Source organism: Blastococcus sp. SYSU DS1021 (assembly GCF_054050995.1).
The window spans coordinates 1-56,747 of sequence record NZ_JBJHAL010000011.1 but is presented as its reverse complement, the minus strand read 5'-3'; the positions used below and the strand labels follow the sequence as shown (position 1 = coordinate 56,747).

Annotated in this window: 55 protein-coding genes and 1 tRNA gene (1 of these 56 running past the window's edge); 35 read left to right on the top strand and 21 right to left on the bottom strand. The window is 73.5% G+C overall.

Features of this window, described 5'->3' with window-relative positions:
• The 6 genes from ACI8AP_RS10325 to ACI8AP_RS10300 all read right to left on the bottom strand — a co-directional run.
• Positions 1-617, bottom strand: the 5' portion of a protein-coding gene (locus tag ACI8AP_RS10325; RefSeq protein ID WP_456589250.1) for an AAA family ATPase. It extends 127 nt beyond the left edge of the window; 617 of the gene's 744 nt are visible here — the first part of the coding sequence; it begins with the start codon at positions 615-617; the stop codon falls past the left edge of the window.
• Positions 614-802: a DUF6104 family protein gene (locus ACI8AP_RS10320; protein ID WP_456589249.1), complete on the bottom strand. Its 189-nt coding sequence runs from the start codon at positions 800-802 to the stop codon at positions 614-616. Before ACI8AP_RS10320 ends, ACI8AP_RS10325 begins: the two co-directional genes overlap by 4 nt.
• Positions 803-884: 82 nt before the next feature.
• Complete coding sequence (locus tag ACI8AP_RS10315) at positions 885-4,676, bottom strand: multifunctional oxoglutarate decarboxylase/oxoglutarate dehydrogenase thiamine pyrophosphate-binding subunit/dihydrolipoyllysine-residue succinyltransferase subunit (RefSeq protein WP_456589248.1); 3,792 nt, start codon at positions 4,674-4,676, stop codon at positions 885-887.
• Between the two features lie 139 nt (positions 4,677-4,815).
• A complete protein-coding gene (locus ACI8AP_RS10310) occupies positions 4,816-5,625 on the bottom strand; it encodes an ankyrin repeat domain-containing protein (protein WP_456589247.1) in 810 nt (269 codons plus the stop codon).
• Positions 5,626-5,694: 69 nt separating this feature from the next.
• The gene (locus ACI8AP_RS10305) at positions 5,695-6,459 is read right to left on the bottom strand and encodes an ABC transporter permease (RefSeq protein WP_456589246.1); all 765 of its coding nucleotides are present in this window, start codon (positions 6,457-6,459) and stop codon (positions 5,695-5,697) included.
• Positions 6,456-7,385 (bottom strand): ABC transporter ATP-binding protein, encoded by a 930-nt coding sequence (locus ACI8AP_RS10300; protein WP_456589245.1) that lies wholly within the window; start codon positions 7,383-7,385, stop codon positions 6,456-6,458. Before ACI8AP_RS10300 ends, ACI8AP_RS10305 begins: the two co-directional genes overlap by 4 nt.
• A 142-nt stretch (positions 7,386-7,527) precedes the next feature.
• Between ACI8AP_RS10300 and ACI8AP_RS10295 the strand changes: the two genes are divergently transcribed.
• From ACI8AP_RS10295 to ACI8AP_RS10280, 4 genes are read left to right on the top strand one after another with little or no spacing between them, the layout of a single operon-like run.
• Positions 7,528-8,700 carry an MFS transporter gene (locus ACI8AP_RS10295; RefSeq protein WP_456589244.1) on the top strand — a complete coding sequence of 391 codons (1,173 nt, stop codon included), beginning with the start codon at positions 7,528-7,530 and terminating at the stop codon, positions 8,698-8,700.
• A gap of 10 nt (positions 8,701-8,710) precedes the next feature.
• A complete protein-coding gene (locus tag ACI8AP_RS10290; protein WP_456589243.1) occupies positions 8,711-8,905 on the top strand; it encodes a universal stress protein in 195 nt (64 codons plus the stop codon).
• A gap of 14 nt (positions 8,906-8,919) precedes the next feature.
• A complete protein-coding gene (locus ACI8AP_RS10285) occupies positions 8,920-9,993 on the top strand; it encodes an adenylate/guanylate cyclase domain-containing protein (RefSeq protein ID WP_456589242.1) in 1,074 nt (357 codons plus the stop codon).
• Between the two features lie 31 nt (positions 9,994-10,024).
• Complete coding sequence (locus tag ACI8AP_RS10280; protein ID WP_456589241.1) at positions 10,025-11,662, top strand: ABC-F family ATP-binding cassette domain-containing protein; 1,638 nt, start codon at positions 10,025-10,027, stop codon at positions 11,660-11,662.
• Between the two features lie 5 nt (positions 11,663-11,667).
• On the opposite strand, the gene ACI8AP_RS10275 is transcribed toward ACI8AP_RS10280, so the two are convergent.
• The 3 genes from ACI8AP_RS10275 to ACI8AP_RS10265 are packed head-to-tail and all read right to left on the bottom strand — an operon-like array spanning position 11,668 to position 13,679.
• Positions 11,668-12,210: an N-acetyltransferase family protein gene (locus ACI8AP_RS10275; RefSeq protein WP_456589240.1), complete on the bottom strand. Its 543-nt coding sequence runs from the start codon at positions 12,208-12,210 to the stop codon at positions 11,668-11,670.
• 1 nt (position 12,211) lies between these two features.
• Entirely contained in the window at positions 12,212-13,336 is a 1,125-nt protein-coding gene (locus tag ACI8AP_RS10270) for an alpha/beta fold hydrolase (protein WP_456589239.1), read from the bottom strand.
• Positions 13,257-13,679 (bottom strand): hypothetical protein, encoded by a 423-nt coding sequence (locus ACI8AP_RS10265; protein WP_456589238.1) that lies wholly within the window; start codon positions 13,677-13,679, stop codon positions 13,257-13,259. The genes ACI8AP_RS10270 and ACI8AP_RS10265 overlap by 80 nt, the downstream gene beginning before the upstream one ends.
• A gap of 180 nt (positions 13,680-13,859) precedes the next feature.
• Between ACI8AP_RS10265 and ACI8AP_RS10260 the strand changes: the two genes are divergently transcribed.
• A complete protein-coding gene (locus tag ACI8AP_RS10260; RefSeq protein ID WP_456589237.1) occupies positions 13,860-14,630 on the top strand; it encodes an SDR family NAD(P)-dependent oxidoreductase in 771 nt (256 codons plus the stop codon).
• Here the strand turns inward: ACI8AP_RS10260 and ACI8AP_RS10255 are convergent.
• The 4 genes from ACI8AP_RS10255 to ACI8AP_RS10240 all read right to left on the bottom strand — a co-directional run bounded on the left by ACI8AP_RS10255 (position 14,620) and on the right by ACI8AP_RS10240 (position 17,839).
• Positions 14,620-15,039, bottom strand: a complete 420-nt coding sequence (locus ACI8AP_RS10255) for a hypothetical protein (RefSeq protein ID WP_456589236.1) — start codon at positions 15,037-15,039, stop codon at positions 14,620-14,622. The two genes, ACI8AP_RS10260 and ACI8AP_RS10255, sit on opposite strands and share 11 nt — an antisense overlap.
• Positions 15,040-15,095: 56 nt before the next feature.
• Positions 15,096-15,992, bottom strand: coding sequence for an alpha/beta fold hydrolase (locus tag ACI8AP_RS10250; RefSeq protein WP_456589235.1), 897 nt, complete (start codon positions 15,990-15,992; stop codon positions 15,096-15,098).
• 84 nt (positions 15,993-16,076) lie between these two features.
• The gene (locus tag ACI8AP_RS10245; RefSeq protein WP_456589234.1) at positions 16,077-16,211 is read right to left on the bottom strand and encodes a methionine/alanine import family NSS transporter small subunit; all 135 of its coding nucleotides are present in this window, start codon (positions 16,209-16,211) and stop codon (positions 16,077-16,079) included.
• Positions 16,208-17,839: a sodium-dependent transporter gene (locus ACI8AP_RS10240; RefSeq protein ID WP_456589233.1), complete on the bottom strand. Its 1,632-nt coding sequence runs from the start codon at positions 17,837-17,839 to the stop codon at positions 16,208-16,210. The genes ACI8AP_RS10245 and ACI8AP_RS10240 overlap by 4 nt, the downstream gene beginning before the upstream one ends.
• A 262-nt stretch (positions 17,840-18,101) precedes the next feature.
• Here ACI8AP_RS10240 and ACI8AP_RS10235 point away from each other — a divergent pair, with 262 nt between their 5' ends.
• Entirely contained in the window at positions 18,102-18,488 is a 387-nt protein-coding gene (locus tag ACI8AP_RS10235; protein ID WP_456589232.1) for a cupin domain-containing protein, read from the top strand.
• Positions 18,489-18,639: 151 nt separating this feature from the next.
• On the opposite strand, the gene ACI8AP_RS10230 is transcribed toward ACI8AP_RS10235, so the two are convergent.
• The 3 genes from ACI8AP_RS10230 to ACI8AP_RS10220 all read right to left on the bottom strand — a co-directional run bounded on the left by ACI8AP_RS10230 (position 18,640) and on the right by ACI8AP_RS10220 (position 20,201).
• A tRNA-Arg gene (locus ACI8AP_RS10230) sits at positions 18,640-18,714 on the bottom strand.
• 70 nt (positions 18,715-18,784) lie between these two features.
• Entirely contained in the window at positions 18,785-19,447 is a 663-nt protein-coding gene (locus tag ACI8AP_RS10225) for a DUF305 domain-containing protein (RefSeq protein ID WP_456589231.1), read from the bottom strand.
• 28 nt (positions 19,448-19,475) lie between these two features.
• Positions 19,476-20,201, bottom strand: coding sequence for a DUF3105 domain-containing protein (locus ACI8AP_RS10220; protein WP_456589230.1), 726 nt, complete (start codon positions 20,199-20,201; stop codon positions 19,476-19,478).
• 155 nt (positions 20,202-20,356) lie between these two features.
• On the opposite strand from ACI8AP_RS10220, the gene argS reads away from it, so the two are divergent.
• The 23 genes from argS (at position 20,357) to ACI8AP_RS10105 (ending at position 44,117) form a co-directional block, all read left to right on the top strand.
• Positions 20,357-22,018, top strand: a complete 1,662-nt coding sequence (argS, locus tag ACI8AP_RS10215) for an arginine--tRNA ligase (protein ID WP_456589229.1) — start codon at positions 20,357-20,359, stop codon at positions 22,016-22,018.
• Complete coding sequence (gene lysA, locus ACI8AP_RS10210; RefSeq protein ID WP_456589228.1) at positions 22,018-23,511, top strand: diaminopimelate decarboxylase; 1,494 nt, start codon at positions 22,018-22,020, stop codon at positions 23,509-23,511. Before argS ends, lysA begins: the two co-directional genes overlap by 1 nt.
• The gene (locus ACI8AP_RS10205; protein ID WP_456589227.1) at positions 23,508-24,806 is read left to right on the top strand and encodes a homoserine dehydrogenase; all 1,299 of its coding nucleotides are present in this window, start codon (positions 23,508-23,510) and stop codon (positions 24,804-24,806) included. The genes lysA and ACI8AP_RS10205 overlap by 4 nt, the downstream gene beginning before the upstream one ends.
• Positions 24,803-25,879, top strand: a complete 1,077-nt coding sequence (gene thrC, locus ACI8AP_RS10200; RefSeq protein WP_456589226.1) for a threonine synthase — start codon at positions 24,803-24,805, stop codon at positions 25,877-25,879. The genes ACI8AP_RS10205 and thrC overlap by 4 nt, the downstream gene beginning before the upstream one ends.
• Positions 25,876-26,829, top strand: coding sequence for a homoserine kinase (gene thrB / locus ACI8AP_RS10195; protein WP_456589225.1), 954 nt, complete (start codon positions 25,876-25,878; stop codon positions 26,827-26,829). The genes thrC and thrB overlap by 4 nt, the downstream gene beginning before the upstream one ends.
• A gap of 247 nt (positions 26,830-27,076) precedes the next feature.
• Entirely contained in the window at positions 27,077-29,257 is a 2,181-nt protein-coding gene (rho, locus tag ACI8AP_RS10190; protein ID WP_456589224.1) for a transcription termination factor Rho, read from the top strand.
• A 136-nt stretch (positions 29,258-29,393) separates the two neighbouring features.
• Entirely contained in the window at positions 29,394-29,627 is a 234-nt protein-coding gene (gene rpmE, locus ACI8AP_RS10185; protein ID WP_456589223.1) for a 50S ribosomal protein L31, read from the top strand.
• Between the two features lie 114 nt (positions 29,628-29,741).
• Entirely contained in the window at positions 29,742-30,821 is a 1,080-nt protein-coding gene (gene prfA, locus ACI8AP_RS10180; RefSeq protein WP_456589222.1) for a peptide chain release factor 1, read from the top strand.
• Positions 30,818-31,675, top strand: a complete 858-nt coding sequence (gene prmC, locus ACI8AP_RS10175; protein WP_456589330.1) for a peptide chain release factor N(5)-glutamine methyltransferase — start codon at positions 30,818-30,820, stop codon at positions 31,673-31,675. The genes prfA and prmC overlap by 4 nt, the downstream gene beginning before the upstream one ends.
• Positions 31,676-31,692: 17 nt before the next feature.
• The gene (locus ACI8AP_RS10170; RefSeq protein WP_456589221.1) at positions 31,693-32,340 is read left to right on the top strand and encodes an L-threonylcarbamoyladenylate synthase; all 648 of its coding nucleotides are present in this window, start codon (positions 31,693-31,695) and stop codon (positions 32,338-32,340) included.
• 174 nt (positions 32,341-32,514) lie between these two features.
• A complete protein-coding gene (locus tag ACI8AP_RS10165) occupies positions 32,515-33,819 on the top strand; it encodes a serine hydroxymethyltransferase (RefSeq protein ID WP_456589220.1) in 1,305 nt (434 codons plus the stop codon).
• Positions 33,820-33,822: 3 nt separating this feature from the next.
• Positions 33,823-35,091 carry a glycosyltransferase family 4 protein gene (locus tag ACI8AP_RS10160; RefSeq protein WP_456589219.1) on the top strand — a complete coding sequence of 423 codons (1,269 nt, stop codon included), beginning with the start codon at positions 33,823-33,825 and terminating at the stop codon, positions 35,089-35,091.
• Positions 35,088-35,570 (top strand): hypothetical protein, encoded by a 483-nt coding sequence (locus tag ACI8AP_RS10155; RefSeq protein WP_456589218.1) that lies wholly within the window; start codon positions 35,088-35,090, stop codon positions 35,568-35,570. Before ACI8AP_RS10160 ends, ACI8AP_RS10155 begins: the two co-directional genes overlap by 4 nt.
• Positions 35,571-35,698: 128 nt before the next feature.
• The gene (locus ACI8AP_RS10150) at positions 35,699-35,914 is read left to right on the top strand and encodes an AtpZ/AtpI family protein (RefSeq protein ID WP_456589217.1); all 216 of its coding nucleotides are present in this window, start codon (positions 35,699-35,701) and stop codon (positions 35,912-35,914) included.
• Positions 35,911-36,738 (top strand): F0F1 ATP synthase subunit A, encoded by an 828-nt coding sequence (atpB, locus tag ACI8AP_RS10145; RefSeq protein ID WP_456589216.1) that lies wholly within the window; start codon positions 35,911-35,913, stop codon positions 36,736-36,738. Before ACI8AP_RS10150 ends, atpB begins: the two co-directional genes overlap by 4 nt.
• Before the next feature lie 108 nt (positions 36,739-36,846).
• Entirely contained in the window at positions 36,847-37,080 is a 234-nt protein-coding gene (gene atpE / locus ACI8AP_RS10140) for an ATP synthase F0 subunit C (protein ID WP_346619795.1), read from the top strand.
• A gap of 55 nt (positions 37,081-37,135) precedes the next feature.
• The gene (locus ACI8AP_RS10135) at positions 37,136-37,699 is read left to right on the top strand and encodes a F0F1 ATP synthase subunit B (RefSeq protein WP_456589215.1); all 564 of its coding nucleotides are present in this window, start codon (positions 37,136-37,138) and stop codon (positions 37,697-37,699) included.
• Entirely contained in the window at positions 37,699-38,571 is an 873-nt protein-coding gene (locus tag ACI8AP_RS10130; protein ID WP_456589214.1) for a F0F1 ATP synthase subunit delta, read from the top strand. The genes ACI8AP_RS10135 and ACI8AP_RS10130 overlap by 1 nt, the downstream gene beginning before the upstream one ends.
• A 49-nt stretch (positions 38,572-38,620) precedes the next feature.
• Positions 38,621-40,258, top strand: a complete 1,638-nt coding sequence (gene atpA, locus ACI8AP_RS10125; protein ID WP_456589213.1) for a F0F1 ATP synthase subunit alpha — start codon at positions 38,621-38,623, stop codon at positions 40,256-40,258.
• 3 nt (positions 40,259-40,261) lie between these two features.
• On the top strand, positions 40,262-41,233 hold the full coding sequence (locus tag ACI8AP_RS10120; protein WP_456589212.1) for a F0F1 ATP synthase subunit gamma: 972 nt from the start codon (positions 40,262-40,264) through the stop codon (positions 41,231-41,233).
• Between the two features lie 49 nt (positions 41,234-41,282).
• Positions 41,283-42,725 (top strand): F0F1 ATP synthase subunit beta, encoded by a 1,443-nt coding sequence (atpD, locus tag ACI8AP_RS10115; RefSeq protein WP_456589211.1) that lies wholly within the window; start codon positions 41,283-41,285, stop codon positions 42,723-42,725.
• A 591-nt stretch (positions 42,726-43,316) separates the two neighbouring features.
• Complete coding sequence (locus tag ACI8AP_RS10110; RefSeq protein WP_456589210.1) at positions 43,317-43,694, top strand: F0F1 ATP synthase subunit epsilon; 378 nt, start codon at positions 43,317-43,319, stop codon at positions 43,692-43,694.
• A 21-nt stretch (positions 43,695-43,715) separates the two neighbouring features.
• Positions 43,716-44,117 carry a DUF2550 domain-containing protein gene (locus ACI8AP_RS10105; RefSeq protein WP_456589209.1) on the top strand — a complete coding sequence of 134 codons (402 nt, stop codon included), beginning with the start codon at positions 43,716-43,718 and terminating at the stop codon, positions 44,115-44,117.
• A 9-nt stretch (positions 44,118-44,126) separates the two neighbouring features.
• Here the strand turns inward: ACI8AP_RS10105 and ACI8AP_RS10100 are convergent, their stop codons facing one another.
• The gene (locus ACI8AP_RS10100; RefSeq protein WP_456589208.1) at positions 44,127-44,738 is read right to left on the bottom strand and encodes a cob(I)yrinic acid a,c-diamide adenosyltransferase; all 612 of its coding nucleotides are present in this window, start codon (positions 44,736-44,738) and stop codon (positions 44,127-44,129) included.
• Positions 44,739-44,923: 185 nt separating this feature from the next.
• Between ACI8AP_RS10100 and murA the strand changes: the two genes are divergently transcribed.
• A complete protein-coding gene (gene murA / locus ACI8AP_RS10095) occupies positions 44,924-46,204 on the top strand; it encodes a UDP-N-acetylglucosamine 1-carboxyvinyltransferase (RefSeq protein WP_456589207.1) in 1,281 nt (426 codons plus the stop codon).
• Between the two features lie 8 nt (positions 46,205-46,212).
• Here the strand turns inward: murA and ACI8AP_RS10090 are convergent, their stop codons facing one another.
• The gene (locus ACI8AP_RS10090; protein ID WP_456589206.1) at positions 46,213-46,533 is read right to left on the bottom strand and encodes a hypothetical protein; all 321 of its coding nucleotides are present in this window, start codon (positions 46,531-46,533) and stop codon (positions 46,213-46,215) included.
• A gap of 149 nt (positions 46,534-46,682) precedes the next feature.
• On the opposite strand from ACI8AP_RS10090, the gene ACI8AP_RS10085 reads away from it, so the two are divergent.
• On the top strand, positions 46,683-48,701 hold the full coding sequence (locus tag ACI8AP_RS10085; protein ID WP_456589205.1) for a protein meaA: 2,019 nt from the start codon (positions 46,683-46,685) through the stop codon (positions 48,699-48,701).
• On the opposite strand, the gene ACI8AP_RS10080 is transcribed toward ACI8AP_RS10085, so the two are convergent.
• The gene (locus ACI8AP_RS10080; protein WP_456589204.1) at positions 48,631-49,425 is read right to left on the bottom strand and encodes a YqjF family protein; all 795 of its coding nucleotides are present in this window, start codon (positions 49,423-49,425) and stop codon (positions 48,631-48,633) included. The two genes, ACI8AP_RS10085 and ACI8AP_RS10080, sit on opposite strands and share 71 nt — an antisense overlap.
• A 68-nt stretch (positions 49,426-49,493) precedes the next feature.
• Here ACI8AP_RS10080 and ACI8AP_RS10075 point away from each other — a divergent pair, with 68 nt between their 5' ends.
• On the top strand, positions 49,494-50,264 hold the full coding sequence (locus tag ACI8AP_RS10075; protein ID WP_456589203.1) for an enoyl-CoA hydratase-related protein: 771 nt from the start codon (positions 49,494-49,496) through the stop codon (positions 50,262-50,264).
• Positions 50,265-50,459: 195 nt separating this feature from the next.
• Positions 50,460-51,806: a dicarboxylate/amino acid:cation symporter gene (locus ACI8AP_RS10070; protein ID WP_456589202.1), complete on the top strand. Its 1,347-nt coding sequence runs from the start codon at positions 50,460-50,462 to the stop codon at positions 51,804-51,806.
• A gap of 90 nt (positions 51,807-51,896) precedes the next feature.
• Here the strand turns inward: ACI8AP_RS10070 and ACI8AP_RS10065 are convergent, their stop codons facing one another.
• Positions 51,897-52,772: a hypothetical protein gene (locus ACI8AP_RS10065; RefSeq protein WP_456589201.1), complete on the bottom strand. Its 876-nt coding sequence runs from the start codon at positions 52,770-52,772 to the stop codon at positions 51,897-51,899.
• 52 nt (positions 52,773-52,824) lie between these two features.
• Complete coding sequence (locus ACI8AP_RS10060; RefSeq protein WP_456589200.1) at positions 52,825-54,042, bottom strand: sensor domain-containing phosphodiesterase; 1,218 nt, start codon at positions 54,040-54,042, stop codon at positions 52,825-52,827.
• 109 nt (positions 54,043-54,151) lie between these two features.
• On the opposite strand from ACI8AP_RS10060, the gene nucS reads away from it, so the two are divergent.
• Complete coding sequence (nucS, locus tag ACI8AP_RS10055) at positions 54,152-54,823, top strand: endonuclease NucS (protein ID WP_456589199.1); 672 nt, start codon at positions 54,152-54,154, stop codon at positions 54,821-54,823.
• Between the two features lie 86 nt (positions 54,824-54,909).
• Positions 54,910-56,691, top strand: a complete 1,782-nt coding sequence (locus ACI8AP_RS10050; RefSeq protein WP_456589198.1) for a 3-hydroxyacyl-CoA dehydrogenase family protein — start codon at positions 54,910-54,912, stop codon at positions 56,689-56,691.
• The last annotated feature ends 56 nt before the right edge of the window (positions 56,692-56,747 follow it).

Below are 56,747 nucleotides of genomic sequence, written 5' to 3'. Positions count from 1 at the left end.
GCGCCCGGGAGCGCGGCCAGCACGGGGGAGTGGGTGGCCAGCAGCACCTGGGATCCGGTGCCGGCGACGCCGTGCAGCAGCGCCATCAGCCGGAGCGACGACCGGAACGACAGCGCCGACTCCGGCTCGTCGAGCACCCACAGCCCGCGCTCGAGGGTCCGGGACTCGAGGAAGGCCAGGAAGCCCTCGCCGTGGGAGCGCGCGTTGAGCGGCACGCCGTCGAAGGCGCGGGTGGCCGGGGAGGCGTCCATCCCGGCGAAGTGGTCGTGCATGGCCTCCGCCCGGAGCCAGACGCCTCCCTGCGGCCGTGGGCGCTGGCCGTCGAGCAGCAGGTCACGGTGCAGCTCCGAGTCGTCCACGGCCGGGGCCAACGGCCCCCAGTGCTTCACCTGCGCGGTGAGCGACGCGCCCCACGCACGGGCGACCGCCTCCAGCAGCGTGGACTTGCCGCTGCCGTTCTCCCCGACGACCACCGTCAGCGGAGCGAGCTCCATCCCGCCGGAGCGCAGCTGGGCGACGCCCGGCAGGTCCCAGAACCAGGCGTCGGGATCGGCGACGTCGGCCCGGACACGCACCCGCGACAGCGGGAGATCCGCGCCCGCGGCGGGGCCGGTCACTCGTCGAGGTCGTCGTCGTCCGTGCCGCCGCGGGCCAGCCAGGTGGCCAGCCGCTCCACGGGCACCTCGAAGTCGGGGTGCTGGTCGACGAACGCCTGCATCTGGTCGGCCAGCCAGGCCAGGGTCACCTGCTCCTCGCCGCGCCGTCCGGCCAGCTCCTCGAGGCCCCGATCGGTGAAGTACATGCCCCAGAACCTACGACGCCCGGTCCCCGAGCGGATCGGGGACCGGGCGTCGCACGGTCCGGTGCCGGCTCAGCCGGCCAGGTCAGCCGGCGAAGGCCTCGGCGACCAGCTTGCGCTGCTCGACCTCGTGCACCTTCGCCGAGCCGACCGCCGGGCTGGCCGACGCCCGGCGGCTGACCCGACGCAGCTTCCGCCCCTCCGGCAGCTCCTCGGGCAGGTTGACGGCCATGAACTGCCAGGCGCCCATGTTCGCCGGCTCCTCCTGCACCCACACCACGTCGGTGGCGTTCGGGTAGCGCTCCAGCTCGGTGCGGATCTGCTCGGCCGGCAGCGGGTACAGCTGCTCGACCCGCACGATCGCGGTGTCGGCGCGGCCGTCGGACTCCCGCTGTGCCATGAGGTCGTAGGCGACCTTGCCGCTGCAGAGGAGCACGCGCTTCACCGCGCCGGCGTCCAGGGCCTCCCCACCGACCCCCGTGTCGGGCAGCACCGGGCGGAAGTTCTGCTCGGTGAAGTCCGCGACCGGGCTGACCGCCGCCTTCGCCCGCAGCAGCGACTTCGGCGTGAAGACGACCAGCGGCCGGTGCACGTCCGACAGCGCCTGACGGCGGAGCAGGTGGAAGTAGTTGCCGGGGGTCGTGCAGTTGGCGACGGTCATGTTGTTCTCCGCCGACAGCTGCAGGAACCGCTCGATGCGGCCGCTGGAGTGGTCGGGACCCTGACCCTCCATGCCGTGCGGCAGCAGCAGGACGACGCCGGAGCGCTGGCCCCACTTGGCCTCGCCGGAGCTGATGAACTCGTCGATGACCATCTGGGCGCCGTCGACGAAGTCGCCGAACTGGGCCTCCCAGAGCACCAGTGCCTTGGTGTTGGCCACCGAGTAGCCGTACTCGAAGCCGAGCGCCGCGTACTCGCTCAGCAGCGAGTCGTAGACGAAGAACTTCGCCTGGTCCTCGGTCAGGTTGGCCAGGGGGGTGTACTCCGCGCCGTTCTCCCGGTCGATGAGCACCGAGTGGCGCTGCACGAAGGTGCCGCGGCGGGAGTCCTGCCCGGCCAGCCGGACGGGCACGCCCTCCATCAGCAGCGAGCCGAACGCCAGCAACTCGCCCATGGCCCAGTCGATGCCGCCCTCGCTGGCCATCGCGGCCCGCTTCTCCAGCATCTTCTGCAGCTTCGGGTGCGGCGTGAAGTCCGGCGGGAAGGAGACGTGCGCGTCACCGATGGTCTTGAGGACCTCCTGCGTGACGGCCGTCTGCACCGTGGACTCCTGCGGCGTGCGCGGGTCCATCACCGGCTCGGGCTTGGAGGAGTCCTGCGCGTCGTGGGTCTCGGCGAAGGCGCGCTCCAGCTGGCCGCGGTAGTCCTTGAGGGCCTCCTCGGCCTCCTCGAGCGTGATGTCGCCGCGACCGACCAGCGCCTCGGTGTAGAGCTTCCGGACCGAGCGCTTGCGGTCGATGATGTCGTACATCTGCGGCTGGGTCATCGAGGGGTCGTCACCCTCGTTGTGCCCGCGCCGGCGGTAGCAGACGAGGTCGATGACGACGTCCTTCTTGAACTGCTGCCGGTACTCGACCGCCAGCCGGGCCACCCGCACGCAGGCCTCGGGGTCGTCCCCGTTCACGTGGAAGATCGGGGCGTTGACCATCCGCGCGACGTCGGTCGAGTAGAGCGTCGAGCGCGCCGAGCCGGGGCTGGTGGTGAAGCCGACCTGGTTGTTGATGACGACGTGCACGGTGCCGCCGGTGCGGTAGCCGCGGAGCTGGGAGAGGTTCAGCGTCTCCTGGACCACGCCCTGGCCGGCGAACGCGGAGTCGCCGTGCAGCAGCAGCGGCAGGACCGTGAAGCCCTGCTCGCCCTTGTCGATCATGTCCTGCTTCGCGCGGACGATGCCCTCGAGGACGGGGTTGACCGTCTCCAGGTGGGACGGGTTGCTGGCCAGCGAGACGGCGATCTCGGCGTCGGTGCGGAACGGGTTGCGGAACGTCCCGGTGGCGCCGAGGTGGTACTTCACGTCGCCGGAGCCCTGGACCGTGCCCGGGTCGATGTTGCCCTCGAACTCACCGAAGATCTTGGCGTAGCTCTTGCCGAGCACGTTGGCCAGGACGTTGAGGCGGCCGCGGTGGGCCATGCCGATCGCGACCTCGTCGAGCCCGTGGTCGGTGCCGGCGATGAGCACCTCGTCGAGGATCGGGATGACCGACTCCCCGCCCTCCAGGCTGAACCGCTTCTGCCCGACGTACTTCGTCTGCAGGAAGGTTTCGAACGCCTCGGCGGCGTTCAGCCGGCCGAGCACGTGCTTCTGCTTCTCGCGGTCGGGCTGCTCGTGCTTGATCTCGATCCGCTGCTGGAGCCACTCGCGCTCCTCGGGATCGGTGATGTGCATGTACTCCACGCCGACCGTGCGGCAGTAGGAGTTGCGCAGCACGCCGAGGATGTCCCGCAGCGGCATGAGCCGCTCACCGGCGAAACCGCCGACCGGGAACGTCCGGTCCAGGTCCCACAGGGTGAGACCGTGCTGGAGGATGTCGAGGTCGGGGTGGGTGCGGACCTTGAACTCGAGCGGGTCGGTGTCGGCCATGAGGTGGCCGTTGCGCCGGTAGGACTCGATGACCTCGATGACCCGGGCTTCCTTGTCGATCTGCCCCTCGCGCGTGACCCGCACGTCCGGCATCCAGCGCACCGGCTCGTAGGGGATCCGCAGCGAGCGGAAGACCTCGTCGTAGAAGCCGTCCTCACCCAGCAGCAGCGAGTGCAGCTTGCGCAGGAAGTCGCCGGACTCCGCGCCCTGGATGATCCGGTGGTCGTAGGTCGAGGTGAGCGTGATGATCTTCGAGACGCCCATGTCCGTGAGCACCTCGGGGCTCATCCCCTGGAACTCGGCGGGGTACTCCATGGCCCCCACGCCGATGATCGCGCCCTGCCCGGCGGTCAGCCGCGGCACCGAGTGGTTGGTGCCGATCGTGCCCGGGTTGGTCAGGCTGATCGTGGTGCCGGAGAAGTCCTCCATCGTCAGCTTGTTGTTCCGGGCGCGCCGGATGATGTCCTCGTAGGCGGCCCAGAAGGCGGCGAAGTCCATCTCCTCGGCGGCCTTGATCGACGCCACCACCAGGGACCGCGAGCCGTCGGGCTTGGGCAGGTCGATGGCGAGCCCGAAGTTGACGTGCTCGGGCGCCACCAGCACCGGCTTGCCGTCGACCTCGGCGAAGGCGCTGTTCATGTTCGGGAACGCGTCGAGCGCCCGGATCAGCGCGTAGCCGATCAGGTGCGTGAAGGAGACCTTGCCCCCGCGTGCGCGGGCCAGGTGGTTGTTGATGACGATGCGGTTGTCGACCAGCAGCTTCGCCGGGACCGCGCGCACGCTCGTCGCCGTCGGCACGGTCAGCGAGGCGTTCATGTTCTTGACCACCGCGGCGGCAGCGCCGCGCAGCGGGGACTGCTTGCCGTCGCCGGCCGACGGCTTGGGCGCCGGCTTGGCGGCGGGAGCGGCCTTCTCCGCGGGGGCGGCCTTCTGCGCGGGGGCGGCGGGCTTCGGGTTGCTCTTCTGCACGGGTGCGCTCCCGGTCGGCTCGGACCCGGCGGCCGGGCGCTGGACGTCCGGCGCTGCCGCGCCGGCGGGCTCCGGCGCCGCGCTGGGCGCCGGAGCGGACTGCGGCGGGGACGCCGGTGCGGGGGCGCCCTTGGCGGGCGGCGCCTGCTCGCGGTCACCGCCACCGACGGGGCTGCCCGGCCGGTAGTCGGCGAAGAACTCGTGCCACGCCTGATCGACGCTGGACGGGTCGGCGAGGAACTGCTGGTACATCTCCTCGACCAGCCACTCGTTGGTGCCGAAACCGGCGACCGGGGACGAGGTGGACGACGGGCGGGATGAGTTCACGCTTGACACGGGGTCGAGTGCCTTCTTCGTCTTGGGGCTGCGTCTGAGGGGCGTCGCTGGACCGGGTGTCGAGTCTACGCCCGTGCCGGGTCGCCGACCCGGCACGGAGCGGGAACCGCGCGCCCGTCCCGCATGGTGGTCAGTGCGTCGCGCCGTGGGCCACGAGCAGTTCGACCAGGGCGTCGTTGCCGCTGGCCTCGTGCTCGTCGGCCCGCCGGTGCCGGGCCGCCGCCACGCGGCTGATGTCCAGCGCGCTGGCACCGTCGTGGGTGGTGGCGTTGACGTCGGCTCCCGCGTCCAGCAGCAGCCGGACGATCTCGGGCACGTCCCCCGTGGCGCCCGCCGCGACCGCCGCGTGCAGCGGCGTGCGGCCGGTGTCGGGATCCCGGCGGTCGACGTCCGCGCCGGCGTCCAGGAGGAGGCGCACCAGCTCCGCGCTGCGGCCGGTGGCGGCCGCGTGCAGCGCGCCGCCATCGGGGTCGGCGCCGCGTGCCAGCAGCAGCCGGGCGGTGCCGGCGGCGCCGCCGAACGCGGCCCACGCGAGCAGGTCGACCCCCGTGGCCGGGTCGGTCAGCGCCGCGCCGCCGTCGAGCTCGGCGGTGAGCCGGTCGACGTCGTCGAGGTAGGCCGCGCTGGGGGCGTCGACCACCGCGCCCAGCTCCACCAGCACCGGGACCAGCCCGGGCGCGTGCTCGAGCGCCAGGTGCAGCGGCGTGCGGTGCTGGTCGGTGCGGGCCGAGAGGTCGGCGCCCGCCCCGGCCAGCACGCGGACGACGTCGACCCGGTCGCAGGCGACCGCCAGGTGCAGCGGGGTCCAGCCGTCCTGGCCGTCGCGCTCGACGGTGCCCTGGACCAGCTGAGGCGACTCGGCGACCGCCGTCCGGACGGCATCTGTCTCCCCGTCGGCGATCAGCCGGCCGAGTCGTTGGACCGTCATGCGAGTGGTCACGCGTTCTCCGTTCTGCGTTCGGGGCTGCTGTTCGACCGGAGCAGGGGTCGTAGGCCTGCCGCTGGCGCCTCAGGCGATGTCGCGGCGGACCGCCAGGAAGGTGCCCAGGAACGCCGCCAGGAGACCGTAACCGAGCAGCAGGAGGCCGCCCTGCCACGGCGTCAGCAACTCGGGTGCCTCGAAGTCGGACGTGAGGGCCTGCACCGCCCCGCCGGGCAGCCACTTGTAGGCCGCCTGGATGGCCCCGACGGAGGCCACGATCGGCTCCACGACGTAGAGGTAGACCAGCGCACCGACGATCGCGCCGACCTGGTTGCGCAGCAGCGCGCCGACCCCGACGCCGATCACGGTGAACAGGACCAGCACCAGACCCGACAGGGCGATGGTGCGCAGGTTGTCCCCGGCCAGGGACGGCGTGGCCCCGCGGGCACCCGCGTAGACGACCGCGACCAGGACGTTGACCGCCAGGACCACCAGCGCGAACGGGAGGGCGACGAGCGCGTACGCGAGCAGCTTCGCGCCGACCACCCGGCCGCGGTGCGGGGTCGTCAGGAAGGTGGGGGTCGCGGTGCGGTGCCGGTACTCCTGGGTCATCCCGATGATGCCGAGGATGAGCAGCAGCACGCTGGCGTTGGAGCCGACGGAGAAGATCAGCTCCTCGTAGGCGGGGGTGCCGACCGCCGGCAGTCCCGGCTGGCCCTGCTGCTCCACGCCGGCCAGGGCGGTGAACAGTGCCGTGAAACCGCCGGCCAGGACGCAGGCGCCGATCAGCAGCCCGATCCACACCCGGGTGGTGAAGAGCTTGGTCCACTCGGCGCGGACGAGGTCGGTCATCGGGAGACCTCCGGGGACGTGGCGCCGGCGGCGTACTGCTCCTGGCCGGCCGTGAGCTGGAAGTAGATCTCCTCGAGGCCGCTGGTGCGGGAGCGCAGCTCGTGCAGCTCCACCCCGGCGGCGAAGGCGCGGGCGCCGACCTCGGCGGTGGTCCGGCCGGAGACGGTCAGGGAGTCGCCGTCGAGGGTGACCGGCATGCCCGCGGCGCGCAGCGACTCGGCCAGCCGCGCGATCTCCGGGCTGCGCACCAGCACCGTGCCGCCGCTCTCGGCGCCGGAGCGGAGCTGCTCCATCGAGGCCTCGCGGACCAGCCGGCCGGCGCCGACGATGACGACGCGATCGGCGGTCTGCTCGACCTCGGCGAGGAGGTGGCTGGAGACCAGCACGGTGCGGCCCTGCTCGTGCGCGAGGTGGCGGAGGAAGCCGCGCAGCCACTGGATCCCCTCGGGGTCCAGCCCGTTGGCGGGCTCGTCGAGCACGAGGACGGCGGGGTCGCCCAGCAGCGCCGTCGCCAGACCGAGCCGCTGGCGCATGCCGAGGGAGTAGCCGCCCGCCCGGCGGCCGCCGGCGTCGGCCAGGCCGACCTGGGCCAGCACCGCGTCCGCGCGCTGCAGCGGCAGCCCGGCGGCGCGGCAGTAGACGCGCAGGTGGTTGCGGCCGGAGCGGGCGGGGTGGAACGCCGTCTCCAGGACCGCCCCGACGGTGCGGATCGGCTCCCGCAGGCCCGCGTACGGGGTGCCGTTGAACGTGGCGGTGCCCGCGTCGGGCTGCACGAGCCCGAGCAGCATGCGCAGCGTCGTGGTCTTCCCCGCGCCGTTGGGGCCGAGGAACCCGGTGACGGTGCCCGGCTCGACGGTGAACCCGAGATCGCTCACCGCCCGGACGGCGCCGAAGGACTTGGTGAGCCCCTGGACCTCGACCCGCACGGGGCCGGTCGTGGGGGCGGGGGCGGTGGAAATGTCGCTCTCCTCGTCTGCTGGCCCGTGTTCCCCACCCATCCAAGCGCACGCGGGTGACCTTCCGGGAGCCCGTGGGTGCACGTTCCCCGCCACGTGGTCGACTGGGTGCGTGGGACCGGTGCGGCTGGGGCGTGCGCGGCTGGCGGTGACCGTCGTCTTCGCGGCGAACGGTGCCCTCTTCGGGAACTGGGCGGTGCGGATCCCCGCGGTCAAGACCGCCCTCGGGCTCTCCGACGCAGCACTCGGCGGCGCCCTGCTCGTGCCGGCGGTCGGGGCGCTGATCGCCATGCCGCTGGTCGGTGCGCTCAGCGCGAGGCTCGGCAGCCGGACGACGACGGTGGCCACCGCGCTGGCCTTCTTCGCGGTCCCGGTCCTGCTGGGGCTGGCGCCGTCGCTGCCCTGGCTGGTCCCGGCGCTGCTGGTGTTCGGGCTGGCGTTCGGCGGCCTGGACGTGGCCATGAACGCCCAGGCCGTCACGGTGGAGCGGGCGCTCGCCCGGCCGGTGATGTCGTCGTTCCACGCGGCGTTCTCGGCCGGGGCCCTGGTGGGGTCGCTGACCGGTTCGCTGGCCGCGGCGGGGGACGTCGGGCTGCCCTGGCACCTGGGCGGCACCGGCCTGGCGCTGCTGCTCCTGACCGCGCCGCTGTTCCCGGCGCTGCTGCGGGAGCAACGAACCGAGGGGGAGGCGGGGCCGCTGTTCGCGTGGCCCCGCGGCCGGCTCCTGCCGCTGGCCCTCATCGCGCTGGTCGTCCTCCTCGCGGAGGGCGCGGTCGGCGACTGGAGCGCGGTCCACCTGCGCGACGAACTGGGTGCCTCCGCCGGGGTGGCGGGGCTGGCGTTCACCGCCTTCAGCCTGACGATGGTGGCCGGCCGGCTGGCGGGCGACCGCGTCGTCGCTGCGTGGGGGAGGGTCCGCACCGTCCGCACCTCGGCACTGGTGGCCACGGCCGGCGGGGTGCTGGTGGTCGCCGGTCCGACCGTCGCCGTGGTGCTGGTCGGCTTCGCCGCCCTGGGGGCCGGGCTGGCCTGCACGGTCCCCCTGGTCTTCTCCGCCGCGGCGGAGGGCGAGCCGGAGGCCGGGCCGGCGCTCGCCGCGGTGAGCACCCCCGGGTACCTCGGCTTCCTGCTCGGCCCGCCGGCGATCGGGGGCCTGGCCGAGCTGGTGGGGCTCTCCGCGGCGCTGGCGCTGCTGCCGCTGCTGCTCGCCGCGGTGGCGCTCCTGGCCGGCCGCACCGGCCCCGCCCGCGTGACCCCGGGCACACGGGCGGTCGTCGTCCCCTAGAGTGCCCGCCGTGAGCGAGCCCGTGACCGCCTACTCCACGGTCGTCGTCGGAACCGACGGCTCGCAGTCCTCGCTGCGCGCCGTCGCCCGGGCAGGAGCGCTGGCCGGCGCCTGCGGGGCGACGCTGGTCGGCCGGCTGCTGGGCTCCGTGCCGGCCGATGCCACCCGCGGTCGCGGTGCGCTGATCGTGCACACCACCGACTGAGGTCTGCGACGGGCATGGTTGATCCCGGGGAGGGTCCGGACCCCGGCGCCCGGGAGGCGCTGGAGCGGCTCCTGCTCGGCGGGCCGCGCCGGTACACCCGGCTGGAGGTCGGCCGGATGGCGGGTATGCCGCCGGAGCGGACCCAGCGGCTCTGGCGGGCGCTGGGTTTCCCCGACGCCGCCGACGACGACCCCGCCTTCACCGACGCCGACATCGCCGCTCTCGGGGTGCTGTCGACACTGATCGACTCCGGCTTCGTCGACCCGGAGAGCGAGGCCTCCATCGCCCGGGCGATGGGGCAGTCGCTGTCCCGGCTGGCCGACTGGCAGACCGACATGCTGGCCGACGCGCTGCTCCGCGGCGCGCAGGCCGGCGAGGACCCGGCCGCGACCACCGAGCGCGCGGTGGCGGCCGCGCAGGCGCTCCTGCCCCGGCTGCGCGAGGTGCAGGACTACGTCTGGCGCCGGCACCTCGTGGCCAACGTCGACCGGCTGCTCGCGGCCACCGGCCCCGGCGACCGGCGGGAGCTGGCGGTGGGGTTCGCCGACCTGGTCGGCTACACCTCCCGCAGCCGCGGCATGGGCGGCCGCGAGCTGGGCGCGATGGTGGAGGACTTCGAGAGCACCGCCGCCGAGGTGATCGCCCGGCACCACGGCCGCGTCGTGAAGACCGTCGGTGACGGCGTGCTGTTCACCGCCTGGTCGGCCACGGACGCCGCGGACATCGGACTGGAACTTCCTGACGCCTGGGCGGCCGCCGACCGTCCGCCGCTGCGGGTGGGAGCCGCCTACGGGGCGGTGCTCACCCGCCTCGGCGACGTCTACTCGCCGGTCGTGAACCTCGCCAGCCGGCTCACCTCGCTCGCCCGGCCCGGCGCGCTGCTGGTCGACCGGGACCTCGCCGACCGGCTGCGCGGGCTGCCGGACTACCGGGTGCGGCCGCTCCGCCGGGTCTCGGTGCGCGGCTACGACCACCTCCAGCCGTGGCTGGTCCGGCGGAGCAGGACGACGAGCGGCGAGGACGCCGACAGCGGCTACGGCGACGACGCCTTCGACGTCGAGGACGACCCGTCGGCGAGCCGGGGCTGACCCCGACCGGGCGGCTTGGCAGGCTGGAGGGGTGAGCGCCACCCTCGTCGCCCGCGGACTGGCGGCCGGCCACGGCGCCCGCGTGCTCTTCTCCGACCTCGATCTCGTCGTCGCCCCGGGCGATGTCGTCGGCCTGGTCGGGGTGAACGGCGCGGGCAAGTCCACGCTGCTGCGCACCCTGGCCGGGGAGCTCGCCGCCGAGGCCGGCAGCATCGCCCTCAGCCCGCCGACGGCCACCCTGGGCTACCTCCCGCAGGAGCACGAGCGGCGACAGGGGGAGACGGTCCTCGCCGCGCTCGCCCGGCGGACCGGTGTCACGGCCGCCCAGGCGGCCCTGGACGCCGCGACCGATGCGCTCACCGCCGGCGCGGCGGGCGCCGACGACGCGTACGGCGACGCACTCGAGCGCTGGCTCGCGCTCGGCGGCGCGGACCTCGAGGAACGGGCGGCCGAGGTGGTCGCCGAGGTGGCGCCCGGCGTCGCGCTGGACGCGCTGATGACCGGGCTCTCCGGCGGGCAGGCCGCGCGCGTGGGGCTGGCCTCGCTGCTGCTGTCCCGCTACGACCTCCTGCTGCTCGACGAGCCGACCAACGACCTGGACCTCGCCGGGCTCGACCAGCTGGAGCGGTTCGTGACCGGTTCCCGGGCCGGTGTCGTCGTCGTCAGCCACGACCGCGAGTTCCTCGCCCGCACGGCCAACCGGATCGTCGAGCTCGACCTCGCCCAGCAGCTGGTGCGGGTGCACGACGGCGGCTACGAGGCGTACCTGGCAGAGCGGGAGGTCGCCCGCCGGCACGCGCGCGAGGAGTACGAGGAGTTCGCCGAGACCAAGGCGGGGCTGGAGGCGCGCGCCCGGATGCAGCGCAACTGGATGGCCAAGGGTGTCCGCGACGCGGTCAAGAAGCAGAAGGACCCCGACAAGTTCATCAAGGCGCACAACCGGGCCTCGGCGGAGAAGCAGGCGGCCAAGGCCAAGCAGACCGAGCGGATGATCGAGCGGCTGGACGTGGTCGAGGAGCCCCGCAAGGAGTGGGAGCTCCGCATGGAGATCGCCGCCGCGCCGCGGGCCGGCGCCGTCGTCGCCACGCTGCGCGGCGCCGTCGTCCGCCGGGGCGGCTTCACCCTCGGCCCGGTGGACCTGCAGGTCGACTGGGGCGACCGGGTGGCGATCACCGGCGCCAACGGATCGGGGAAGTCGACCCTGCTGGCCGCTCTGCTCGGCCGCGTTCCCCTGGAGGAGGGGTCGGCGTCGCTCGGGCCGTCGGTCCGGATCGGCGAGATCGACCAGGCCCGGGAACGCTTCCTCGGTCAGGAGCAGCTGCTCGACGCGTTCGGCGCGGAGGTCCCCGACTGGCCGACGGCGGAGGTGCGGACGCTGCTGGCGAAGTTCGGCCTCACCGCCGACCACGTGCTGCGCCCGGCGGTCACCCTGTCGCCGGGGGAGCGCACCCGCGCCGCTCTGGCGCTGCTGCAGGCCCGAGGCATCAACGTGCTGGTGCTCGACGAGCCGACCAACCACCTCGACCTGCCGGCGATCGAGCAGCTGGAGCAGGCGCTGGCCGGCTACACGGGCACGCTGCTGCTGGTCACCCACGACCGGCGGATGCTCGCCGCCGTCGCCACCGACCGCCGGCTCGACGTCGACGGCGGGCGGGTCACCGAGCGCTGAGCCGGTCAGCCTGCGGGGGCCCCGAGCTCGTCGGCGATACCGACGGTGTCCATGCCCGCCCACGTGTCGGACACGTGGTGCGCCAGCACCATCAGGTCGCGCAGCTCGCCGCTGCGATCGCGGATGTGGTCGCGCAGCAGGGCCTCACCGCTGAAGCCGAGGTCGCTGAAGAGCGCCAGCGCCGCCCCCTGCTCGGCGACCACCTCGACGACGAGCTTCGACAGCCCCGAGGAGACCGCGCCGACCAGGGCCTGCCGGGCCAGCTCCCGCCCGAGCCCGCTGCCGCGGCGGGACGGGGCGACGACCAGGCGGACCTCGCCGACGTGGTCCGACCAGCCCGGCAGCGGCCGGACGGCGACGTAACCGGTCACCTCGTCGCCCTCGACCGCCACCCAGCGGCCGCCGGCGGAGTCACCGGTCGCCCACGAACGGACGGTCTCGGGGTCGGTGACCTCCTCCTTGATGAAGGTCAGGTCTCCCTCGGGGAGGTCACCGAAGAACCGCAGCAGCGCGTCGCAGCGATCGGGTCCCAGTTCCACCACCGTCACGTCAGGCCTCCTGGCTGGTCTCGTCGGCGTCGAGCGGGTCGCTGCGCCGGCGGACGAAGTCGATGATCGTGGGCACCGTGGTCTTCGCCGCGGTGCGCCCGACGACCAGCCCCATGTGTCCGGCGTCGAGGCAGAGCTCGTGCTTGTCGGGGGAGCCGACCAGGTCGATCAGCGGTGCGGTGGCGTCCGGCGGCACGATGTGGTCGCGGTTGGCCCGCACGGTCAGGAACGGCACGTGGATGTCGGCGAGGTGCACCGGGTCCCCACCCACGGCGAGCCGGTCGTCGACCATGCCGTTGTTCCGCACCAGCATCTCCGCCGTCTGCCGCGCGGCGGCGCCGGGGAAGGGCACGTGGTCGTCCGACCACCCCGTCATCGCCTGGTAGGAGGCGACGTACTCGTCGTTCCAGAGCCGCTCCCACAGGGTGACGTAGCGGGTCACCTCCGCCGTCGGGGTCAGCGCCCGGAAACCCTGGACGACGACCGAGGGCGGGACGTTGCCGTCCGCGTCGAGGACCGAGCCGACGTCCATCCCGCCGACGGCGAAGATGTCGGCGAGCGGCCCCATGTGCCGGAAGTCGACCGGTGTCGCCAGCACGGTGAGGCTGCGCAGCGGCGCGTCGGGGTGGTGCGCGGCGTAGAGCAGGGCCAGGTTCCCGCCGAAGCAGTAGCCGAACAGGTTGACCTCGTCGGCGCCGGAGAGCTCGAGGACGCGGTCGACCCCGGCGGGGATGTAGTCGTCGACGTAGTCCTCGAGACCGTTGCCCGCGTCGCGCTCGTCGGGCTCGCCCCAGTCGAGCATGTACACGTCGAAACCGGCCTTCAGCAGCTGCTCCACGAAGCTGTTGCCGGGCGTCAGGTCGAGGATGTAGCTCTTGCTGATCATGCTGAACACGATCAGCAGCGGTGGCCCGTAGCGGACGCCGCCATAGGTGTCGGGGTCGTTGCGGTAGTGCCAGAGCTGGGTGCGGCCCCGCTGCCAGACGACGTCCTTGGGGGTCTGCCCGACGCCGGGCCGGTCGACGCCGGCGACGAGCTTGATGCCGTTACGGGCGCGCAGGGTGTTGCGCTCGACGTCGCGCCGGACGCGGTCGAGCACCGTCTGCGGGCTGGGCACCGTCGGCATCGCTGTCCTCCGTGGTCGGGGCGGTCGTCGTTCGGGCCGGGCCGGGGCGCGACGGAGAGCCGCGTCGCCGCTCCTGCTCCAGCTGGATGGTCAGCCGGCGCACCTCGCGGTCCAGGGAGCCGATCTGCGCGCGCAGCCGGCTGATGTCGCTGCCCGCGGGCAGGTTGACCAGGTGCCAGGCGCGCGCGCTCAGGTCCCGGACGGAACTGCCCGCGACGGTCTGCGCGCGGCGCAGCAGCGCGGTGGCCAGGGAGAAGTACTCGCTGCGGACCAGGTCGTCGGCCCGGGGCGCGATCGCGCGCTCGGCGGCGTCGTAGGCCTGCCGCCACATCGGGGCGCTCACCGGCGCTCCCCGGTCGCCGGCGCCGCGCGGTCGAGCGGCTGCTGCGCGAGGTCGGTCATGGTCGGTCTCCCTGTGCCCGGTGTCTGGACCCAGCGCCCCTACCCGGCTCGACCGGTGATCTACCGCACACGGCCGATACGGTGGCGGGACACCCCATCGTCTGCGAGGAGATCCCCGCTCATGCCCGACCGCTCGATCCTCGACCTGTTCCGCCTCGACGACCGCGTCGCCATCGTGACGGGGGCGTCCTCCGGGCTGGGGGCGGTCTTCGCCCGCACCCTGGCCGAGGCCGGCTGCGACGTCGCCCTGGGGGCCCGCCGGGTCGACCGGCTGGCCGACACCCAGCGCGCGGTGGAGGCGGCCGGGCGGCGCGCGATCAGCGTGGCCACCGACGTGTCCCGGCCCGAGGACTGCCAGGCCCTCGTCGACGCGGCCGTGGCGGAGTTCGGCAAGGTCGACATCCTGGTGAACAACGCCGGTGTGGGCACCGCCGCGCCGGCGACCAGGGAGACGCCCGAGCAGTTCCGGCAGGTCATCGACGTCAACCTCAACGGCTGCTACTGGATGGCCCAGGCCTGCGGCCGGGTGATGCAGCCCGGCAGCTCCATCGTCAACATCTCCAGCGTGCTGGGGCTGACCACGGCCGGCCTGCCGCAGGCGGCCTACGCCGCGAGCAAGGCGGGGCTGATCGGGCTGACCCGTGACCTCGCCCAGCAGTGGACCGGGCGCAAGGGCATCCGCGTCAACGCGCTGGCGCCGGGGTTCTTCACCTCGGAGATGACCGACCAGTACCCCGAGGGCTACCTGGAGTCGCAGCTGTCCCGGGTCCTCGTCGGGCGGAAGGGCGAGCCCGAGGAACTCGCCGCTGCGCTGGTCTTCCTGGTCAGCGACGCCGGCGGGTACGTCACCGGCACCACCATCCCGGTCGAGGGCGGGATGCTCACCAGCTGAGCGACGGGTCCGCGGCGGCGAGGTCGGCGCGGGCGGTGCACGGGCGGACCCGGTCGGCGTCGGGGTCCGGTTCCGGCAGCGCGGCCGCCCCGCTGTCGCGCAGCGGTCGCGGGCGGCGGGGGTGGCGGCTGCCGCTCCCGCCGCCCCGGTGCGGGTAGACCAGGACGCCGTTGACCGGGTCGGGCGCGGCGTCGAGCGCCGCCCGCACCGCCGGTGCGTCGCGGAAGCCGTCGCGCTGGCCCTCCTCGTCGAAGACGAACTCCAGGACGACGCCCCAGCGGTGCTCGTGCTCGTCCCAGAACCGGGCGCCGGACGTCACCGCCGTCTCGACGAGCAGGTCGTGCCAGGCGCGCAGCCATCCCGAGGCGGGGGTGCCGCCGTCGAAGACCTCGATGGTGACCCAGTTCACAGTTGTCCGACGCTATGCGGTTCCGCCGGTCACCGGTAGGGCCGCCGGAGCGGCGGTTACGCTCGGCGTTCGACGCGCTCGATCAGCGCGGTGATCCGGTCGGTGAGCTGCGGCCAGACCTCGCGCGGCAGGTCGTGGCCCATGCCGTCGACGACCAGCAGCTCCGCCCCCGGGACCGCCGCAGCCGTCGCGCGACCGCCGGAGACGTTCACCAGGCTGTCCTGCTCGCCGTGGATCACGAGGGTGGGCACGGCGACCCGGGCGAGGTCGGCGGTCCGGTCGTGCGTGGTGAGGATGGCGGCCAGCTGCCGGGCCACGCCGGCCGGGTCGTACGCCCGGTCGAAGGAGAGCCCGGCCCGGTCGCGCACCGCGGCCTCGTCGAACTCGAAGCCAGGAGAGCCGATCACCCGGTAGGTGTCCACGACGCGCTGGATCGCGCCCTCGCGGTCGCCCGCCGGTGCGGCCAGGAGCACCCCCATCGCGGCCTCATCCGGGGCGCCCACGGCCGGGTCGCCGGTGGTCGACATGATCGAGGTAAGGCTGCGCACCCGGTCGGGGTGGGAGATGGCCACCAGCTGGGCGATCATCCCGCCCATCGAGGCGCCGACGACGTGCGCGCTGTCGAGGCCGAGGGTGTCGAGCAGGCCGACGGTGTCCTCGGCGAGGTCGGTCAACGAGTACGCGACCGAGGAGCGGTCGCCGCCGAGGATCGCCAGGACGTCCGGGGCGCCGGCGCCGTCGAGGTGGGTGGACAGCCCGATGTCGCGGTTGTCGAAGCGGATGACGAACAGCCCCTGCTCGGCCAGGCCGCGGCAGAAGTCGTCGGGCCAGCCGATCATCTGGGTGGCCAGCCCCATGACGAGCAGGACCGGCGGATCCGCCGTCTCGCCGAACGTCTCGTAGGCGAGCTCGAGATCGCCCACCCGGGCCATGTGGATGCCGCTGGTCTCCATGCAACGGACGCTAGTGCAGCCGTCCGGCACTCAGGTCGCGGCCCGGGCGGGCGAGGGGCTGTCAGGCCTGCCGTGTGCGCCGGGTCAGCGGTCCCGGTGCCCGTTCTCGGCGCGGTCCTCGACGTTCCCGTGGCGCAGCAGGCTGGCGACGGCCAGCACGAGGCCGCCCCAGATGACGACCATCGCCACCACCATCATCGCGATCGCCTCGGCGCTCATCGCCGGCCTCCCTCGTCGTGCCCGGTTCCCGGGCGGTTCGGGTCCGCCGCGGAGGTCGCGTGCAGCGGCGCCGCGGGGTCGGAGCCGGGTGGCGGCCCGTCCAGGTGGGTCCCGGAGCGCCACGGCAGCCGGGCGAGGAGGAAGCCGACCAGCGGGAGCGCCACAGCCATCAACCAGCCGAAGACCAGCAGCAGCCACGTCGGGTAGTCCCCGGCCCCGTAGGGCGCGGTGAGGTCCTCTCGCACCGTGAAGACGAGCACGATGGCCAGGCCCGCCGGGGCGACGACGCTGGTCAGCACCCGCCAGCCGGTGCCGACCCGCGGCCGGCCGTGGACGTTGAGGTGCTCGCTGAGACGGGGCAGAGCCCGCACCAGCCAGGAGACGACCAGCATGCTGACGAGCGCCACGACGAGGATGCCGTACTGGTTGACGAAGCGGTCGACGACGTCGAGCACGTAGATGCCGCTCGTCGTGCTGAAGAGCACCAGGCTCAGCACCGCGGCCGGCACGCCGACCGCGAGGGTCGCGGTGAGGCGGCTCGTGTCGAGCTTGTCGCGGACCGCCGAGATCACCACCTCGATCACGCTGATCAGCGAGGTGATGCCGGCGACGACGAGCGACCCGAAGAACAGGACGCCGAGGAGGGCGCCGGCCGGCGCCTCGCTGATGATCGTGGGGAAGGCGATGAAGGCCAGGCCGATCCCGCCGTCGACCACGTCGCCGACCGCGTCCCCGCTCGCCTGGGCCATGAAGCCCAGGGCGGCGAACACGCCGATGCCGGCGAGCAGCTCGAAGCTGGAGTTCGAGAAGCCCACGACGAGGCCGGAGCCGATCATGTCCTCGCGGCGGCGGACGTACGACGCGTAGGTGATCATGATGCCGAAGCCGACCGACAGCGAGAAGAAGATCTGGCCGAACGCGGCGGCCCAGACGGGGGCCGAGGTGAGCGCCGACCAGTCCGGCGTGAAGAACGCGTCGAGGCCCGCGCCCGCGCCCGGCAGCAGCAGCGCCTGCACGACGAGGGCGGCGAAGGCGAGCACCAGCACCGGGATCAGGACCAGCGACGTCATACCGACCCCGCGCTGGACGCCGAGGGCCATGATCACGAGGACGGCCAGCCAGACCAGCGCCAGGGGCACGAGCACCCCGGGCACCACGTCGGCGGTGACCTCGACGTCACCGGCCTGCAGGAACTCGCCGAAGAAGAAGCCTTCCGGGTCGGCGCCCCAGGCCTGGTCGAGCGAGAAGAGGGTGTAGCGCAGCGCCCAGGCGAGCACCGCGGCGTAGTAGACGGCGATGACGAAGCAGATGCCCACCTGCCACCAGCCGAGCCCCTCGGTGCCGCGGCGCAGCCGGGCGAAGGAGAGCGGCGCGGAGCCGCGGTGGCGGTGGCCGATCGCGTAGTCGAGCAGGAGGAACGGGATGCCGGCGGTGAGCAGCGCGACCAGGTAGGGCAGCAGGAAGGCGCCGCCGCCGTTCTCGTAGGCGACGTAGGGGAACCGCCAGATGTTGCCGAGCCCGACCGCCGAGCCGATCGCCGCCAGGATGAAGACGCGGCGGGAGCTGAACGCGCCGCGCCGGCGCTCCTCGTGCGTCTGCGGGGTGCCGTCTCCCGCTGTCGTGCTCATCTGACCTCCTGCGTGGTGGTCTGCCGATCCTGCGAGCACCTCGAACACCGGTCCCGATGGGCCGTCGGCGGGAGGTGCCAGAACTGGGGCCACGTCGAACGCCCGGACTCTAGCGGGCCGGGCCGCGGTCCGGGTCCTGATCCCCAGCGTCCTGGTCGTCGGCACCTGGAGCCGTCCTCCCGACCGGCCGCGGGGCGAGCACGGGGCCGCGCCGCACCGCAGAACGGGGTTGCGCCGGCGTCTCCCGGGGCAGCCCGGTGGCATGGAACCCGTGGTGCGCACCGCAGCCGAGGCCGAGACCGAGGTGTGGGACGACCCGGTCCGGGGCCACGTCGCCTTCCAGGTGCTGATCAGCCGGGACCGGACGCCGACGTCCTCGCTCTACACCGGCCTCGCCGAGCTGCCCCCCGCCGGCTGGCTCGGTCGGCACCGGCACATCCAGGCCGAGGTCTACCACGTCATCGCGGGCACCGGGGTCGTCGTCCTGGACGGGGTCGAGCACCCCGTGGCCGGCGGGTCGGCCGTCTTCATCCCCGGGAACGCCGAGCACGGCATCCGGAACACCGCGGAGGAGCCGCTGCGCTTCGTGTACGCCTTCGCGACCGACTCGGTCGAGGACGTGGTGTACCGGTTCTCCGGGGAGGAGTGAGCCGGCACGCCCGTGGCGTCGCGCGGCGGCGTCGGCCCGTCCGGAACGCGCGAGAGGCCCCGCTGGCACCCGTCTCCGGGGCCGGTGGGGCCTCTCCCGCTGTTCGTCCGCGGCCAACGGTCGGTCCACGCGGGCGACGGTCAGCGGCTGGTGGTGCCCCCGGCAGGATTCGAACCTGCGCACCCGCCTCCGGAGGGCGGTGCTCTATCCCCTGAGCTACGGGGGCTCGGTGGTGGGGCAGGGGAGAAGTTACCAGCCCCCGACCCCGCCCCGTGCGGCGGCTCCTGCGCCGCGGGTCACGGCTCGGGGAGGGGGGTTCCGCCCCGGGCCGTGAGCATCCGCGTCATCGTCGTCGTCTCCACGCCCTGCGCCTGCTCGATCGACCGGGCGAGGTCGCGCACGGCCTCCACATCGGCGTGCTCGGCCGCGTAGCGGGCCATGTCGAAGCCGCCCTGGTGGTGGCGGATCATCAGCTGGAGGAACCGGACGTCGAACTCCGTGCCCGACAGGCTCCGCAGCTCCGCCAGCTCCTCCGTGGACGCCATGCCGGGCATGTCCGCGGCGGTGTCCATGGCGCCCATGTCGTGACCGGCGTGCTCGTCCGCGGGCATCCACGTCATGGGCTCGCCGGACTGGGGCAGCCCCCAGAGCGCCAGCCAGCCCTGCATCCGCCCCGCCTGGTTGGTCTGCGCGGCCGAGATGTCGAAGGCCAGGTGCTCGAGCTCGGGGTCGTCGCTGCGCTCGTCGACCAGGTTGGCCATCTCGACGCCCTGCAGGTGGTGCCGGGACATGTCCCGGGCGAAACCGGCGTCGACCGAGTCGGCGGCCGGCGTGGGCGTGCCCCGCCCGATGCCCAGCGCCACGGCGAGCCCGCCGCCGAGCAGCACCAGCCCGACGGCGATGACGGCGAGCAGGGCGGTGCGCAGGCCGCGGGTGGGCGAGCGGTCGGGCGCGGTCACGGGGTCACCTCCCGGTGGACGGTGGCGGTCACTGGTCGGACGTCGCGCCTGCGTCCGCACTCTCCAGCAGCGGGTCGGCCAGGAAGGTCGGGCTCTCGCAGGTGGCGCCGGGCTCCGGGAAGCTGTCCGGCTTGTAGGTCATGAGGTCGGCGAACTGCTTGATCCGCTCGTCGTCGGCGCTGTCGACCTTCAGCTGGTGGCCCCACGACTGGACGCTGATCGGGGTGTCCTGCCCCTCGTACGGCGAGAGCATCCGGCCGGAGACGCCGTCGACCAGCTCGGCCAGCTTGTCCACGTCCGCGTCGGAGACCTCGTCGGGGTTGTAGGTGATCCACACCGCGCCGTGCTCCAGGCTGTGCACCGCGTTCTCGTGCCGGATGTCGACGTCGTAGACGGTGCCCGTGCAGTCGGCCCAGAGGTTGGCGTGCTCGCCGCCGACCGGCGGGGACTCGCTGTACTCGATGGGGCCGTCGTTGTGCAGGCCGCCCTCGTACTCGTAGGTCTGCGCGCCGGCGATCTCGTCGATCGAGTCCACGCGCGAGGCGTCTGCCGCCCGCACCTGGACGACGGCCCAGGTGATGACGGCCGCGGCGAAGACGACCACCGCCACCGCGGCGGCGATCAGCCCCCACGGCCGCTGCTGTGCCACGACCTGCGTCGGCGGCCGGGTGCGGCCACCGGTCGCCCGCCCACCGGACCGGGTGGCCCCACCACCGCTGGCTCGGCTCTTGTCGGGCGTGCGGTCCTTGGCCAAGGCCTCTCCTCGTTACGGGGCGCATCCGCGCCGCTGCGTTCCGGCGCGCAGGTAGGCCCCGCTCACCGCGGGCGAGTCTAGGTCGCGCGCCTGTGCGGAAGCTGGGAGCCGGGCGGCCCGGCGGGCCACCGGAAGCCGGTCAGTACGCTCGCCGGGTGACACCGGAGCAGCTTCAGGACGTCGTTCGTACCGCCGTGGCCGCGGTCGTCGAGCGAGGCGCGCTGCCCGTCGATGTCCCCGCGGAGGTCGTCGTCGAGCGGCCGCGCAACCCCGAGCACGGCGACTACGCCACCAACGTCGCCCTGCGGCTGGCCAAGCCCGCCGGTCGCCCGCCGCGTGAGGTCGCCGACCTGCTGGCCGCCGAGCTGCGCACGCACGCGGGTATCGCCGGCGTCGACATCGCCGGGCCGGGCTTCCTCAACATCACGCTCGCCCAGGGCGCGCTCGGCCTCATCGCCGTCCAGGCCGTGACCGCCGGGGACGCGTACGGGCGCACCGGGGCCCTCGCCGGGCAGCGGCTGAACGTCGAGTTCGTCTCGGGCAACCCGACCGGCCCGCTGCACATCGGGCACACCCGGTGGGCCGCCATCGGGGATGCGCTGTCCCGGCTGGTGGAGGCCGCCGGCGCCGAGGTGACCCGCGAGTACTACATCAACGATGCCGGCGCGCAGATCGACCGGTTCGGCCGCAGCCTGCAGGCCGCGGCCCACGGGCGGGCGGTGCCCGAGGACGGGTATGCCGGCGCCTACATCGACGAGATCGCCCAGCAGATCCGCATGTCCGAACCGGATGTGCTGGACCGCGACGATGCCGCCCAGCTGCACGTCTTCCGCGAGCGCGGCATGGAGTTGATGCTGACCGAGATCCGGCAGTCGCTGCTCGACCTCGGTGTCGAGTTCGACGTCTGGTTCAGCGAGCGGGAGCTGCACCGGTCGGGAGCCCTGGACAAGGCGCTCGCCCGGCTGCGGGAGCAGGGCCACGTCTACGAGGCCGACGGTGCGGTCTGGTTGCGGACGACGGACTTCGGCGACGACAAGGACCGGGTGCTGGTCAAGGCCGACGGCGAGACCACCTACTTCGCCTCCGACTGCGCCTACTACCTGGACAAGCGGGCCCGCGGGTTCGACCGGGTCGTCATCGTGCTGGGGGCCGACCACTCGGGCTACGTCGGCCGCTACAAGGCGCTCGTCGCGGCGACCGGCGACGATCCCGAGGCGAACCTGGAGATCGTCCTGGGCCAGCTGGTGAACCTGGTGCGCGACGGTGCCCCGGTCCGCATGAGCAAGCGGGCAGGGACGATCGTGCTGCTCAGCGACGTCGTCGACGCCATCGGGGTGGACGCGGCGCGCTACGCCCTGGCACGTGCCTCGATCGACCAGCAGATCGACATCGACGTCGACCTGTGGAGCCGGCGCACCAACGACAACCCGGTCTTCTACGTCCAGTACGCGCACGCCCGCATCTCCTCGGTGCTGCGCAACGCCGCCGACCTCGGGATCGCGCTGGGCGAGGCGGCCGATGTCGACGGCGCCGCCCTGGTGCACGAGCGGGAGAACGACCTGCTGCGGGCGATCGGCGAGTTCCCGCGGGTGCTCACCTCCGCCGCCGAGCTGCGCGCGCCGCACCGGGTGGCCCGCTACCTGGAGGAGCTGGCCGGCACCTACCACCGCTTCTACGACGCCTGCCGGGTGCTGCCCCGCGGCGACGAGGAGACCACCCCGCTCACCACCGCCCGGCTGTGGCTGTGCGCGGCGACCGCGGTGGTGCTGCGGAACGGCCTCGGGGTGCTCGGCGTCACCGCGCCGGAGCGCATGTGATGCGGGCCCACCCCGCAGGGCCGCTGCACGGGACCATCACCCCGCCGACGGCCGCCGGCGCGCCGCCGGCCGAGCTCGGGTCGCTCGACCCGCACGTCTGGCCCCGGACGGCGCGGCGGGTCGACGGCGAGCTGCACCTCGGCGGCCGTCCGGTGACCGATCTCGCCCGCGCGCACGGGACGCCGCTGTTCGTCCTGGACGAGGACGACTTCCGGGGGCGCGCCGCGGAGTTCGCCGGGGCGTTCGCCGACGCCGACGTCCACTACGCCTCCAAGGCGTTCCTCTGCGGCCAGGTGGCCCGGTGGATCGCCGACGACGGGCTGCACCTGGACGCCTGCAGCGGCAACGAGCTGGCGCTGGCCCTGGCGGCCGGCTTCCCCGCGGAGCGGATCGCGCTGCACGGCAACAACAAGTCCCTGGTCGAGCTGCAGCTGGCCGTCGACTCCGGCATCGGCCACGTCGTCCTGGACTCCTTCGACGAGATCGACCGGCTGGTGCCGCTCGCCGAGAAGCGGGTCGCCGATGGCGGGACGCCGGTGCCGGTGCTGATCCGCGCGACGGTCGGCATCGAGGCGCACACCCACGAGTTCATCGCCACCGCGCACGAGGACCAGAAGTTCGGCTTCTCCCTGGCCACCGGTGACGCGCTCACCGCGGCGGTGCGGGTCATCCGCGAGCCCGCGCTGCGGCTGACCGGCCTGCACAGCCACATCGGGTCGCAGATCTTCGACACCGCCGGCTTCGAGGCCGCGGCGCACCGGGTCGTCGGGCTGATGGGGCAGGTGCACCAGGCCACCGGCCAGGTGCTTCCCGAGCTCAACCTCGGCGGCGGCTTCGGCATCGCCTACCTGGCCGAGGACGACCCGGTCAGCCCGGTGGACGTCGCGACCCGGCTGCGCGCCGTCGTCGCCGCCGAGTGCGCCCAGCTGGGGCTGCCGGTGCCGCGCCTGGCGGTCGAGCCCGGTCGTGCGATCGCGGGCCCGGGCACGGTCACGCTGTACGAGATCGGCACGATCAAGCCGGTGCGGCTCGGCGCGAGCGGGGCCCCGGGCGCGCCCCAGGTGCGCAACTACGTGTCGGTCGACGGCGGGATGAGCGACAACATCCGCACCGCCCTGTACGACGCGGCCTACACGTGCGTGCTGGCCAACCGCGTCTCCGATGCCCCGCCGGCCCTGTGCCGGGTGGTCGGGAAGCACTGCGAGAGCGGCGACATCCTTGTCCGGGACCTGTGGCTGCCCTCCGACGTCCAGCCGGGTGACCTGCTCGCCGTCGCCGCCACCGGCGCCTACTGCTGGTCGATGGCGAGCAACTACAACTACCTGCTCAAGCCCCCGGTGGTCGCCGTCCGGGACGGCGCCGCCAGGGAGATCGTGCGACGTCAGACACTGTCGGACGTGTTCGCCCTCGACGCGGTCCTCGCCGACCGCCCTGCCCCCTCGCCGGCCATCGACCAGCCGGCGCCCGAGCACCCCGCGGGAGCGACCTCGTGAACGGACCCCTCAAGGTGGCCCTGCTGGGCTGCGGGACGGTCGGCGGCGCGGTGCTGCGGGCGCTGCAGGAGCAGGCCGACGACCTCGGCGCGCGGATCGGCCGCCCGGTGGAGGTGGCCGGCGTCGCCGTGCGCCGCCCGGCGCACCACCCCGACGTCCCGGCGCACCTGCTCACCACCGACGCGCACGGGCTGGTGACCCGCGACGACGTCGACCTCGTCGTCGAGGTGATCGGCGGCATCGAGCCGGCGCGCTCGCTGATGCTGGCGGCGTTCGAGGCGGGCAAGTCGGTGGTCAGCGCGAACAAGGCGCTGCTGGCCGAGGACGGCGTCGCCCTGCACGCCGCGGCCGCGAAGGCCGGGGTGGACCTCTACTACGAGGCCGCGGTGGCCGGGGCGATCCCGATCCTGCGGCCGCTGCGCGAGTCGCTGGTCGGTGACCAGCTGTCCCGCATCGTGGGCATCGTCAACGGGACGACCAACTACATCCTGTCGCGGATGGCCGAGACCGGCGCCGGCTTCGGCGAGGCGCTGGCCGAGGCCACCGAGCTGGGCTACGCCGAGGCCGACCCGACCGCCGACGTGGACGGTTTCGACGCCGCCGCGAAGGCCGCGATCCTCGCCTCGCTGGCGTTCCACACGCCGGTCTCGGCCGCGGACGTCCACCGGGAGGGCATCTCCACGGTGACCGCCAGCGACGTCGCCCGCGCCGCCGAGATCGGCTGCACGGTGAAGCTGCTGGCCATCTGCGAGCGCGTGCCCGCCACCGACGGCGACGGCGACTCGGTGGCCGTCCGGGTGCACCCGGCGATGATCCCGACCGTCCACCCGCTCGCCTCCGTCGGCGGCGCGTTCAACGCCGTCTTCGTCGAGGCCGAGGCGGCCGGGCAGCTGATGTTCTACGGCCAGGGCGCCGGGGGAGAGCCCACCGCCAGCGCCGTCCTGGGGGACCTCGTCGCCGTCGCCCGCAACCGCGTGGCCGGCGCCTCGGGCCAGGGCCCCACCGGCTACGCCGACCTCGCCGTCCGTCCCATGGCCGAGACGCCGACGCGCTACCACGTCAGCCTCGACGTGGCCGACAAGCCGGGTGTGCTCGCCGCCGTCGCGCAGGAGTTCGCGCAGCACGGCGTGAGCATCTCCACGGTCCGGCAGACCGGCCGCGGGGACGCCGCGACGCTGGTCATCGTGACCCACAGCGCCCCGGACGCGGCGCTGTCGGCCACCATCGCCGCGCTGCGGGAGATGCCCGCGGTCCGGGGCGTCACCAGCGTGCTGCGCGTGGAGGGTCTGTCATGACGGTCTCGTCGTCGGTCGTGTCCCCGGGCTGGCCCGGTCTCATCGAGGCCTACCGGTCCCGCCTGCCGGTCTCCGGCACCACCCCGGTGGTCACGCTGCAGGAGGGCGCCACCCCGCTGGTGCCGGCGCGCGAGCTGTCGCGGCGCACCGGCTGCGACGTCTACCTCAAGGTCGAAGGGGCGAACCCCACCGGCTCCTTCAAGGACCGCGGGATGACGATGGCCATCACCAAGGCGCTCGAGGAAGGGGCGCAGGCGGTCATCTGCGCCTCCACCGGCAACACCAGCGCGAGCGCCGCGGCCTACGCCGCCCGCGCCGGCATGACCTGCGCCGTCCTCGTGCCCCAGGGCAAGATCGCGATGGGCAAGCTGGCCCAGGCGCTGGTGCACGGCGCCAAGCTGCTGCAGGTCGACGGCAACTTCGACGACTGCCTGGCGCTGGCCAGCAAGCTGGCGATCGACTACCCGGTCAGCCTGGTCAACAGCGTCAACCAGTACCGGATCGAGGGGCAGAAGACCGCCTCCTTCGAGATCGTCGACGTGCTCGGCGACGCCCCGGACATCCACTGCCTGCCGGTGGGCAACGCCGGCAACATCACCGCCTACTGGCAGGGCTACCGCGAGTACGCCGACGACGGCCCCGCCACGCGCACACCGCGCATGTGGGGCTTCCAGGCCGCCGGCGCGGCCCCGATCGTCACCGGCCAGGTGGTGGAGAACCCGAGCACCATCGCCACCGCCATCCGCATCGGCAACCCCGCCTCGTGGACGAAGGCGCTGGCCGCGCGCGACGAGTCCGGCGGGCGCATCGACGCCGTCACAGACCGGGCGATCCTGTCGGCCTACCGGCTGCTGGCCCGCAGCGAGGCGGTCTTCGTCGAGCCGGCGTCGGCGGCGTCGGTCGCGGGCCTCCTCCAGGTGGCCGACGCCGGGGAACTCGAGCCCGGCCAGCGGATCGTCTGCACCGTCACCGGGAACGGTCTCAAGGACCCGGAGTGGGCGATCTCCGGCGCGCCGGCGCCGCTGACCGTGCCGGTCGACGCCGCGGCCGCCGCGGCGCAGCTCGGGCTGTGAGCGTCCTCGACCCGGACCGGGTGACGATCCGCGTCCCGGCGACCAGCGCGAACCTGGGGCCGGCGTTCGACTGCGCCGGCCTGGCGCTGACCCGCCACGACCACGTCTCCTTCGCGGTCGAGCCCGGCGGGCTGTCGGTCGAGGTGCAGGGCACCGGTGCGGGCGAGCTGCCCACCGACGAGTCGCACCTGGTGGTGCGCGCCTTCCGCGCCGCCTGCGCCGAGCTGGGCTGGACGCCACCGGGCCTGCGGGTGGTCGCCGAGAACGCGATCCCGCAGGGCCGGGGGATGGGCTCCTCCGCCGCGGCCGTCGTCGCGGGGGTCCTGGGGGCCTGGTCGCTGTGCCCGGACGTCGACACGGTCGACGGGAACGCCGTCCTGCGGCTCACCACCGAGCTGGAGGGTCACCCCGACAACGTCGCCGCCTGCCTGCTCGGCGGGCTGACGTTGTCGTGGACCGGTGAGCGGGGTGTCGGCGCGGACAGCCTGCCCGTGCACGAGGACGTGCTCCCCGTGGTCCTCGTGCCGGACGCGACGCTGTCGACGGAGGTGGCCCGCGGGTTGCTGCCGGACGTCGTGCCGCACGCCGACGCCGCCTTCAATGCGGGCCGGTCAGCGCTGCTGGTGCACGCCCTGACCTCGGGCACCTCGATGCTCGAGGCCACCGAGGACCGCCTGCACCAGCGGCAGCGCACGGCGGCGATGCCGGGCACCCTCGCGCTGATCGACCGCTTGCGCGAGGCCGGGCACGCGGCGGTCGTCTCCGGCGCGGGGCCGTCGGTCCTGGTGCTGGGCCGGCGGACGGTGCGGAGCGACGACCGGGCGGCCGGGGCCGAGGAGATCGAGGAGATCGCCGCGCTGGTTCCCGGGAACTGGTCGGTGCTGCCGCTCGAGGTGGACCCGACGGGGGCGCGCGTCGACCGCCCCGTGCGCCAGGTATCGTCTCGATAACGGGGAACACGCCGAGATCATCCGGTGTTGTCCTGCCCGTGAGCTGCGACTAGGCTCACGGCGTAGCCGCCCACTCGGGTGAGCCTCGCGCGGGGCCGAAGCAGATGTCCGAACCTCTTCGCCGCTGATCCGCCTCGCACCTCTCGACCTGTCTCCTGACGCGCACCCGCCCTCCGGGCCGGTCCGCCGGGGACCGGGCACCCCCTGCGCTGAGACGCGCAGGTCACCCGCAGGGAAGGACCTGTACGTGAGCGAAACCACCGACCTCGGCACGACCGGCGCGCCCGATGCCGCCGCCTCCGCCGAGGGCACTGCCGCTTCTGGGACGGCGGGCCGTCCCCGCCGCCGCGGCAACGGGCTGTCGGGCATGCTCCTGCCCGAGCTGCAGCGCCTGGCCGGCGAGCTGGGCATCCCCGGCACCGGCCGGATGCGCAAGAGCGACCTGGTCGCCGCCATCTCCGCCCGCCAGGTGGGCGCCGGCTCCGAGGGCGGCGCGCCTGCGCCGCAGACGGAGAGCGGCTCCACCGGCGGCACCGACGCCCCGGCCGGCGTCGCCGCGTCGGCGGCCCCCCTCGAGGCCCCGGTCAGCGGCGGCGCCAACGGCGGCCCCCTGACCACGGAGGCGCCGGTCCGCACGCGGCGTGCGGCCAGCCGCCCCGCCGGATCGCCCGGCGCCCCCGCCGAGGGCTCCGCCCCAGCGGTGGGATCGCCCGGCGCCCCCACCGAGGGCTCCGCGCCGGCGGTGTCCGCCCCGGCGGAGGCTCCCACCGAGGCCCCGGCGGTCCCCGCAGCTGAGTCGGCACCGGCCGGCCCGCGCGAGGACGAGCAGCGCGACGGCGACCGTCCGCAGCGCACCCGCGGCCGCAACCGCGGCGAGCGGGACGGCAGCCGTGACGGCGGCCGGGAGAACAACGACCGCGCCGAGCGGGGCACCCCCCGCGACGGGGGCGAGCGCGCCGGCAACCGCGACGGCGGCCGGGAGAACAACGACCGCGCCGAGCGCGGCGCCACCCGCGACGGCGGCGACCGCGCGGAGCGGGGCAACCGGGACGGCGGCGCCCGCGACGGCAACCGGGGCCCCGACCGGGACCGCAACGACCGGGGCGGTCGGCCGGACAACCGCACCGACAACCGCACCGACGGCGGCCGCAACGAGCGCCCCGCCGAGGACGACGACGAGGACTTCGAGGGTGGCCGCGGTCGCCGCGGTCGCCGGTACCGCGACCGCAACAAGCGCGGCGGCGGCAACCGGGACCGCTTCGAGGCGGGCGAGCCGACCGTCAGCGAGGACGACGTCCTGCTGCCCGTCGCCGGCATCCTCGACGTCCTGGACAACTACGCGTTCGTCCGGACGTCGGGCTACCTGACCGGGCCGAACGACGTGTACGTCTCGCTGTCGCAGGTGCGCCGCTACGGGCTGCGCCGCGGTGACGCCATCACCGGCGCGGTCCGCCAGCCGCGTGAGGGCGAGCGCAAGGACAAGTACAACGCGCTGGTCCGCCTCGACACGGTCAACGGGCTGGACCCGGAGCAGGCCCGCAACCGGCCGGAGTTCACCAAGCTCACCCCGCTCTACCCGCAGGACCGCCTGCGGCTGGAGACCGAGCCGCACCTGCTGACCACCCGGGTCATCGACCTGGTCATGCCGATCGGCAAGGGGCAGCGCGCGCTGATCGTCAGCCCGCCCAAGGCCGGCAAGACGATGGTGCTCCAGTCGATCGCCAACGCGATCACGACGAACAACCCCGAGTGCCACCTGATGGTCGTCCTGGTCGACGAGCGTCCGGAAGAGGTCACCGACATGCAGCGCTCGGTGAAGGGCGAGGTCATCGCCTCGACCTTCGACCGGCCGCCGGCGGACCACACCACCGTGGCGGAGCTCTCCATCGAGCGGGCCAAGCGCCTGGTCGAGATGGGCCACGACGTCGTCGTCCTGCTGGACTCGATCACCCGCCTGGGCCGCGCCTACAACCTGGCGGCCCCCGCCAGCGGGCGCATCCTCTCCGGCGGTGTCGACTCCACGGCGCTCTACCCGCCCAAGCGCTTCCTCGGCGCGGCCCGCAACATCGAGAACGGTGGCTCGCTGACGATCATCGCCTCGGCGCTGGTCGAGACCGGCTCCACGATGGACACGGTCATCTTCGAGGAGTTCAAGGGCACCGGGAACGCCGAGATCAAGCTGGACCGCCGGCTGGCGGACAAGCGGGTCTTCCCGGCGGTCGACGTCAACGCGTCGGGCACCCGCAAGGAGGAGATCCTCATGTCGCCCGACGAGCTGGCCATCGTCATCAAGCTGCGCCGGGTGCTCGCCGCGCTCGAGCCGCAGCAGGCCCTGGAGCTGCTGCTCGACAAGCTGAAGAAGACGCGCAACAACGTCGAGTTCCTCATGCAGATCCAGAAGACGACGCTGGGCCCCGGCGGGGAGTGACCCTCCCGCCCGCCGGCGGGGCTCGAGCATCAGGGATACTGAGCAGCTGAGCCCCGTCGGCGCGGCCGGAAATAGCCGTCCGGTCCCCGGCGTTCACAGCACTGAACGACACAGACTCCGCAGAAGAGGCGCAGCCATGAAGCCCGACATCCACCCGGCCTACAACGTCACCACCGTGACCTGCGGCTGCGGCAACACGTTCACCACCCGCAGCACGAGCCCGACCGGTCAGCTGACCGTCGAGACCTGTTCCGCCTGCCACCCCTTCTACACCGGCAAGCAGCGCATCCTCGACACCGGCGGTCGCGTCGCCCGCTTCGAGAAGCGGTTCGGCAAGCGCGCCGCCGGCGCCTCGACCGACGCCCAGTAGCACCCCCGACGGCGCCCGTCCCACCCTCGCGGTGGGACGGGCGCCGTCGTCATGTCCAGCTCCGTCCGGCTGCTCCACGGTGGTGGAGCACCCCCGTCCCGAGAGGCAGCAGCGATGAGCAGTACCGAGACGTCGGCGCCCGACCGGCTGGCCGGGCTGCTCGCCGAGCACGCGCGCCTCGAGCAGGAGCTGGCCGACCCGGCGGTGCACGCCGACCAGTCCCGCGCCCGCCGGATGGGTCGTCGCTACGCCCAGCTGGCTCCGCTCGTGGAGACCGCTCGCGCGCTCGACGAGGCGCGCGACGACCTCGGCGCGGCCCGGGAACTCGCCACGGAGGACGCATCCTTCGCCGCGGAGGCGACCGCGCTCGAGCGGCGGATCGCCGCGTTGACCGACCGGCTGCGCGAGCAGCTGCTGCCCAAGGACCCCGACGACGACAAGGACGTCATCCTCGAGATCAAGGCGGGGGAGGGCGGCGCGGAGTCGGCGCTGTTCGCCGGCGACCTGATGCGCATGTACCTGCGCTACGCCGAGCGGCGCGGGTGGTCCACCGAGGTGCTCGACGCCGTCGAGGCCGAGCTCGGGGGGTACAAGGACGTCGCGATCGCGGTCAAGTCCCGCACCGACGAGGGCATCTGGTCGCGGCTGAAGTTCGAGGGCGGCGTGCACCGGGTCCAGCGGGTGCCCGTGACCGAGAGCCAGGGGCGCATCCACACCTCCGCGGCCGGGGTGCTCGTGCTGCCCGAGGCGGAGGAGGTCGACGTCAGCGTCGACCCGAACGACCTGCGCATCGACGTCTTCCGCTCCTCGGGCCCGGGCGGGCAGAGCGTCAACACCACCGACTCCGCGGTCCGCATCACCCACCTGCCCAGCGGCATCGTGGTCAGCTCGCAGAACGAGAAGAGCCAGCTGCAGAACCGGGAGTCCGCGCTGCGCGTGCTGCGCGCCCGGCTGCTGGCGGCCGCCCGCGAGGAGGCCGCGGCGACCGCGAGCGACCAGCGGCGCAGCCAGGTGCGCACCGTCGACCGCAGCGAGCGGGTGCGCACCTACAACTTCCCGGAGAACCGCATCTCCGACCACCGGGTCGGCTACAAGTCGCACAACCTCGACCAGGTGCTCGACGGCGACCTCGACGGCGTCATCGACGCGCTGGTCAGCGCCCACACCGCCGAGCTGCTGGCGGCCGGCTCCTGAGCGCCCGCGCGCTGCTCACGGCGGCGTCCCGCCGCCTCGCCGAGGCCGGCGTCGAGTCGCCGCGGGTGGACGCCGAGCTGCTGCTCGCCCACGTCCTCGGGGTGGCACGCACCCGGCTGCTGACCCTGGACGCCGTCGACGACGCGGCCGCCGAACGGTTCGAGGAGCTGCTCGGCCAGCGCGCCGACCGGGTGCCGCTGCAGCACCTGACCGGCCGGGCGCCCTTCCGGTACCTGGAGCTCGCGGTCGGGCCCGGGGTGTTCGTGCCGCGGCCGGAGACCGAGCAGCTGGTGGGCTGGGCCCTCACGCGGCTGGCCGGCGTCGCGGCGCCCGTCGTCGTCGACCTCGGCTCCGGCTCGGGGGCGATCGCCCTCTCCCTCGCCCACGAGCACCCCGGCGCGCGGGTGACGGCGGTGGAACGCGATCCCGGGGCGATCGGCTGGACCCGGCACAACGCCGCTGCCCGCGCCGCGGCGGGGGACACCCCGGTCGACGTCGTCGCCGGGGACATGACCGATCCGGAGCTGCTGCGGGAGCTGGACGGCGCCGTCGACCTCGTGGTCAGCAACCCGCCGTACGTGCCCGACGGCGCGCGGGTGCCCCGGGAGGTCGCCGACCACGACCCCCCGCTGGCCCTCTGGGGCGGCCCCGACGGGCTGGACGTCGTGCGCGGGCTGCTGGTCACCGCGGCCCGGCTGCTGCGGCCCGGCGGCTGGCTGGGCATCGAGCACGCCGATCAGCAGGGGAAGGCACTGCCCGCCGTCGTCCGCGCCCACGGCGGGTTCACCGACGTCCACGACCACCCCGACCTCGCCGGCCGCCCCCGCCACACCACCGCTCGCCGCTCCGGCTGAGCCCTGCGGAAGACTGCATGTCCGTGGCCGACCTCTACGACTGCTCCGACCCCGAAGCCCGCGCCGCCGGCCTGGACGCCGCCGCGGCGGCCATCAGCCGGGGTGAGCTGGTGCTGCTCCCGACCGACACCGTCTACGGCGTCGCCGCCGACGCCTTCGCGCCCGCAGCGGTGACCCGGCTGCTGGCCGCCAAGAACCGGGGGCGGGCCATGCCGGTCCCGGTGCTCGTCGGCGAGGCCTCCACCCTGGCCGGGCTGGTGCTGCAGACCCCCGCGGTCGCCACGCGCCTGGCGCAGGAGTTCTGGCCCGGTGGGCTCACCCTCGTGCTCGAGCACGCCCCGTCGCTGGCGTGGGACCTCGGTGACGCCGAGGGCACGGTGGCCGTCCGGCTGCCCGACGACGAGCTCACCCGCGACCTGCTCCGCCGCACCGGGCCGCTCGCCGTCTCCAGCGCCAACCGCTCCGGTCGCCCCGCGGCGACCATCGCGGAGGAGGCCGTGCAGCAGCTCGGCGAGCACGCCGCGGTCGTGCTCGACGGCGGCCCGCGGGACAGCTCGGCGGCGAGCACGATCGTCGACTGCACCGGCCCCGCACCTCGGGTGCTGCGCGTCGGCGCCGTCCCGGTCGAGCGGCTGCGCGAGATCGCGCCCGAGCTCACCGACTAGGAGGACCCCCGTCCTCCCCAGCCTGCGCACGCTCAGGGCGGGCTCCGGGGGACGGGGCCGCTTCTCGGGTCACCTGTCCGCACGCGTCGGAGGGATACCGTGGAGCACTGACCGCCGCGCGCCCGGAGCCGGGTACCGCGGGCGCCCGCACGGACGTTCTGGAGCGCGACCGAGATGAGCACGCCCTACTGGGGACCGGACTTCGGGGCCCTGGCCGCCGTCGATCCCGACATCGCCGACGTGGTCACCGACGAGCTGGACCGGCTGCGCGGTGGGCTGCAGCTGATCGCCAGCGAGAACTTCACCAGCCCGGCCGTCCTCGCGGCGCTCGGCAGCACGCTGTCGAACAAGTACGCCGAGGGTTACCCGGGGCGCCGCTACTACGGCGGGTGCGAGGTCGTCGACCGCGCCGAGGAGATCGGCATCGCCCGGGCCAAGGAGCTCTTCGGCGCCGAGCACGCCAACCTCCAGCCGCACTCCGGCGCCAACGCCAACCTGGCCGCGTACGGCGCCTTCCTCCAGCCGGGTGACACCCTCCTCGCCATGGCGCTCCCCCACGGCGGGCACCTGACCCACGGCGCGAAGGTCTCCTTCTCCGGCAAGTGGTTCAACGCGGTGCAGTACGGCGTGGACCCGCGCACCGAGCACATCGACTACGACCAGGTGCGCGACCTCGCCCGGGAGCACCGGCCCAAGATGATCATCTGCGGCGGCTCGGCCATCCCGCGGCTGATCGACTTCCCGCTCTTCCGGGAGATCGCCGACGAGGTCGGGGCGATCCTGATGGTCGACGCCGCGCACTTCATCGGCCTGGTCGCCGGCAAGGCGATCCCGAGCCCGGTGCCCTACGCCGACGTGGTCACCTTCACCACCCACAAGGTGCTGCGCGGGCCGCGCGGCGGCGCGATCGTGTGCAAGGCGGAGCACGCCAAGGCCATCGACAAGGCGGCCTTCCCGATGATGCAGGGGGGCCCGCTCATGCACGCCGTCGCCGCCAAGGCGGTGAACTTCAAGGAGTGCCTCCAGCCGGAGTACCAGGCCTACGCCCGCCAGGTGATCGCGAACGCGCAGGCGCTCACCGAGGGCCTGGCCGCCGAGGGGCTGCGGCCGGTGGCCGGCGGCACCGACACCCACCTGGCGCTGCTGGACCTGCAGGAGACCGGGGTGACCGGTGCCGACGCCGAGGCCCGGTGCGGCGCCGCCGGCATCGTGCTGAACAAGAACGCGATCCCGTTCGACCCGCAGCCGGCCTCGGTCGCCTCGGGCATCCGGGTCGGCAGCCCCGCGGTCACCACCCAGGGCATGACCGAGGCCGACATGAAGTCGATCGCCTCGCTGATCGGTGCCGCGATCCGGGACGCCGACGGCAGCCGCACCGCCGAGGTGGCCGCGGGTGTCCGCGAGCTGGTCGGTGCCCACCCCGCCTACCCTCACCCGACCCGGCCGACTGCCTCCCCCGAGCCGACGCGGACCGTCTGACCCGTGCGCGAGTACGTCGTCGTCCTGCTCACCGCGGCGCTGGTCACCTTCCTGGCCACGCCCGTGGTGCGGATGATGGCGATCCGGCTGCGGATGATGGCGGCCCCGCGTGAGCGCGACGTGCACGTCATCCCGACCCCGCGGGGCGGCGGCGTCGCCATGTACCTGGGCGTGGTGGCCGCCGTCCTGGTCGCCTCGCGGCTGCCGGCGCTGCAGCGGACCTTCGACGACACCCAGGTCTACGCGGTGCTCGTCGCGGGCGGGCTCATCTGCGCGCTCGGGGTGCTCGACGACAAGTGGGGCCTGGACGCGCTGACGAAACTCACCGGTCAGATCGCCGCCGCGGGCGTGATGGTCCTCATCGGCGTGCAGCTGGCGTTCCTCTTCCTGCCGTTCGCCGACATCGGCACCGTCTCGCTCGGCCCGGACGTCGGTGTGCCGCTGACCATCCTGCTGACCGTGTTCGCGGTGAACGCGCTGAACTTCATCGACGGGCTCGACGGCCTCGCCGCGGGGGTCTCGGCGATCGCCGCGCTCGCGTTCTTCGCCTACAGCTACAACCTGGGGCTGACCGGCTACGGCGACGTCGCGAGCGCCCCGGCACTGATCACCGCGGTGCTGGCCGGGACCTGCCTGGGCTTCCTTCCGCACAACTTCAGCCCGGCGCGGATCTTCATGGGCGACTCGGGCTCGATGCTCGTCGGGCTCATGCTGTCGGCCGCGGTGGTCACCGCCACCGGGCGGGTGGACGCGCAGACCTTCGGCTCCGCCGCCAGCCTGCTGCCCCTGACGCTGCCGCTGCTCGTGCCGATCGCCATCCTCTTCATCCCCTTCACCGACCTGGTGCTGGCCGTCGTCCGGCGCACCCGCGCGGGACGCTCACCGTTCTCTCCGGACAAGATGCACCTGCACCACCGGCTGCTGTCGATCGGGCACTCGCACAAGCGCGCGGTGCTCGTCATGTACTTCTGGGCGGCCCTGCTCTCCTTCGGCGCGGTCGGGCTCTCGATCACCGGTGGGCAGGTCGAGCTGCTCGTGGCGATCGCCGTCCTGCTCGTCGTCGGCGTGGTCGTCGTGCTCAGCCCGCGGGCGCGCCGGGCGGCCCGGGAGGCCCGCGCCGCCGAGATGGAGGCGCAGCGCCGGCGCAGCCGGGCCGACCACCCGACCGCACGTGCCGCCGTCCCCCGGGCGGCGCCGCACCGCCGGGCCGCCGGGGTTGCACCACCCGCCGCTGGGACCAGTTCCCCTGATCCCCGGGAGACCGTCGGATGAGCACCTCACGCACCACCCCGCCGGCCACCGGCGGCACCTGGGACGTCTCCTTCCTCCGCGTCGGGGCCCTCGTCACCGCCGCCGTCGCGGTCGTCGCGGCAGCGCTGGCGTGGCTGCTGGGGGAGGGCAGCGACGCGGTGGCGGTGCTGGTCGGCGCGGTCATCGTCACGGCGTTCTTCGCCGTCTCCGGCCTGGCGGTGGCCTGGGCCGGCCGGATCGGTGACACGCTCACGCTCCCGGTGGCGCTGCTCGCGTTCATGGTGAAGGCGATGGTGCTCTTCGGCGTGCTGCGCGCCCTGCCCGAGGAGGGCTGGCTCGACCAGCGGACGCTCGCGTGGTCGGTCGTGGTCGGCGCGCTCCTCTGGAGCGGGATCCAGCTGCGCTGGGTGTGGACGCGGCAGGTGTTCTACGTGCCCCCGCCGGCACCACCCGGACGGGGGACCGTCGAGCACCCGCCGAGCGGCGGCGGGGACGGCTGATAGTGTCCGAGCCGATGGCCGACAAAACCTCCGGAGACGGAGGCGCTCGTCCACGCCCTGCGAGCCCGGCTCGTCAGCCCTCCGGGGCGGACGCTGGCTGGGCGGTCACCGGGACGATCCTCTCCGGGATGGCCGTGTGGGGCGGGGTCGGGTGGGTGCTCGACCGGTGGCTGGAGACGCGGTTCTTCCTGCCGGTGGGCATCCTTCTCGGAGTCGCGGTTGCCATCTACGTGGTCGCCGTGAAGTTCGGGGCCTTCGACCCGCTCCCCGGGTCGGAGGAGGCCAGCAGCACCCAGGGCGGGCGACGAAGCCCGCCCGGCAGGACGCAGAAGGGACGAAGGTGACCTCCAGCGCTTCCGCGCTCAGCGGCGTGCTCGCTGTGGAGAGCGATCCCGGCGGCGGTTTCACGCCCCCGGGGATCGGCGAGTTCTTCCCCGAGACCCTCTTCGGCTTCTCGTTGCTCGGCATCCAGTTCGACTTCGACCGGATCATCCTGGCGATGTGGCTGGCCACCGCCGCGATGCTGGTCTTCCTGGTGCTGTCGGCGCGCAAGGCGGCGATCGTCCCCGGCCGGCTGCAGTTCATCGGCGAGTCGGGCTACTCGCTGGTGCGCGACGGCATCGCCCGCGACGTGGTCGGCCCCAAGGGGCTGCCGTTCGCCCCCTTCCTGGCCTCGCTGTTCTTCTTCATCCTGGCCAACAACCTGCTGGCGATCATCCCCGGCATCCAGATCTCGCCGATGGCGCGGTTCGCCTTCCCGCTGGTCCTGGCACTGATCTGCTGGGTCGTCTACATCGGGGTCGGCATCAAGAACCAGGGCCTGTGGCCCTACTTCCGCGACATCATGTTCCTGCCGGGTGTGCCGAAGCCTGCCTACATCCTGGTGACGCCGCTGGAGATCCTGCAGAACTTCGTCGTGCGGCCGTTCACCCTGGCGATCCGGCTCTTCGCCAACCTCTTCGCCGGCCACATGCTGCTGGTCACCTTCGCGCTGGGCGCCACCTACCTGTTCACGGTGGGCAACTTCTCGGCCGTCTTCGGCCCGCTGTCGGCGCTCATGGCGATCGTGATGACGTTCTTCGAGCTGCTGATCATCTTCCTGCAGGCCTACGTCTTCACCATGCTGATGGGCACCTACCTCAACGGTTCCGTCGAGGCCGCGCACTGATCTGATCAGGTGGCCGCGCCGCGGTCGCCCCACGCACTGCACCACCCGCACGATCCCGCCAGCCGCCCGGTAGCTACCGGGCGACCGACACAGGAGGAACACCCCGCAATGGACGTTACGGCAGAACTGGTCGGCAGCATCGGCTCGGTCGGCTACGGCATCGCCACGATCGGCCCCGGCATCGGTGTCGGTCTGGTCTGGGCCGCCTACATCCAGGCCACCGCCCGCCAGCCCGAGTCGGCCGGCCTGACCCGTACCTACGCCTTCCTCGGCTTCGCCCTCGCCGAGGCGCTGGCCCTCATCGGCTTCGTCGCCCCCCTCGTCTACGGCACGGGCAGCTGATCCCTACCCGTCGCACGGGTACGGATCACCGATTCCAGACAGGGACGTGCAGAGCATGAGCATCCTGGCCGCCGAACAGCCGAGCGTGCTTCTCCCACCACTCGGCGAGATCATCATCGGGCTGATCGCCTTCCTGATCCTGCTGTTCGTGATCGCCAAGTTCGTCGCGCCCCGCTTCGAGCAGGCCTTCCAGGCCCGCCGCGAGGCGATCGAGGGCGGCATCGAGCGCGCCGAGGCCATGCAGGCCGAGGCGAAGGCGGCGCTCGAGCAGTACCGGGCGCAGCTCGCCGAGGCGCGCACCGAGGCCGCGCAGATCCGGGACCAGGCCCGCGCCGAGGGCCAGCAGATCCTCGAGGAGCTGCGGGCGCAGGCGCAGGAGGAGTCGGCGCGGATCGTGGCGCGGGGCGAGGAGCAGATCGCTGCTTCCCGCCAGCAGGTCGTGCACGAGCTGCGCGGCCAGATCGGTGCTCTCGCCGTCGAGCTCGCCGGGCGGGTCGTCGGGGAGTCCCTCGCCGACGAGGCGCGCCGGCAGGGCACCGTCGACCGCTTCCTCGACCAGCTCGACGGCATGGTCGGGACCGGTCGGCGGGGCGGCGCGACCGCCGAGAGCGCGCGCTGATGGAGGCCTCGAGCCGCGCCGCGCTCCTCGTGGCCCGTGAGCGACTGGCCGAGCTGACCCGGGACCCCTCGGGGCTCCTGGGCCGTGCGCGCGACCGGATCACCGGTCAGGCGCGGGCCACCTCCGCCGAGGACCTGCTCACGCTGGCCGGTGAGCTGTTCTCGGTCGCGCGACTGCTCCAGGCGCAGCCGTCGCTGCGGCGGGCGCTGTCCGACCCCGCGGGCAAGCCGGAGGAGCGGGCCGCCCTGGTGCAGCGGCTGTTCGCCGACCGCCTCTCCCCGGTCGGGCTCGACCTGCTCGGGGTCAGCGTGCGGCAGCGCTGGTCGCGTCCCCTGGACCTGGTCGAGGCCGCCGAGGACCTGGCGACCGAGGCAGCGCTGGACGCCGCCGACGTCCGGGGTGAGCTGGACGACGTGGAGGACGAGCTCTTCCGCTTCGGCCGGATCGTCTCGGGCGACCGTGAACTCTCGCGCATCCTCAGCGACCGGAGCGCCTCCCCGCAGGGCAAGGGGGAGCTGCTCGAGCGGTTGCTGTCCGGCCGGGTCAGCCCGGTCACCGAGCTGCTGCTCCGCAACGTCCTGACCGGCTCGCACGTCGGTCAGGCCGCGGTGGCCGTCGAGCGGCTCTCCGAGGCCGCCAGCCGCCGTCGTGGTCAGTCGGTCGCCCGGGTGACGACGGCGGTGCCGCTCACCGCCGCCCAGGAACAGCGGCTGACCGAGGTGCTCGGCCGCCTGTACGGGCGGACCATCGGGCTGCAGGTGACCGTCGACCCGACGGTGCTCGGCGGCCTCCTCGTCCAGGTGGGCGACGAGGTCATCGACGGCAGCATCGCGCATCGGCTGGAAGCCGCCCGACGGCAGCTCGCCGGCTGACCGCCCACCACCACTGATCACGACCCCGCAGGGAAGAGGACTCCACGCCATGGCCGAGCTGACGATCTCCGCAGACGAGATCCGCAGTGCCATCCAGAACTACGTCACCGAGTACTCGCCTGACGTGTCCCGCGAAGAGGTCGGGATCGTCACCGAGGCCGGCGACGGCATCGCCCGGGTCGAGGGCCTGCCCTCGGTCATGACCAACGAGCTGCTCGAGTTCGAGAGCGGCGTCCGCGGCCTGGCGCTGAACCTGGACACCCGCCAGATCGGTGTCGTCGTCCTGGGTGACTTCGCCGGGATCGAGGAGGGGCAGCAGGTCCGCCGGACCGGGGAGGTCCTCTCCGTCCCCGTCGGTGACGGCTACCTCGGGCGCGTGGTCGACTCGCTCGGCAACCCGATCGACGGTGCCGGCCCGATCGCCACCACCGGCCGGCGCGCCCTGGAGCTGCAGGCGCCGACCGTGGTGCAGCGGCAGTCGGTGCACGAGCCGATGCAGACCGGCATCAAGGCCATCGACGCCATGACGCCGATCGGCCGGGGGCAGCGGCAGCTGATCATCGGTGACCGGCAGACCGGCCGGACGGCGATCGCGATCGACACCATCATCAACCAGCGCCAGGCCTGGGCGACCGGCGACCCGAAGCAGCAGGTCCGCTGCATCTACGTCGCCGTCGGCCAGAAGGGCTCGACGATCGCCTCCATCCGCGCGGCCCTCGAGGACGCCGGCGCCCTGGAGTACACGACGATCGTCGCCGCCCCCGCCTCGGAGGCCGCCGGCGTGAAGTACATCGCCCCCTACACCGGCTCGGCCATCGGCCAGCACTGGATGTACGAGGGCAAGCACGTCCTGATCGTCTTCGACGACCTGTCCCGCCAGGCCGAGGCCTACCGCGCCGTCTCCCTGCTGCTGCGCCGCCCGCCGGGCCGCGAGGCGTACCCGGGTGACGTCTTCTACCTCCACTCCCGGCTGCTGGAGCGCTGCGCCAAGCTCTCCGACGAGCTCGGCGGTGGCTCCATGACGGGTCTGCCCATCGTGGAGACCAAGGGCAACGACGTGTCGGCGTACATCCCGACCAACGTCATCTCGATCACCGACGGCCAGATCTTCCTCGAGACGGGTCTGTTCAACTCCGGTGTCCGCCCCGCCATCAACGTCGGCATCTCGGTGTCCCGCGTCGGCGGCTCCGCGCAGATCAAGGCGATGAAGTCGGTCGCCGGCCGGCTGCGCCTGGACCTCGCGCAGTACCGCGAGCTCGAGGCGTTCGCCTCGTTCTCCTCCGACCTGGACGCCTCCAGCCGGGCCACCCTGGAGCGCGGTCAGCGTCTGGTCGAGCTGCTCAAGCAGGGCCAGTACTCGCCGTACCCGGTGGAGCGCGAGGTCGTGTCGCTGTGGCTGGGTACGACCGGCAAGCTCGACCGCGTCCCGGTCGCCGACGTGCGCCGCTTCGAGTCCGAGTTCCTGGAGTTCGTCGGCCGCGGTGACAACGCCGTCTTCGAGTCGATCCGCCAGACGAAGAAGCTGGAGGACGACGCCGTCGCCAGCCTCGAGCGGGCGGTGGAGACCTTCTACGGGCAGTTCACAACCTCCGAAGGGCAGTCGCTCGCGGGCAACGAGCCCGAGGCCGAGGCCATGGACGCCTCGGAGCGGGGCCAGGAGCGCGTCCAGGTCAAGCGGGGCAGCTGACCCATGGCCGCTTCTCTCCGCGCGCTGCGGCGCCGCATCCGCTCCACCCAGTCGACGAAGAAGATCTTCTCGGCCCAGGAGCTGATCGCCGGTGCCCGCATCGTGCGCGCCCAGGCCCGGGTGGAGGCGTCCAAGCCCTACGCCCGGGAGATCACGCGCGTGCTGTCGGCGCTGGCGTCCTCGGCGTCGCTGGACCACCCGCTGCTGACCGAGCGGGAGAACCCGCGCCGGGCGGCGGTCCTGGTGATCACCTCCGACCGCGGGTTCGCCGGGTCCTACAACGTCAACGTGCTGCGGCGGACCGAGGAGCTGCTCGCCCTGCTGCGGCAGGAGGGCAAGGAGCCGGTGCTGTACGTCGTCGGCCGGAAGGGGGAGACCTACTACTCCTTCCGCGACCGCCCGACGGCCGGCACCTTCACCGGGTTCTCGGAGCAGCCGGGCTACGCCGACGCCCAGGAGGTCGGTCGCGTCCTCATCGACGCCTTCACCGCGGGTGAGGACGACGACGAGTCCGGGGCCGGCGCCGACGGCGTCCAGGGCGTGGACGAGCTGCACATCGTCTACACCGAGTTCCGGTCGCTGCTCTCGCAGGTCCCGGTCGCCCGGCGGATGGCTCCGCTGGAGGTCGAGGAGGTCGACGAGTTCGACTACGAGCGGGAGGAGCGGGCGTCCGGCGGGGCCGGCGACACCGGCATCCCGACGTCGTACGAGTTCGAGCCCTCGGCCGAGGGGCTGCTCGACGCCCTCCTGCCGAAGTACATCACCACGCGCATCTACGCAGCGATGCTGGAGGCGGCCGCCTCCGAGTCCGCCTCGCGTCGCCGGGCCATGAAGTCGGCCTCGGACAACGCCGAGGAGCTGGCGAAGAACCTGTCCCGGCAGGCCAACCAGGCGCGCCAGGCGGAGATCACGCAGGAGATCAGCGAGATCGTCGGCGGCGCCGACGCGCTGGTCTCCTCCGGCGCCAACGACTGACCCCACCGAACAGCAGACACCCGAGCCCCAGGGCAGGAGAGCAGTACAGATGACCGTCACCGAGGACCGTCCGACCACCTCGCAGACCACCGGCACCGGCCGGGTCGTGCGGGTCACCGGGCCGGTCGTCGACGTCGAGTTCCCGCGCGACGCGATGCCCGACCTGTACAACGCCCTGAAGGTCGACGTCACGCTCGCCGACCTCGGCAAGACGCTGACCCTCGAGGTCGCCCAGCACCTGGGTGAGAACGTCGTCCGCACCATCTCGATGGCGCCGACCGACGGGCTCGTCCGGGGCGCCGAGGTCACCGACACCGGGAACCCGATCATGGTCCCGGTCGGCGAGGTGGTCACCGGGCACGTCTTCAACGCCCTGGGCGAGTGCCTCGACACGCCCGGCTACGCCGCGGACGCCCTGCGCTGGTCGATCCACCGGAGCGCACCGCGGTTCGACCAGCTCGAGGGCCGCACCGAGATGCTGGAGACCGGCATCAAGGTCATCGACCTGCTCACGCCGTACGTGGCCGGCGGGAAGATCGGCCTGTTCGGCGGCGCCGGGGTGGGGAAGACCGTCCTCATCCAGGAGATGATCCGCCGCGTCGCCCAGGAGTTCGGTGGTGTGTCGGTGTTCGCCGGCGTCGGCGAGCGCACCCGTGAGGGCAACGACCTGATCACGGAGATGACCGAGTCCGGCGTCATCGAGTCCACCGCGCTGGTGTTCGGGCAGATGGACGAGCCGCCGGGCACCCGGCTGCGCGTCGCGCTCTCCGCGCTGACGATGGCGGAGTACTTCCGCGACGAGATGAACCAGGACGTCCTGCTGTTCATCGACAACATCTTCCGGTTCACCCAGGCCGGGTCCGAGGTCTCCACGCTGCTGGGCCGCATGCCCTCGGCCGTGGGCTACCAGCCGACCCTCGCCGACGAGATGGGTCAGCTGCAGGAGCGGATCACCTCGACCCGTGGCCGGTCGATCACCTCCATGCAGGCGATCTACGTGCCCGCCGACGACATCACCGACCCGGCGCCGCACACCACGTTCGCCCACCTCGACGCGACGACCGTGCTCTCGCGGCCGATCTCGGAGAAGGGCATCTACCCGGCCGTGGACCCGCTGGACTCCACCAGCCGGATCCTCGACCCGCAGTACGTGGGCTCGGAGCACTACGAGATCGCCCAGACCGTGAAGCAGGTGCTGCAGCGCTACCAGGAGCTGCAGGACATCATCGCCATCCTCGGCATCGACGAGCTCTCCGAGGAGGACAAGGTCACCGTCCAGCGGGCCCGGCGCGTCGAGCGCTTCCTCTCGCAGAACATGTTCGTGGCCGAGGCCTTCACCGGTCAGCCGGGCTCGTTCGTGCCGCTGGCGGAGACGCTCCAGGCGTTCAAGGCGATCACCGAGGGCGAGTACGACAACGTCCCGGAGCAGGCCTTCTTCATGTGCGGTGGTCTCGAGGACCTCGAGAAGAACGCCGCGAAGCTCCGGAAGTAAAGGGATCCCGCTGCCCCCCACGCCACGCTCCGCGCGGCGTGGGGCCCCGCAGCGGGACTGATCCAGTACGTCCCGACGGCCGGGTTCCCGAGAGGGGGCCCGGCCGTCGGCGTTCCGGAGGTGGGGATCGCCCGATCGGGTGGTTCTGCGCTCCGGGGTCTGCGGAGAGGCCGCGCACCTGCCGACCATGCCGCAGGCGCGCCCGGGAGACGGGCGCCGGCACGAGGGGCGACGTGGAACGGGACAGGGCGCTACTGCCGTCCGGGAGCCGGAGTGCTCCCGACTGGACCTGGCCGCCGTGCGCGCCGGTGGACCGGCGGATCGCGGACTTCGACACCGAGCGCTGGGCGGCGGCCAGCTGCGTCCGGCACCCGTGGGTGCGCGTCGGCCGCTGGACGCTGCTCTACCGTCGCGCCGCCTGAGGAAGGACGCCTCTGCCCCCACCGCTCGCGGTCCGGGCAGGCCCTGGGCGGGGGCCACGCGCGACACGCCGGTACAGTGGCCGCATCGTCCGCCGTCCCGCCCGGGCCGGCGGAGCACGAACCGCAGCGCACCTCTTCCCCGGTGGAGAGGTGGACCCCGAGGAGTGTCGTGGCGACCCTGCAGGTCGAGTTGGTGGCCGTCGAGCGCAAGATCTGGTCGGGCGAGGCCACGCGCGTCATCGCCCGCACCACCGAGGGCGAGCTCGGTGTCCTGCCCGGCCACGCGCCGCTGCTCGGCCAGCTGGCGGACGGCGGCGTCGTCACGATCCGCACCGAGTCGGGCGAGGACATGGTGATCGCCGCCCACGGTGGCTTCCTCTCCGTCACCGAGCGGGGTGTCTCCATCCTGGCCGAGACGGCGGAGATCTCCTCGGAGATCGACGTGGAGCGCGCTCGCGAGGCGCTGCGGCGCGCCGAGAGCGACGGGGACTCCCCGGCCGCGCGCCGCGCGCAGTCGCGGTTGAGGGCGGCCGGCCAGGGCGACTGACCCGACCGGCGAGCGCGCGGGATGACCACCGCCCTGTGGGTGCTGATCGGCGTCCTGCTGCTGCTCGTCGTCGTGGTCTTCCTGCTGCGCCGCCGGTTCCTGCTCTCGGGGCTCGGCGCGGTCACCATGTGGCTGCGCCCCGAGGGGACGCCGCGCTGGTCGGTGGGTGTCGCCTGGTACGGCGGCGACGCCCTGCTCTGGTACCGGGCCCTCTCGCTCTCCGTGCGCCCGCAGCAGCGGCTCACCCGGGCCGGGTTCCGCGTGCTCGCCCAGCGACCGGCGGGACGCGAGGATCTCGCGCTGCCCGCCGACGTCCACGTGCTGTCGTGCAGCACCGCGCAGGGGCGCCGGGAGCTGGCCATGGACCGCTCCACGGTGACCGGCTTCCTGTCCTGGGTGGAGTCGGCGCCCCCCGGTAGCTGAGCGGGCGGCTCAGTCCTCCCGCGAGGCAGCGCGGCGCTGGGCGTGCACGCCACTGTGCGCCCCGGGCTCCCACAGGATGTCGCCCTCGGGGTTGGCCACCCGGCCGAGGATGAACACCAGGTCCGACAGGCGGTTCAGGTAGCGCGCGGTCTCGGGGTTGGTGCGCTCGGCGTCGCTCTCCAGGAGCGCCCAGACGCTGCGCTCGGCCCGGCGCACCACCACCCGTACCTGGTGGAGCAGCGCGGCCAGCGGGGTACCGCCGGGCAGGATGAAGCTGTCGAGCTTCGGGAGCGTCTCGTTGTAGGTGTCGCACGCCGCCTCGAGCCGCTCGGTGTAGGCGGCCGTCACCCGCAGCGGCGGGTACTGCGGCTCCGCCACGATCGGCGTGCACAGGTCCGCGCCCACGTCGAACAGGTCGTTCTGGATGCTGCGCAGGAGTTCGGCCAGCTCCGCTCCCGGGGCGCCGAGGGCCAGCGCCACGCCGATCGCGCTGTTGGCCTCGTCGACGTCGGCGTAGGCGACCAGCCGGGGATCGGTCTTGGCCACCCGGCTCATGTCGCCCAGGTGCGTCTGACCGGCATCGCCGGTCTTCGTGTAGATGCGGGTGAGCCGGACAGTCATGCCCGCAGCCTAGGAGAAGGACCCTCCTGCCCCCCACCCCTCGCTGACGCTCGGCGCGGGTCCCTGCGGAAGGGCCGTTCCAGCACGTCACCGGCGCTCGGAGCGAGTCCCTGCAGGAGGGCCGGGCCAGCACGTCGCCGGGCTCGCGGTGGGGCCCTGCAGCCGGGCCGCCGTAGGGTGGGCCGGTGGAGTGCTTCGAGGTGACCGGGGGAGCGAGGCTCGCGGGCCGGGTGCGGGTCACCGGTGCCAAGAACAGCGCGTTGAAGCTCATGGCGGCCGCGCTGCTGGCCGCCGGGCGCTCGACCATCGACGAGGTGCCCGACATCCTCGACGTGGCCATCATGAGCGAGGTGCTGCGCCGGCTGGGCTGCGCGGTCTCCTACGAGCGCACGCCCGGCAGTGGCGGCGGTGGCCGCCTGACGATCGACGTCCCGGACCAGCCCTCGACCGAGACCGACTACGACCTGGTGCGCCGCATGCGCGCCTCGATCAGCGTCCTGGGCCCGCTCGTCGCCCGCTGTGGCAGCGCGCGGGTGGCGCTGCCAGGTGGTGACGCCATCGGTTCCCGTGGGCTGGACATGCACATCTCCGGCCTGGAGCGGCTCGGCGCCACCATCGTCAGCGAGCACGGCTTCCTCGTCGCGACGGCGCCCCAGCTCACCGGGACGTCGATCTGGCTGGACTTCCCGTCGGTCGGGGCCACGGAGAACCTGGTGATGGCGGCGGTGCTCGCGCAGGGCACGACCGTCGTCGACAACGCAGCGCGCGAACCCGAGATCGTGGATCTCTGCCGGATGCTCTGCGAGATGGGCGCGCGCATCGACGGCGCCGGCACCTCCACCATCACCGTCGAGGGCGTCGACTCCCTGAGCCCCGTCGAGTACACGACCGTGCCCGACCGCATCGTGACCGGCACCTGGGCGATCGGGGCGGTGATGACCCGCGGCGACGTCGTCATCGAGCGCGGCGTCGCCGAGCACCTCACCGTGGCCCTGGACAAGCTGACCGACGCCGGCGCCACCGTCGAGGCGCTGCCCGGTGCCATCCGCGTCGCGATGGCCGACCGGCCCCGCTGCGTCGACGTCGTCACCCTGCCCTTCCCCGGCTTCCCCACCGACCTGCAGCCGATGGCGGTGGCGCTGGCCGCCGTCTCCACCGGCACGGCCCTGATCACGGAGAACGTGTTCGAGGGCCGCTTCATGTTCGTCAACGAGCTGGTGCGGCTGGGCGCCGACGTCCGGATCGACGGGCACCACGCCGTCGTCCGCGGCCGCGAGCGGTTCTCCAGCGCGCCGGTGCTGGCCACCGACATCCGCGCCGGTGCCGGGCTCGTGCTCGCCGGGCTGTGCTCCGACGGCATCACCGAGGTGCAGGACGTGCACCACGTCGACCGCGGCTACCCCGACTTCGTCGACCAACTGTGCGGCCTCGGCGCCGTGGTGCGGCGCACGGAGCGACCGGACTAGGGGCGAGCTCAGGCCTCGCCGAACGAGGCGGCCAGCGACCGGGCGCGCTCGGCGTCCTCCGGGAACACCAGCACCTCGGCGCGGTGGGCCGCCGGGTAGCGCACGGTGGAGCGGATGCCGGCGTCGGACAGCAGCGCCCGCAGCGCGAGGGCCGATTCGCGGTGGGTCAGCGTGGCCACGCGGGTGAGGAGCCCGTCGCCGGGTGCGCCGGCGCGCCGGCCCCCGGCCGGATCGCCGCCGAAGGCCCACCGGGTGAACAGAGCCAGCACCGCGACCACGGCGACCGCGACCACCGGGCCCAGCTCGAGGGGCAGGCTCCCCACCTCCACCGGACCTCCTTGCGGCCCTCGTGCCGGGGCGTGGCCCGGGCGGAGCGAGTGCCCGGGGGCACAAGGTGCTTCCGCCGGACGAGTGTGCCACTGCACACGTCGGGGCGCGGGGCTGCTACTCGCGGGTAACAGCCCTACACTCCGCTGGCATGCCGTTCCCGCAGACGCCGAACGAGCGCGACCGCCCCTGGGTCATGCGCACCTACGCCGGCCACTCCTCGCCGGCCGAGTCCAACGCCCTCTACCGCCGCAACCTGGCGAAGGGGCAGACCGGCCTCTCGGTCGCCTTCGACCTGCCGACGCAGACCGGCTACGACCCCGACGACGAGCTCGCCCGCGGGGAGGTCGGGAAGGTCGGCGTGCCGGTCACGCACATCGGTGACATGCGCGCGCTCTTCGACGGCATCCCGCTCGACGAGATGAACACGTCGATGACGATCAACGCCACCGCCATGTGGCTGCTCGCGCTCTACCAGGCGGTCGCCGAGGAGCACGGGCACGACGTCACCAAGCTGGCGGGGACGACGCAGAACGACATCATCAAGGAGTACCTGTCGCGGGGGACCTACGTCTTCCCGCCGGCGCCGTCGATGCGGCTGATCACGGACATGGTCGCCTACACGGTCACGACGATGCCGAAGTGGAACCCGGTCAACATCTGCAGCTACCACCTGCAGGAGGCCGGGGCCACGCCGGTGCAGGAGATCGCCTACGCGATGAGCACCGCGATCGCGGTCCTGGACTCGGTCCGCGACTCCGGCCAGGTGCCGCAGGAGCGCTTCGGCGAGGTCGTCGCCCGCATCTCCTTCTTCGTCAACGCGGGCGTCCGCTTCGTCGAGGAGATGTGCAAGATGCGGGCCTTCACCCAGCTCTGGGACGAGCTGACGGAGGAGCGCTACGGCGTCCAGGACCCCAAGCACCGGCGCTTCCGGTACGGGGTGCAGGTCAACTCCCTCGGCCTGACCGAGGCGCAGCCGGAGAACAACGTCCAGCGCATCGTGCTGGAGATGCTCGCCGTGACCCTGTCCAAGGACGCCCGCGCCCGCGCCGTGCAGCTGCCGGCCTGGAACGAGGCGCTCGGGCTGCCCCGGCCGTGGGACCAGCAGTGGTCGCTGCGCCTCCAGCAGGTGCTCGCCTACGAGACCGACCTGCTCGAGTACGAGGACCTGTTCACCGGCTCGGTCGTCGTCGAGAAGAAGGTGGCCGAGCTCGTCGAGGGCGCCCGGGCCGAGATCGCCCGCGTGCAGGAGATGGGCGGGGCCGTGGCCGCCGTCGAGTCCGGCTACATGAAGGGCGAGCTGGTCGCCTCGCTGGCCGAGCGCCGGCGGCGGATGGAGAGTGGTGAGGACGTCGTCGTGGGCGTCAACCGGTTCGACACGACCGAGCCCAACCCGCTCACCGCCGACCTCGACACCGCGATCATGGTCGTGGACCCGGCCGTCGAGGCCGCCGCGTGCGAGGCGGTGCGGAAGTGGCGTGCCGACCGTGACCCCGAACCGGTGCGCGCGGCCCTGGAGGCGCTGCGCGAGGCGGCGTCCTCCGACGTCAACCTCATGCCCGCGACCCTCGCCTGCGCCCGCGCCGGCGTGACCACGGGGGAGTGGGCCGGCGTGCTGCGCGAGGTGTTCGGCGAGTACCGGGCCCCCACCGGCGTGGCCGCGGCCGCCGGCGGTGGCGAGGCCGACGAGAACCTGACCGCCGTCCGCGAGCGGGTGCGGGCCACCGGTGAGGAGATCGGTGGGCGGCTGCGCTTCCTGGTCGGCAAGCCCGGCCTGGACGGCCACTCCAACGGCGCCGAGCAGATCGCCGTGCGGGCCCGCGACGCCGGGTTCGAGGTCATCTACCAGGGCATCCGGCTCACGCCGGCGCAGATCGTGAGCGCCGCCGTGGAGGAGGACGTGCACGTGGTGGGCCTGTCGGTGCTCTCGGGCTCCCACCTGCAGGTGGTCCCGGCGGTGCTGCAGGGGCTCCGGGACGCCGGGCTGGACGACGTCCCGGTCGTGGTCGGCGGGATCATCCCCGACAGCGACGCCCGGCGGCTGCGGGAGCAGGGCGTCGCCCGGGTCTTCACGCCCAAGGACTTCGGCCTGAACGACATCATGGGCCAGGTCGTCGACGTGGTCCGCGAGGCGAACGGTCTGCCCGACCTGGTGCCCGCGCCGGCCTGACCACCGGGCCGAAGCGGACGTCGACGCCCGGGGAGAACAGCACGCTGTCGGGCGGGCCCGAGACGTCGCCCAGGCCCGCCGCGGGCAGCAGCGTGTCGTCGAGGGCGACGAGCTCCGCCCGGTGCAGCGGCCAGGCGGGGTGCTCGGTGGGCCAGTAGGCCGGGCCACCCCGTCCGGGCCGGTGCAGCCCCCACCGGGCGGTCAGGAAGAGCGCCAGCGGGTCCGGCCGGAGCAGCCGGCTGCCCACCTGCAGCGTGAGGCTGCTGTGGGCCCCGGCGGGCGCGGGCCAGCGCCGGCGGCAGCTGTAGGTCAGGCGGTCGCCGGCGCGCTCGATCCGCATGCGCGACCACGCGTACGGCAGCCGAGCGGCCCAGCGGGCGGTGACCACCGGAACGAGGCGTTCGGCGTCCAGCGACCGGAAGACGACGCCGCGGCGGCCCTGCTCGTCGACCGAGTAGAGCCGGACGTTGGTCTCGGCGAACGAGCCGAGGTAGGGGATGCCCGGCGCCCCGAGCAGCCCGATCCGCTGCATGCGGAACGGGATCAGCCCGACGTAGGTGGCGCCGTCGAGCACGTCGGGGCGGGTGCCGGCCGGCAGCAGGGGAGCGACGCGCACCGGGTCCACCGCCCAGTGGAGGAACGCGACGTCGCGCCAGCCCTGGGTGAACACGGTGCGGCCCGCCGGTCGCGGGGCGGTCGGGCTGAGCGGCTCGGTCTCGGGCACCGGCCCAGCTTCCCCGCTCGGAGCGCGATCGTCGTTGCCGAGCGCGCCCGGACGTGGTGAGGTCGGGCATGGCCGACGGTGCACCCCGGGTCGAGCGCGACGGCGACGTCGTCCGCATCACGATGACGCGCGCGTCGAAGCGCAACGCGCTCTCCCGCGAGCACCTGACGCAGCTGCTCGCCGCCGTCACCGAGGCGGGGGGAAGCGACGCCGCGGGCATCGTGCTCGGCGCGGAGGGGCCGGTGTTCAGCGCCGGCCACGACTTCGCCGACGTCGCCGGGGCCTCCCTGCCCGAGGTGCGCAGCCTGCTGCGGCTGTGCACCGAGCTGATGCAGACGATCCAGGACGTGCCGCAGGTCGTCGTGGCGCGGGTGCACGCCCTGGCCACGGCCGCCGGCTGCCAGCTCGTGGCCTCGTGCGACCTGGCGGTGGCCGCCGAGTCCGCGGGCTTCGCCGCGCCCGGCGGCAAGGGCGGCTGGTTCTGCCACACCCCGATGGTCGCGATCGCCCGGAACGTCGGCCGCAAGCGAGCCATGGAGCTGGCGCTGACCGGCGACGTCATCGACGCGGCGACGGCACTGGACTGGGGGCTGGTCAACCGGGTCGTGCCCGATGCCGATCTGGACGCCGCCGTCGACGAGCTGGTGGAGCGGGCCACCCGGGGCTCACGGGCGAGCAAGGCGTGGGGGAAGCAGACGATGTACGCCCAGCTGGACCGGCCGGAGCAGGACGCGTATACCACCGCGATCGAGGTCATGGCCGCGGCCAGCCAGCTGCCCGGCGCGCGCGAGGGGATGGCGGCGTTCCTGGAGAAGCGGCGGCCGGTCTGGCCGGACTAGGGATGCACCCGAGCGGGTGAACCCGGCCACAGCCGGAATGCCCGGGGGCGCGGGAGGACTGATCCCCCCGTGCAGAACATCTGGGGGCTGACGCGGCGGCGCACCGTCGACTTCGGCCGCGTGACCGTGGACCGCTGTCGGGGCTGACGCCCCGTCCCGCCCGCCCGGTCATCCCCCCAGAACGGAACCACCCTCGTGCTCGCTCGTCTCCGCCGCGTCCCCTTCGCGGCCCAGGTACTGCTGGGCCTCGTGGTCGGCATCGCGCTCGGGCTGGTCGCCCGCGACCTCGGCCCCGTGGCCGACGGAACACCCAACTGGCTGACCAGCACCCTGCAGACCATCGGCAGCACCTTCGTCACGCTGCTGAAGACCCTCGTCCCCCCGCTGATCGTCACCGCGGTGATCGTCAGCATCGCCAACCTCAAGCAGGTGTCGAACGCGGCGAGGCTGGCCGGCCAGACCCTGCTCTGGTTCGCCATCACCGCGCTGATCGCCGTCGGCATCGGCATCGCGCTCGGGCTGCTCACCGAGCCCGGCCGCAACAGCTCCGTCGACGCCACGGCCCAGGCCGACCCCACGCGGACCGGCTCCTGGTTCGACTTCCTGAACGGCATCGTGCCCGGCAACATCCTCGGCCTGCAGTCGTCGGCCGAGGGCGCCCTGTCCTTCAACGTCCTCCAGCTGATCGTCATCGCCGCGGCGATCGGCATCGCGGTGCTCAAGGTGGGGGAGGCCGCCGAGCCGTTCCTCGGCTTCGTGCGCTCCGCGCTGGCGGTCGTGCAGAAGGTGCTGTGGTGGGTCATCCTGCTCGCGCCGCTGGGCACCGTCGGACTGATCGGCAACGCCGTCGCCAGCTACGGCTGGGAGTCCCTCGGCTCGCTCGGGGTCTTCGCCGGCGCGGTCTACGCGGGGCTGGCCCTGGTGCTGTTCGTCGTCTACCCCGTGCTCCTGCGCCTGCACGGCCTCTCGCCGTTGCGGTGGTTCGCCGGAGCCTGGCCGGCCATCCAGCTGGCCTTCGTCTCGCGCTCGTCGATCGGCACGCTGCCGGTGACCGAGCGGGTGACCGAGCAGAACCTGGGCGTCCCGCGGTCCTACGCCTCGTTCGCCGTCCCGCTCGGCGCGACGACGAAGATGGACGGCTGCGCGGCGATCTACCCCGCGCTGGCGGCGATCTTCGTCGCCCAGTTCTTCGGGGTGGACCTCGGCCTCACCGACTACCTGCTCATCGTGCTGGTGTCGGTCATCGGTTCCGCCGCCACCGCGGGGGTCACCGGCGCGGTGGTCATGCTGACGCTGACCCTCTCCACGCTCGGCCTGCCGCTGGCCGGCGTGGGGCTGCTGCTGGCCGTCGACCCGATCCTGGACATGGGGCGCACCGCGGTGAACGTGGCCGGCCAGGCGCTGGTGCCCACGATCGTGGCCAAGCGGGAGGGCATCCTCGACCTGGAGCGCTACCGCTCGACGCGGACGATCGACCCGCTGGCCCCGGTCGAGGAGCGGGGCGGCGTGGACGCCGACCTGCGCGAGCCCGCCACCGCCTGAGAAGACACCCCTGCTCCCGTCACTCGAACGCTCGTGCCGGGGCCCTGCAGGGGGCCGGGCCCGGACCTCTCCGGAGGTCCGGGCCCGTCGTCACGCCTGCCCCAGGTCCGCGCAGCCGGACTCGTGCGGCAGCAGCGGCCGCAGCACCAGCGACCACCGCGAACCGTCGGGGGTGACCCAGGGCGTGGCGGCGTTCGCCTCCGCCGCGGCGTCGAGCACCGCCCGCGCCTCCTCCCCGGTGGCGGTCACGCAGGTGATTCCCGGGCCGATCGGCTCGCCCGGGAGCTCCGGGCCCGGCCACTGCTGCTCGGCCTGGGCGGGGTCCACCTCGACGTAGGGGGTCGCCACCGCGGCGACGGCGTCGGGCTGGTACGGCTCGGGCCCGCTCACCCGGTCCGCGCCCAGGGCCGTGACCGGGTCGCGGAGCGCATCGGCCAGCTCGGCCAACCGGGCCCGGGCGGCCGCCTGCTCCTCGGTGAGCCCCGTGTCGAACTCGCCTCGCGGGTCCGACCCCACCCCCAGGGCGTAGACCTCGCGGGTGACCGTATCCCCGTCGGTGCGGAGGGTGAACCGCGTGCTGGTCATGTCCGCGACCGGCGGCTGGCCGAGGTCGCCGGTCTCGGTCACCCCGGCGGACACCGCCCGCTCGACGAGGTCGCGCACCCCGCCGTCACCGAGCCGGTACAGCTGCAGGTTGGGCAGCGCCGGCGCCGGCCAGATGGCGATCTGAGGGCCGTCGGTGATCAGCCGGCCGTCGGCGTACAGGGTCGCCGACGGCACCCGGCCGGCGAGCAGGGCCGGCGTGGTGAAGCCGCCGACCTCGCCGACCTGGAGCACGACGGTCGCGTCCTCGCCCGCGGGCGACGGGTCCTCGGCGGAGGCGCCGCCGCCGGCCGAGTCGGCGCAGGCGCCGAGCAGCAGGGCCAGGACCAGCAGGGCGGTGACGCGCACGGGACGGGTGCTCATACCGGGAGGACGGGTCGGGGTGGCCGGGAGGTTCCCCGCGGGCCGTCCCCGTTCAGGCGGGCAGCCGGTCGAGCACGTCACGCGCCGGCCGCGGCCGGCCGAACAGGTACCCCTGCCCGTAGCGGACCCCGCGGGCGACGAGGACGTCGCGCTCGGCGGCGTGCTCGACGCCCTCGGCCACCAGCCGCGCCCCCGTCTCCTGGGCGAACGTCACCATGGCCGAGGTCATGGCCTGGCGCGCGGGGTCGGTGTGCAGCCCCATGACCAGGCCGATGTCGAGCTTGATGACGTCGGGGTTGAGCCGCAGGATGTGCCGGAGGCTCGAGTAGCCGGCGCCGGCGTCGTCCACGCTGACCGCGACGCCCGTGCGGCGCAGCCGCGTCGTGACGGCGACGACCGCCTCGTAGTCGTCGACCGGGCTGTGCTCGGTGATCTCCACGGCCAGCGGGCAGTCGGCGTGGGCCAGCAGCAGGTCGACCACGGTCGGGCACAGGAGGGCGTCCGGCGAGAGGTTCACCGCGAGGGTCAGCCCGCCGGGCAGCCGGCCGGCCTCGGCCAGCGCGGCGCGCACCGTGACCTCCTCCAGCTCCACGCCGACCCCGACGGCGGCGGCCTCGCCGAACAGCGCCGCCGGCCCGTCCCCGCCCCACCCGGGGAAGCGGGCGAGGGCCTCCTGCCCGGCGATCGCGCCGGTCACCATGTCGACCACCGGCTGGAGGTGGATCTCGACGGCGCCCCGCGCCAGGAAGGCACGCACCCGGGCCCGGCGGGCGGCGAGGTCGAGGCCGCCCGCTGCGCCGGCATGCCGGAAGTGATCGCTGATCAGGTCGGCCAGCAGCTCGACCGTGCGCACCGACTCGCCGTCCAGCTGCGTGCCCGGGTCGCGGCTCACGCAGCACAGCATCCCGATGGGCCGGGAATCGTGTCCCCGCACCGGGGCGCCGACGTAGGAGCCGATGTTCAGGTCGCCGGTCACCGGCAGGTCGCGCGTCCGGGGATCGCGAGCGGCGCCGGTGACCAGGGGAGGGAGCTGGCCGCTGAGCACCCGCACGCAGTAGGAGCCCTCCAGCGGGGCCGTCATCCCCTCCTGCACGTTCATGGACTCCAGGTCGCCGGTGGCGGAGGTGATCAGCTGGCTGCCCTCGGTGAAGAGCGAGACCCAGGCGACGTCCATGCCCAGCCGGGTGCGGGCGGCGTCGAGCAGCCAGTGCACCCAGTCGCCGTCCAGGCGCTCCCCGTCCCGGGTACCGATCGCTCCCGCTGCGCCCACCCGCCCATTCTGAGTGCCGGTGGCGGAGGTCACCACGATTTCGTCCTGGTTCTTTCCGGAACTCGGCGCCAGCGCGGCGACCGGTCGAGGAGCGGTAGCCTCGTCGCCCGTGCGTCTGGTCATCGCCCGCTGCTCCGTCGACTACATCGGTCGACTCACCGCCCACCTCCCCATGGCGACCCGTCTGCTGCTGGTCAAGGCGGACGGCTCCGTGTCGGTGCACGCCGACGACCGCGCCTACAAGCCGCTGAACTGGATGAGCCCGCCGTGCCGGCTGGACGAGGCGCTGACCGACGGCGCGGGCACGTGGACGGTGACGAACAAGGCCGGTGAGCAGCTGGTCATCAACATCGCGGAGGTCCTGCACGACCACAGCGAGGACCTCGGCGTCGACCCCGGGCTGCAGAAGGACGGCGTGGAGGCCGAGCTGCAGCGGCTGCTGGCCCTGCACGTGGAGACGTTCGGCCAGGGCTGGTCGCTGGTGCGGCGCGAGTACCCGACGGCGATCGGCCCGGTGGACCTGCTCTGCCGGGACGCCGCCGGTGGGGTGGTCGCGGTGGAGATCAAGCGCCGCGGCGAGATCGACGGCGTGGAGCAGCTGACCCGGTACCTGGAGCTGCTCAACCGCGACCCGCTGCTCGCCCCGGTCAAGGGCGTCTTCGCCGCGCAGGAGATCAAGCCGCAGGCCCGGGTGCTGGCGCAGGACCGGGGCATCGAGTGCGTCACCGTCGACTACGCCGTCCTCAAGGGCACCGACGACCCGTCCCAGCGCCTCTTCTGATCCGGCTACCGGGCGGTAGCCCCCGCACGACCGGAATCCGGGGGTGAGAGACTTCCCCGCGATCACCGGCGATGGGAGATGGCAACGTGGCCAGGGAACTGAACGAGGTCGGCGTCGTGGGGCTGGGCACCATGGGTGCCGGCATCACCGAGGTGCTCGCGCGGGCGGGGCTCTCGGTCACCGCCGTGGAGGTCGGTGACGAGGCGCTGGCGCGTGGCCGCGGCCATCTGGAGCAGTCCACCGACCGGGCCGTGGCGCGCGGCAAGCTGGACCCGGCCGAGCGGGACGCCATCTTCGAGCGGATCCGCTTCACCACCTCGCTGGAGGACCTCGCGAACGCGGAGCTGGTCATCGAGGCTGTGCCCGAGCGGATGGAGCTCAAGGCGGAGCTCTTCGCCAAGCTGGACAAGATCTGCCCGCCGGACACGATCCTGGCGACCAACACCTCCAGCCTGTCGGTCACCGAGCTGTCCGTGGTCACCGGCCGGCCGAGCAAGGTCATCGGCATGCACTTCTTCAACCCGGCCCCGGTCATGAAGCTGGTCGAGGTCGTCCGCACCGTGGTCACCGAGCCCGAGGTGGTCGAGACCGTCGAGGCGCTCGCCGACCGGCTGGGCAAGGTCGACGTGACCATCGGCGACAAGGCCGGGTTCATCGCCAACGCGCTGCTGTTCGGCTACCTCAACCACGCCGTCTCGATGTACGAGAACCGCTACGCCTCGCGCGAGGACATCGACGCGGCCATGCGCCTGGGCTGCGGCCTGCCCATGGGCCCGCTGTCGCTGATGGACCTCATCGGCATCGACACCGCCTACGAGATCCTCGACACGATGTACAAGCAGTCGCGGAACCGGCTGCACGCGCCCAGCCCGGTGATCAAGCAGATGATGACCGCCGGGCTGCTGGGCCGGAAGTCCGGCCGGGGCTTCTACACCTACGCCGAGCCCGGCTCGGCCGAGGTCGTCGCCGACGCGCAGACCCCGACCCCCGGCGGGGCCGCGGCCGGTGCCCGCGACGTGCGGACCGTCGGTGTCGTCGGCTCGGGGACGATGGCCACCGGCATCATCGAGGTCGTCGCCAAGGGCGGCTACGACGTCGTCTTCGTCGCCCGCGCGGCCGAGAAGGTCGAGGCCGTGCAGAAGGCGCTGGCCAAGTCGCTGGACAAGCAGGTCGTCCGGGGCCGCCTCGAGGAGGCCGCCCGCGACGAGATCCTCGCCCGGGTCACCGGCACGACCTCGCTGGACGACCTCGCCGACCGCGACCTGGTCATCGAGGCCGTCGTCGAGTCGCTGCCGGTCAAGGAGGCGCTGTTCGCCAACCTCGGCGAGATCGCCAAGCCCGGCGCGGTGCTCGCCACCACCACCTCGAGCCTCCCGGTCATCGAGTGCGCCAAGGCCAGTGGCCGTCCGGCCGACGTCGTGGGCATGCACTTCTTCAACCCGGCCCAGGTCATGAAGCTGGTCGAGGTGGTCTCGACGATCTCGACCGCGCCGGACGTCGCCGCCACCATCCACGCGGTGTCGGCGCAGCTGGGCAAGCACGCGGTCTCCTGCACCGACCGGGCCGGCTTCATCGTCAACGCCCTGCTCTTCCCGTACCTGAACGACGCGGTGAAGATGCTCGAGGCGCACTACGCCACCGCCGACGACATCGACGCCGCGATGAAGGTCGGCTGCGGGTACCCGATGGGGCCGTTCGAACTGCTCGACGTCGTGGGCCTCGACGTCTCCCTCGCGATCGAGAAGGAGCTCTACACCGAGTTCCGGGAGCCCGGCTTCGCCCCGGCGCCGCTGCTCGAGCACCTGGTCACCGCCGGCTACCTCGGCCGCAAGACCGGTCGCGGTTTCCGGGACTACGCCGGCCGCTGACGCGTGCCCCGTCGCCGTCCCCGGGCCGGCTCCCGACCTGCGCGTCGGGAGCCGGC

Coding starts and splice junctions, on each gene's coding strand:
- ACI8AP_RS10320 (WP_456589249.1), bottom strand. CDS start 802: ATGTACTTCACCGATCGGGGCCTCGAGGAGCTGGCCGGACGGCGCGGC.
- ACI8AP_RS10305 (WP_456589246.1), bottom strand. CDS start 6,459: ATGACCGACCTCGTCCGCGCCGAGTGGACCAAGCTCTTCACCACCCGG.
- ACI8AP_RS10285 (WP_456589242.1), top strand. CDS start 8,920: ATGGTTGATCCCGGGGAGGGTCCGGACCCCGGCGCCCGGGAGGCGCTG.
- ACI8AP_RS10270 (WP_456589239.1), bottom strand. CDS start 13,336: ATGCCGACGGTGCCCAGCCCGCAGACGGTGCTCGACCGCGTCCGGCGC.
- ACI8AP_RS10260 (WP_456589237.1), top strand. CDS start 13,860: ATGCCCGACCGCTCGATCCTCGACCTGTTCCGCCTCGACGACCGCGTC.
- ACI8AP_RS10250 (WP_456589235.1), bottom strand. CDS start 15,992: ATGGAGACCAGCGGCATCCACATGGCCCGGGTGGGCGATCTCGAGCTC.
- ACI8AP_RS10245 (WP_456589234.1), bottom strand. CDS start 16,211: ATGAGCGCCGAGGCGATCGCGATGATGGTGGTGGCGATGGTCGTCATC.
- ACI8AP_RS10240 (WP_456589233.1), bottom strand. CDS start 17,839: ATGAGCACGACAGCGGGAGACGGCACCCCGCAGACGCACGAGGAGCGC.
- ACI8AP_RS10235 (WP_456589232.1), top strand. CDS start 18,102: ATGGAACCCGTGGTGCGCACCGCAGCCGAGGCCGAGACCGAGGTGTGG.
- lysA (WP_456589228.1), top strand. CDS start 22,018: ATGCGGGCCCACCCCGCAGGGCCGCTGCACGGGACCATCACCCCGCCG.
- thrC (WP_456589226.1), top strand. CDS start 24,803: ATGACGGTCTCGTCGTCGGTCGTGTCCCCGGGCTGGCCCGGTCTCATC.
- rpmE (WP_456589223.1), top strand. CDS start 29,394: ATGAAGCCCGACATCCACCCGGCCTACAACGTCACCACCGTGACCTGC.
- prfA (WP_456589222.1), top strand. CDS start 29,742: ATGAGCAGTACCGAGACGTCGGCGCCCGACCGGCTGGCCGGGCTGCTC.
- ACI8AP_RS10170 (WP_456589221.1), top strand. CDS start 31,693: ATGTCCGTGGCCGACCTCTACGACTGCTCCGACCCCGAAGCCCGCGCC.
- ACI8AP_RS10165 (WP_456589220.1), top strand. CDS start 32,515: ATGAGCACGCCCTACTGGGGACCGGACTTCGGGGCCCTGGCCGCCGTC.
- ACI8AP_RS10155 (WP_456589218.1), top strand. CDS start 35,088: ATGAGCACCTCACGCACCACCCCGCCGGCCACCGGCGGCACCTGGGAC.
- ACI8AP_RS10150 (WP_456589217.1), top strand. CDS start 35,699: ATGGCCGTGTGGGGCGGGGTCGGGTGGGTGCTCGACCGGTGGCTGGAG.
- atpE (WP_346619795.1), top strand. CDS start 36,847: ATGGACGTTACGGCAGAACTGGTCGGCAGCATCGGCTCGGTCGGCTAC.
- ACI8AP_RS10135 (WP_456589215.1), top strand. CDS start 37,136: ATGAGCATCCTGGCCGCCGAACAGCCGAGCGTGCTTCTCCCACCACTC.
- ACI8AP_RS10130 (WP_456589214.1), top strand. CDS start 37,699: ATGGAGGCCTCGAGCCGCGCCGCGCTCCTCGTGGCCCGTGAGCGACTG.
- atpA (WP_456589213.1), top strand. CDS start 38,621: ATGGCCGAGCTGACGATCTCCGCAGACGAGATCCGCAGTGCCATCCAG.
- ACI8AP_RS10120 (WP_456589212.1), top strand. CDS start 40,262: ATGGCCGCTTCTCTCCGCGCGCTGCGGCGCCGCATCCGCTCCACCCAG.
- atpD (WP_456589211.1), top strand. CDS start 41,283: ATGACCGTCACCGAGGACCGTCCGACCACCTCGCAGACCACCGGCACC.
- ACI8AP_RS10105 (WP_456589209.1), top strand. CDS start 43,716: ATGACCACCGCCCTGTGGGTGCTGATCGGCGTCCTGCTGCTGCTCGTC.
- ACI8AP_RS10100 (WP_456589208.1), bottom strand. CDS start 44,738: ATGACTGTCCGGCTCACCCGCATCTACACGAAGACCGGCGATGCCGGT.
- ACI8AP_RS10085 (WP_456589205.1), top strand. CDS start 46,683: ATGCCGTTCCCGCAGACGCCGAACGAGCGCGACCGCCCCTGGGTCATG.
- ACI8AP_RS10075 (WP_456589203.1), top strand. CDS start 49,494: ATGGCCGACGGTGCACCCCGGGTCGAGCGCGACGGCGACGTCGTCCGC.
- ACI8AP_RS10065 (WP_456589201.1), bottom strand. CDS start 52,772: ATGAGCACCCGTCCCGTGCGCGTCACCGCCCTGCTGGTCCTGGCCCTG.